Here is a 57,671-nt window from a genome sequence, read left to right as displayed (position 1 = left end):
TGATGCTCCAGATGTTAGGACCTCTTAGTGCCTGAATCTTTTCGATTTTCATAGTCTATTGGCATTTTAACAGTTAATAATAACTCCTTTCAAAACCAAAGATAATGTAAAACCCTAAACGAAACTATACCACATTTAAAGATTCGTTAAAAAAAAATTAATTTTAATTAACATTTCTAAAACATTAAAAATCAACTAAAGATGGCACGAATTTCGTCAAAGAATGTTAATTATTTTTTAATTTTGCACTATGATGAAACCTGTTGGAAAATTAATCGTTATCGGAGGAGCTGTAAACAAAGGAAGTTTTGCTGAAACCGACTATGATCAGAATATTGAAAAAAACCTTAATTTTTTTGAACGTGGGATCTTAAGAAAGATCATCAACGAATCAAAACTTAAAGAGAACTCTGTGATTGAAATCGTCACCACCGCTTCTCAAATTCCTCAGATCGTAGGCTCTGAATACAAAAAAGCATTTGAGTTTCTGGGGGCTAAAAATGTAAATGTACTTGACATTCACAACCGGGAAGAAGCTAATTCTGATGCAATGGTAGCAAGAGCCAACGCTGCTGATGTTATGATGTTTACCGGTGGAGACCAGCTGAGATTGACTTCTATTCTTGGAGGAACAAGATTTCACGATACCATTTTATTAAAATATCAGGAACAGGATTTTATTTATTCCGGAACTTCTGCAGGTGCTGCAGCAGCTTCTGAAAATATGATCTACCAGGGAAGTAGTTCTGAAGCCCTTCTAAAAGGAGAAATCAAAACTACTCAGGGATTAGGGTTAATAGATAACGTTATTATTGATACTCACTTTGTACAGCGAGGCAGAATCGGACGTCTTTTCCAGGCAGTAGTGAACAATCCGAGAACATTAGGAATCGGACTGGGAGAAGACACCGGACTTTTCATCCATAATGATGTCATGACAGCTGTAGGTTCCGGCCTTGTTATCTTAGTTGACGGAAGGTTTATCAAAGATACCAACCTTACGAATATCAACCTTGGAGAACCTATTTCTATTGATAACTTAACGGTACATGTGATGTCTATGAATGACCATTATGATCTTACAACAAAGAAACTGACCATTGAAAATTCTCAATTTAATCCAATACCGCAGGATAAATAAATTGATGTAGTCAAAAAATATACTATTAATCATCATAAAAATGGAACTTCGGTTTCATTTTTTTTGTTTAAAGTTTAAGGTTCAATGTTTAATTAGAATTTATAAATTAACTTCGTAAAAGAATATCATTTATCAATCATCATCTATAATTTATGAAAGTAATTATCCACGGAGGATTTTTCTCTGAAAGCGATCAAAGCCACGAAATAAAAACAGCAAAACAGAATTCTTTAAAAGAAATTGCAAAAAAAGCATTTGACTATCTTAAAACCCATTCGGCTTTTGATACCGTTGCCTATGCCGTATCATTACTGGAAGATGATCCGTTATACAATGCAGGCATCGGTTCTCAAATCCAGAGTGATGGCGTTATTCGTATGAGTGCTGCCATTATGAACGGAAATACTCAGAGACTAAGTGGTGTGATTAATATTCAAAATGTACAGAACCCTATTTTTGTAGCTAAAGATCTTATCAATGAAGACGACAGGGTTTTAGGAGGAAATGGTGCTAAGATTTATGCTACGGAAAATGGTTTTGAAAATTTTTCTACAGAAATTCCTCAAAGAAGAAAAGAATACGAAGCTAAACTTGCCAATGGTGGCAAAGGAACTGTAGGTTGTGTAGCGATTGATCAGGAAGGAAAACTTGCTGTGGCCACCTCTACGGGAGGGAAAGGTTTTGAAATTCCCGGAAGGATTTCAGACTCTGCCACTGTGGCCGGGAATTATGCCAATGCTGTATGTGCCGTGAGCTGTACCGGCGTTGGAGAAGATATTGTCAGCAATGCTACTGCAGCAAAAATTGTAACAAGAGTTACAGATGGGATGAATCTTCAACAGGCCTTCAGCAAGACATTTGATGAACTTAAAACTATTGATGGATTCGCAGGTGCCATTGCTATTGATAAAGAGGGAAATGTTTATCATCAGGACTCCTATCCTACTATGGTTTTCGCCAGTTTTGACGGTGAAAATTTCGAAGTCTTCTCTTAAATTTAACATTTTTTTATAGGTCAATTTATTTTTTTGGCACGTATTTTACATTATTCATAACAACAAATTTTAATATTAATACATAAAAAAATAGAAATCATGGGAAACAAAGCAAAAGGATTATTAGCTTTATTAGGTTTAGGTGCATTAGCTTATTGGAAATATAAGAATTCAAGCCCTGAAGATCAACAAGCTGTAAAAGATAAAATCAATACTGCAAAAGACAATCTTAATAAATGGGGAAATGACCTTAAAAGCAAAGCCAATGATGTTGCTTCCCAAGTTCAGAATAAAGTGGACGAAGCTAAAACAAAGGCTGAAGATTCTCTTAGCTAACCAACATAGAGCAGTTTTTTTTAACATTCATATATAGGAAAAAGTCATCGTAGTTTTAATTACGATGACTTTTTATTTTAAATAACAATCAAGATTTTATTTTTTCTCTGCTGCCAGCGCAAATACCAACGGAATTTTATTTCCAAACTGTGGAATTCTCCATTTCCCCTTCTCAAATTCTTCTACATGTCTGAAACAAGCATATGGAGACCAGTCAAATTCTCTGAAAGTACTCAATTGTAGATCTTTTTCAATCAAATTATTGAGAACTTCAGATAAAGAATGGTTCCACATGACATATTCCTGAACAATAGGTGCAGACTGATCTGCATACGTTCCTTCATATGTTTCTACTATAGGTTTTTCATTAAAATAGTTGTAGGCAACTTTTGTAAAGTCATCGTCAAACATCCAGACCACAGGGTGAAACTCTGCCATAATGAACTTTCCTCCCGGCTTTAGAAAATGATCGATAATACCGGCCCACTTTTCTAAGTCAGGAAGCCATCCTATCGTACCATAACTTGTGTAAACGATATCAAATTTCTGATCCAGAATATCAGGCAAATTATACACATCCGAACAGATAAACGCTGTGTCTGTTTTACATTGCCGTGCCAGATCTCTGGCTGTATCAATTGCTTTATCAGAAAGGTCTATTCCCGTAACCTTAGCTCCCATTCTTGAAAGAGAAATAGAGTCCTGACCAAAATGACATTGAAGATGCAGAATACTTTTCCCTTTTATATCTCCAAGAAGATCCAGTTCTATTGAATTCAGAGAAGTTCTTCCTTTTAAAAACTCATCTACAAAGTAGAAATCCGATTTCAGGTGTGGCTCTACTTTAGCATTCCAAGATTTTTTATTAATTTCTAAGTAATTTTCCATGATTTTAGTTTAAAATAATATAAGTTCAGCCGGCAAATTTTCATTATCCAGCATATCGTGATTATAGCTTCTCCATCAATTTTTTCTTTTGCTCCAGAAATTCTTCTTCACTTAAAACTCCGGATTCTTTTAATCTTCCAAGCTGTTCGAGTTGGTCTAAAACACTGGGCTCCGATTTGATTTGAAAGGATTTTTCAGGTTGAGACATGAAATCCCTTACTTTTTCACAAAACAGCTCAGCATGGTACTTTCCTACTCCATCAATTTCTACAATATCATCGGTAACCTGAATATCTATGGAAGCCAGTAAAAATGCAGTTTCATATTGTATAGAGCTTATCTTGCTGTAAGAAAAATCCTCAACTTTCAATCCATACATGAATTCTTTATCTACAAAAATCAGCCTTCTGTCTGTAGCAACTAAAATGATATGATGATTGTTCAGTTTATTTCTGCCTTCTACGAGGTATACAATTCTTTCGTCTGATGAAAGGATATCCGGCAATTCATGAATTTCTTTTCGGGCAAATATAGTAGGACTGATATCCAGGCTTTTAAGTTCATCTCTTATTTCGTCAAGTCTTGATCTTTCGCTCATAGCTTTAGTTTATGGATCTAAATTACTATTTATTAATTTGATTCAATAAAAAATTATTCCTCTGAAGGAATCACAACAGAAGTATGGAGGCAATACATCTTCCAGCCTAAAGTTTCATACAATAGTTTTCCTTCTTCTGTAGCCACTAAAAGGTTATTTGAAAAGCCCTTTGACAAAGCGATCTTCTCCAGTTCTTTCAATAAGAAACTAGCGAGTCCTTTCCTTTGATGATTTTTTTCAGTGATAATCCTGTCATAAACAGCAACATCATCTATAAGAGAAACACGGCCTATAGAAGCCTGCTCACCATTTTCTGCTACAACTCGGACAACAAAAGTAGTATTGTACTCAGAAAATTCTAAATGATAGCCTTCTGCAAGACTAATTTCCGGGAAATTCATTGGCTGAAAACAGGTCATCAGATATCCTTGTGGCTGTAATTTCCATCTTGCAGGTATTTTTCCTGTAAATTCACCGGGAGACGTTGATATTTTCAGATAAACCCACGGCTCATCAATAGAGTTTGCAAGTTCGAAAAAATCATCATTAAGTTCAGGAAATACAAAACGTTCTTTTTGTTTTTCATCTCCTACAAACACTCTAAATCCGGATTTATAGGGAACAGGAAAAGATACTTCTCTTGAAAGACACCATCCTTTAAGCCATTTTTCTACTATTTTTGCCAATACTTTATCTTTCATGATTGGGTGTTAAAAGTTTTATTGTAATTGTTTCAGCAATTTCTTTTTTTGCTCTGCAAATTCTGCATCGGTCAAAATCCCGTTTTCTCTCAGTTTTCCTAATTTCTCAAGTTGATTAAAAATGTCTTCTGATGAAACCGGAATATTTTTGTTTACAGAACCAATTTGTTTTGAAGACTGTTCCCGAGGACTATTATAAATAGCTTTTATCCTGTCGTAGAATTTCTCAGCATCCTCTTTATCCATGAAACATTCAAACTCTACCATTCTTTCATCAAGATGTAACTTGATAATAGGCGATCTGGAATCTGTTACAAAACTTACAGCCTTAATACTTTCATTCGGATAATCATTGATTTTTGCTGCCCCAAACATTCCTTTTGAAACAGATATCATTCTTTTGGGTGTTGCTACCAATACTCCTGCGGCCAATGTATTAACGAACTGAGCATCCGTGATCGCAATGATTTGTTCTTCTTCGGAGATCAGATAAGGAAGTTCTTTTATTTCTCCTTTGGTAAAGATGGAAAGGTTAGCATTCAACATTTCCAGTTCACTCTTTATTTTCTGATGTCTTCGTTTATAAACCTCTTTTGAGATTTGATGGGAGCCAAAATCTATAGCTGCGGGAAGATTCTGTTCTGCAATTGCCACCGCCGAAACTGCTTCAGGTTTGTCTGCACTCAGCATTTTATTAATATCATCAATGCTGAATTTATTAAGATTGTACAGCAATTCATCATTGATATCACTTACTTTATTTAAACATTTATTGCATAAAACATTGCCGTCTGAAAGTATATTAGCTCCCAAAAGTGTATCCATAGATGTCAATTCTGCGTTACACAATGCACAATTATTGTTCATTTCTTTTTTACTCAAAAGTATTTAAATCTTCTCACCAATCAAAAAAAACAACCACTGAAAATATTTCCAGTGGTTGTTTTTTTTGATTGATATACTTTAGAATAAATCTGCTTTATTATTCTCCTAAGAATTCCTCTAAAGAAACAGTTTTCTGTTCCCCTGCCTCAAGGTCTTTATAGGTAACCCTATTATTTTTAATTTCTTCTTCACCCAAGAAGACAAGATTCTTTATGCCTTTCTTCTCTGCATAGGTAAACTGCTTATTAATCTTTGAATTTTCAGGATACAGTTCTGCAGAAATACCTTTTGCTCTTAGTTGTATGATCAGCTTTAAAGCTTCTGTTACTCCTTCTCCACCGAAGTTTGCAAAAAGATATTCTATTTTAGCAGAAGCCTCTTCAGGAAATAGGTTCAATTCTTCCATCACCAGATAAATTCTGTCTAATCCAAATGAAATTCCTATTCCCGGAATGTTTTTCACCCCAAAAACTTCAGTCAGATTATCATATCTGCCACCTCCTCCAATGGAACCCATGGCAACTTCATCTGCCTTCACTTCGAAGATAGCTCCGGTATAATAATCTAATCCTCTCGCCAGAGTAATATTGAACACCAGGTTTTGAATATCAACACCAAGATTCAGAGATTGGGTAAGAACATATTCAAGTTCTTCCACTCCTTTCAGTCCGATTTCGTTTCCTGCAAATTTCTCTTTCAGTTGAAGGAGGTTTTCCAATGCATCATCAGACTGGCTGAACAAGAAGTCTAATTTTTCAATAGATTCCTGAGAGATTTCTCTTTCCAGTAGTTCTTTAACAACTCCGTCTTTACCAATTTTATCCAGTTTATCCAATGCTACAGTAAAGTCAATCAGCTTATCTGTGATTCCTGCATATTCTGCCAATCCGGAAAGAATCTTTCTGTTGTTTATATGAATCGTTACAGGAACTTTTAGATCTGCAAATGATTTCAAATACAACTGAACCAATTCTACCTCTTGTAATAAACTTTCACTTCCTACAACATCGGCATCGCACTGATAAAATTCTCTGAATCTTCCTTTCTGAGGTCTGTCTGCCCTCCAAACCGGCTGGATTTGAGAACGTTTAAATGGAAATGTCAGTTTCCCATGATTCATTGCCACGAATCTTGCAAAAGGTACAGTAAGATCATAACGAAGCGCTTTATCTGTAAGACTTTCCGCACTGAAAGGTTTTTCTAATGCTCTTTGAAAATCATGAAGCATCTGGTTCTTTTTCTCTTCTTTTGCTTCGTTGATACTTGAATTTAAAATTTTAAAAATCAAGCGGTCACCCTCTTCTCCGTATTTTCCTGTCAGTGTAGACAGATTTTCAAAACTTGGAGTTTCCAGTGGCTGAAACCCGAATAATTCGAAATTATTCTGTAAAATATTGATGATATATTTTCTTCTGGAAACTTCTTGTGCCGTAAAATCTCTCGTCCCTTTTGCTAAACTTGGCTTCATTTCTTATATGTCATTTTGATAAATGCAAAAGTACGGAATTGCATGGACTTTACACAGCATAAAAGCTGAAGAAACAATCTTCCCCAGCTTTTTGCTGTTGTATAATCAATTATTCTGAAAAATCATACACTTTCAAGGATTTCAAGAATCTCTTCACCATAGTTTTCAATCTTATGCTTTCCAAATCCTTTGATCTCCAGTAATTCTTCTTTTCTGGCAGGCTTATACTTGGCTACAGATAGCAGCTCTTTATTGCTGGCGATGAAATAAGTGGGAAGATTCTGCTCCCGGGCTTTTTCTGATCGCCAGAGTTTCAGTGCATCCAGTATCTTTTCTTCATCTGTATTCAGGAAATCATTCTCTGCAGAATATTTGACTGTCTTTGGTTCTTTTACCGTATTTTTTGCAGGCTTTGCATCTTCAAAATACAATATTACAGACCAATACCGTTCTTCACTTACAAAAGCTGTTTCCACTTTCATAATCTCGTTGACTTCCAGAAAATCATCCAGCATTTTCTGGTCTTTGTAGAGAAACTCTTCAGGAAGCCTGATTTTAAAAACTTTTACTTTCATCATTTGTGTTTTTAGAATTATTTACCGCCTAATAACAGGATCTCGTCTACACGAATTTCTGTGACATACCGCTTCACTCCGTCTTTATCATCATATGATCTGTAGGTAAGCTTTCCTTCGATGGCAATTTCTTTTCCTTTGGGAACATATTTTTCAAAAATTTCTGCTGTTTTCCCAAATGCAATAAGATTGTGCCATTGGGTTTCCTCTACCTTTTCTCCTTTGGCATTCGTGTAATGATCACTGGTAGCTAAGGATACACTGGCTTTTACATTTCCGTTATCGAAGTTTACCATTTCAACTTCTTTTCCTGTGTAACCAATTAAGGTTACTTTGTTTCTTAGTGACATAATTTTTAGATTTTAAAGATTAATAATTCAGATCAGAGACGTTCACTGTTTTCTCAAATCTCTGTTGCAAAGATTGTGATGTTACCCAATCACAGTCGGTTATAAACTATTTAAATCCGTTTGTAGTCGTTTGTAAACGGATAAAGAAATAAATAGAATTCTGTGTAAAACAATATTTATAAAGATTTAAAAGCGTTAATTATCACTTTTAAAGTAAAAATTAAATAATGAAAAGCCCTATCACAAAATAAAATTCTTCTTTTAAAAAACATTGAAAAATAGGTGTATTACAAGGATTTTTTTTGTCTTTAATTTAATTTTTTTTTGCAAATTTGTAAAAATGTCTGATATGCAAAAAGAAAAACTTCGTACAGTAAGAAAGATGAAAGGTTTCACTCAGCAGCAAATGGCTGAAGTGATCCCTACCGATGTCTCCAACTATAGCAGAAAAGAAAGCGGTGCTGTATCTATAACACAGACAGAATGGGACAAACTTGCCCAATATTTAGAGGTTCCTGTTGAAGAAATCTACGAAGAAGAGGAAGCAAAATTCATCTTCGAGAATCCTGTATTTAATGATAGCCCAGGTTCAAACGTCGGTAATATCACCGCCAATAATGTTGGAAATATTACTAATGAATTAAGCATAGAGATTATTAAAACGATGCAGGAATATATAGGTCTGCTAAAAGAAGAAATCGAAAGACTTAAAAAATAACAGTATAAAAGTTAATTACTAAAAAAACTATCAACAGAGTTTTTTAATCTCTCTTTTTACAGTAAACAAGATAAAAAAGCGCTCAGCAAAATTGCTGAGCGCTTCCTACTTAATCATGCAACTAAAAATAAAAATTGAAATTTATATTTTTTCACATTCAACAATGCTTTTTGCCTCTGTTCCGATATGAATAAGCATGGTAAACTGTAATCCTGCTTTTTCAATGATCATTTATAACCCGGTATAAGTTTTTTTCATGGGATTCTGTTTCTTCAGCAAGTTTGGATATCGTCTTTGGACCAGAAGCCAGCAAATCTGCAATATTGAGTTCAGCTGCTGTTTTTACGCATCCGGTTAGCCATAAACCACCTAATATTTCAAACATTTTAAAAGTAAATTCTGGTTTAACGGGTTGTTTTTCCATGGTAAGCATTTTAATAGAGTATTTGATTGACTTTATTGGGCATACAATGATATGTACATCATGAAAACAAGAACAAACCCGATAAGTTTGTTCTTGTGTGACATGTGTCAAGTTGAAAATAAGCTTTAGTAATGAGATTAATCTTTGGCTTGGGAAATCCTTGTTATACTATCAATAGTAGCATCCAATGTGGTATCAGACTTTATTTTAATAAGATACCCGCTACCTATAGATAAAGGATCGGCAACACTTACCAGGTAAAATACCAGATTTCCGGATGTTACCCCATTGGGAGCAACTGCAGTCTGATCAATGGAAAATGTTGAAGGAGGGAGTGGATTGGAAAGATTGACCGTCACAAAGGCTACAGAACCATTATTCTTATTGGAATAACTGACAATGACTCTCCACATATGAACCTGCCCGGCAATAGGGTTTTCCAAAAAATGTCCTGTAGTAGGATTGTATATATCTCCGGGCACAGGACTGATAATATTTTCCGGCCATGTGGTTGTGGGAGGAGCAGCAAAGTCTGTGACAATATTCATCGGTGTTTGGTAAACAATATTTTGATAAGTCATTAACGGGACACCTCCGGAAGATTTAAATGCAAATGTGGGTTTCACTCCTGCTCCGCTATTCAGCTTAACAACTCCTTCATTAGCTGTTGTTAATGTCTGCGAAGAAATGACGGTACTCCAAAAGGTTCCGTTATAATACCTTAGCGTCTTATTGGTGGAATCATAGATAATCATTCCTGCCGTGGGTGCTGGTACATTGGCTGGCGGGTTCGCATTTCTGGAGAGTACAACGGCTGAATTAGCTGAGGTAACATCTAGAACTCCTTGTGGAGAAGTCGTGTTAATCCCAACCTGTCCAAATACAAATGAGGAACACAGAATACTGATCAATAAATTGGATTTTTTCATGGTTTGTTTTTTTGAATCTTTATCTCAAAATTACAAAAAAAACACAATACAGTGAAATAAAAATCGTATTTATTTACTGAAAATAAGACAGTTACATAAACAATAAAACTTTATGATCAAAAAAACAATGCAAAATACCGACAAATACTAAATTTTTCAAAACAAAGAGAATTAAACAGAATTTCTTTTTATAATATTAATTTTTTAATCAATGAATCTTCTTCTATTGAAAAAACACAATATTTAAACAAAACTTTCCAGAATGAGTTTATTTCCAGATAATACATGAATAATTTATTATGTTTCAGGGCTAAATAATCATTTCATTCTAAGAATAGATTTATTCCAATAAAATGATCTCCCTCTCTCGCAGCTATCCATTTACAAACGGATAATTCCGTATCTTTGTGAAAATTCATCTATGAAAAGGAACATCAATATTTTTGAGTTTCCTCTCAATTTAGGACTTACAAAGAAAGGACATGAGACAGAACCCGGAGTTCGAAAACTTCCGGATTGGCTCAGAAAATTTGATTTTCATAGCAGAATTAATCCTAGTGCCGTTTTTAGACTGGAAGCTCCGGCGTATTCTATGGACTTTGATCAAGAATCAAAAGTCAGAAATGCAGACCAGATTATTGAGTATGCTAAACAGCAGGCCGACTGTATTCTCCGCAATTATGAAAAGAATACATTTAATATTATTCTTGGAGGTGACTGCAGTATTCTCATAGGAAATGCTGTAGCTCTGAAAAAGCTGGGAAATTTCGGACTATTTTATCTTGACGGACACACCGATTTTATCCCACCCGAACTGTCTGAAACCGGAGGCGCAGCAGGAATGGATCTCGCAATCATTACCGGCACCGGACACGAAAAGCTAACCGATATTAATGGTTTAAAACCCTATCTATCTGAAGAAAATATTTTCTGTTGTGGCAATGCAGAAACAGATGATGAAGAATATGTTGCCCAAATTATCAATTCAGGTATTCATTATTTTGATCTTTATCAACTCAGAGAAAATGGTTTCAGGAAAACCGCTGAAGATTTTCTGAAAATGGTGAATGATAAAGGGTTGGATGGATTTTTCATTCATTTTGATGTTGATATCCTGAAAGATGAGATTATGCCTGCCGTAGACAGCAGAATGGAAGACGGAATCGGTTATGATGATCTCAGGGAAATATTGAATCCTTTATTGGAAGATCCATTGTGCTTTGGAATAGAGATTACCATTTTGGATCCTGATTATGATGAAAACGGAACGTATACCCGCCCATTTGTAGAAAATTTAATTCAAATTATAAAAAATAAAGAAGAATAAATGAAGAAGACTATCAAAAGAACATTCAGAGTTTCAAAATATGTGATCTACAAAGAAACGCTTGTTGATTACAAGGAGCATTTCTGGTCGTTTCTGGGAGCATTTTTTGGAATCGGGATCATTGCATTTATCCAATCCCACACTTTGACAGAAACTGAAAATATCTTCCTGATCGGTTCTTTTGGAGCATCAAGTGTTCTTATTTATGGGGCCATCCAGAGTCCTCTGGCTCAACCCAGAAATCTTATAGGCGGACATGTTCTGTCAGCATTGGTAGGCGTCACCGTTTATCAGTTTGTACCGGATATCATCTGGCTTTCCGCTCCTTTGGCGGTAGCATTTTCCATTGTACTGATGCAGTATACAAAGACTTTGCATCCACCAGGCGGAGCTACAGCCCTGATTGCGGTAAGTTCTACAGGAAAAATTCCGGAACTGGGATATTGGTACGTTCTCTCCCCTGTTCTTTCAGGATGCATCATCCTGCTTCTTGTAGCCCTGTTTTTTAATAACATTACCCCAAACAGAAGCTACCCTAACCACAGCATGTTCAAAAAACTGTTGAAAAAAAGACACACCCATCATTTAAAATAAAAATCATGAATTGCCTGGAATGTGGCGAGAAAATCATCGGAAGATCAGATAAAAAATTCTGCAACGATGCCTGCCGGAACGCCTACAACAATAAGCAGAATAAGGATTCTAACAATTTAATGCGGAATGTTAATAACAAACTCCGTAAGAATTACCGCATCCTGATGGAAATCAATACCGATGGTAAAACAAAAGTTTTAAAATCCAAACTGGATGGCTTAGGTTTTGATTTCGATTATTTTACCAATCTGAAAGTTTATAAAAACGGCTCTGAATACAAGTTTATTTATGATTACGGATATAAACTTCTGGAAGATGACTTTATACTGATTGTAAAAAATCAGGCATAACCCACACCCCACAAGTATAATATTATGAAAGAAGTTGTTCTCATCACCGGAGCCAGTGGCATGATCGCTAAAGAGCTGGCAAAAAAAATAGGTAAGGAATATGAGATTAGGTTTCTGACCCGAAAAAAAGTGCATGACTATGAGTATGAATGGGACCTCACAAAAGGAATAATTGATGAAACCGCTTTGGAAAATGTTTCTCACATCATTCATCTTGCAGGTGCCAATATTTCAGAAAAACGCTGGACTCCCGAAAGAAAAAAAGAATTGATCTCCAGCCGAATTGATTCCGCAGAATTACTCCGAACGGCTTTAAGAAAGAATAAGATAAAGCTTAAGTCTTTTATTTCAGCTTCAGGAATCAATTTTTATGGTACAGAAACTTCAGAAAAGATTTATTCAGAAAATGATCCTCCAGGTAATGACTTTCTCAGTGAAGTGGTCGTTTTATGGGAAAGAGCAGCTGATGACTTTAAAGAACAGGATCTGGCAGAAAGGGTGGTCAAAATACGAACTGCCGTTGTTCTTTCTGAAAAAGACGGCGCTTTAAAAAAAATGGTACCTCCTATTCAATATGGTATCGGATCTCCGCTGGGAAGTGGCCAGCAATATATGCCATGGGTTCATATTGAAGACATTTGTTCTATTTATGAATTTGCTTTAAAAAATCCTGAAATGGACGGAGCGTATAATGCTGTATCTCCACAACATGCCACCAATAGAGAACTGACAAAAAAAATTGCCCAGGTACTTGAAAAACCTTTGTTCATGCCTAATGTTCCGGGATTTGTTCTTAAATTGTTATTCGGAGAGCTTGCTACTGCTATTCTGGAAGGTTCCAGAGCTTCTTCAAAGAAACTTCAGGACACTGGTTTCCATTTCAAATTTCCGGATCTGGAGAACGCTTTAAAGGATTTATTAAAGAAGCAGCCGTATAAAAGATAGAACCTTTTAATTAAAAAATATTTACAATACCCATTGATTATAACACAGAAAATATTCTAATGAAAAACCCCAATATTACCCTATTAAACACAGAAATTCTTTCAGATAACTGGTATATTTTAAACAAAGTCACTTATTCAGTATCGAAAAAAGACGGAACCACAGAAACTCAAAGCAGAGAAGCCTACGACCGAGGAAACGGAGCCGTTATCCTTCTTTATAATACAGCCTTAAACACGGTTATTCTCACCAGACAATTCAGATTACCCACATACATCAATGGAAATTCTACAGGCATGCTTATTGAAGCCTGCGCCGGACTGCTGGATAATGATAATCCGGAAGATTGTATAAAACGGGAAACTGAAGAAGAAACCGGATATAAGATTTCCCGCGTTGAAAAGATATTTGAAGCGTATATGTCTCCTGGATCTGTAACGGAAATTCTTTATTTCTTCATTGCAGAATATTCTCATGAAATGAAAATCAATGACGGAGGCGGATTGGAAGAAGAAGGTGAAAATATAGAAGTTCTGGAATTATCGTTTGAAGAAAGTCTGAAAATGATTGATGCAGGAGAAATTAAAGATGCAAAAACAATCATGCTTTTACAGCACTTACGAATCAAAGGAATCATGTAGACATCAATGATGATTGATAAATGATGAGTAAAATATTATTCATAACTTCTAATTTATAATTAAATAAAAATGCTTCAAGATCATATTACAGTTCAGAACCGTTATAAAGACTTTATCAGGAAAATCAGCGAAACGGAAGTAGTGTTTGCATTAAAAGATGATAAAGGATATGCAACCTCCTACTCTAACGAGGCAGAATACGAAGATGGTGAAGAAGTACAGATTATCTGTTTCTGGTCTGATGCTGCAAGAGCAAAATCATGCATAGAAAACGAATGGAATCAGTATGAACCTTCTCCTGTTCCTCTTAATGAATTTGTAGAAAACTGGTGCCTGGGTATGAATAGTGACGGATTATTAGTGGGAACTAATTTTGACAGCAATCTGTTGGGTTATGAAGCTGAACCTTTGGAAATTATCCTTGACATTATTGAAGAACTTAAAGCTTCAGAAAAATCATTGGAACTGAGAAAGTTTAAAGACATGGAAGATCTGGAAAAACAGATCAGAGAAGTATGGGAAGAGTAATCGTTGATATAAAATGAAGGTTTTGGGAAAAAAGATCATTAAAATAACCGCTTTATTTTTAGTTCTTCTTTTCAGTATTTTAATGCTGAAAACTATTTCCCAGTACACTTCTCTTGAAAAAAATATCGGGTTTCTTGCCTTTAAGCAAAAGGTTGTAAATAATCCGTACTGGATGGCTTTTTTCTATATTCATATCTTTTCCATAACGCTTTGTCTTCTGGCCGGTCTTACGCAGTTTTCAAGTCGGTTTTTGGATGAAAACAGAGATCTTCATAAGATTATTGGGAAAATATATGTTTACAATATTCTGATCATTAATGTTCCGGCATGTTTTGTACTTGGACTTTTTTCCAATGGAGGAATAATCGGAATTACAGGATTTCTGATACAGGATGTGCTCTGGGCATATTTCACCATTGCTGCCGTACTTTTTATCAAAAAGGGGAATATCAGTAAGCATAGAACGTATATGGTTTTAAGCTATGCCGTAACCACCACAGCTATTACTTTCAGAATCGTTAAGAATCTGTTTTATAATGAAACCCGCCATGATTACGAGCTTTTTTATGGATTGAATGTCTGGGCAGCCCTTTTTATCAACCTTTTGATGGCTTACTTAATTCTCAGAAAAGATTTACTGCTACCTGGAAAAATCAACATTGGAAAAGAAAATATACAAGCTAAGAAAAGAAATCAGAAAAAATGAGGCGATAAATATTAAGGTATTAAAAAGTACCGCATATTTATTATTCCTGGTCCATTTACCAAAAAAGCGCATAATCAGATAAGAAATACCTCCAAAAAGAGCGATAATAAAAAGAAGGAAAAAATAATATATCATGGTTTCGTGTTAATTCATGTAAATCTATCATTTTAAATCTAAAAAAACAATCCATAACGGGATCACAGCTTTATAAACAGCCTTAATTCTGATGAAAATTGTTGTTAATCATTAATTTATGAAAATAAAGAACCTTGACCACCTTGTCTTAACAGTGGCAGATATTGATAAAACTATAGAATTTTATACGCATGTTATGGGATTTGAAGTGGTTGTTTTTGGGAATGACAGAAAAGCACTCATCTTTGGAAATCAAAAAATTAATCTGCATCAGAAAGGTCATGAATTTGAGCCTAAAGCAGAGCTGCCAACCTGTGGTTCTGCTGATCTTTGCTTTATTGCAGAGACCGATATTCATGAGGTGATGGAAGAGCTAAAGCAGAAAAATGTAAACATCATTGAAGGGATTGTAGACAGAACCGGAGCTGCAGGCAAAATCAAATCGGTTTATTTCCGTGATCCGGATCAGAATCTTATTGAAGTAAGCAATTATTATTAATAAAAACACCTCTATATCAGCTTTTTACTATTCAATTTTCAGGATTTAACGGATTAAGATTTTTAAAATATAAAGGCAGCAGTATAAAATCCATATAAAATTTGCAAAAACCATTGAGAAAATCTATTTAATCCTTTATATTTTGAATTTAAAGCCTTAATTTTGCATAGAAATTCAGAAAATTCGGATTCTTTCAACAATTTATGTGCATGAAAAAAATGATGATTGGGCTTGCTTTGGCCTTATCCATTACAATCTGGGGGCAAAAAACTCCTGCAAAAGCAAATAACCTGACTCCTTACAGCTATCAGACTTTTAATTGTGACAATAAGGGGTATTTTGATTCGGCTAAATATAAAAAAGAAGAAATAGACGGAATTAATAAACTTTTGTATCAGTTCAATGGCGTTGTATTTGACACCCAGCCTGTTTTTAAAATTGCCCAGCTTGAAGAAATCCGTAAAAACAGAGAAACTTATCTACAGGAGCTTGAAAAGCAGTATGAAGAAAAGAAAAAGGAATTATACAGCCTTAAAGTAATTGATCTTCCCAAATGGAAAAAATTAATGGAAGAAACCATTGATTCTTTTGAGAATGAATACCAGCTTAATAAAGAAGAAATCCTTGCTTATTCTGATCCTTCTACGCTAAGAAACAGTAAATATTACACTACCTGCAGAGAACAGATTGATGCAATATCCTCTCCCGACAGAGAAAAAATGTTTGCTGCATGGAGAAACTATACGGAGCTTAAAAGCAGAAATAATGCAGATCCAAAAGGAGTAATGGCAAGATTTGATGCCAAAATGAATGATCCCCAAAAAGAAGATTATGCATTAATTGATATGATTGGTCTTGGTTTTCACAACTGTGCCAACAGCAGTTTCAGACAGAAACGTAATGATGAAGATACCTCTTACAAAGATTTTGATAAGATCTTTACAAAACTGAAGAGAACTTGTGATGAACCCTAGGATGATTAAAAAATTGAAAGATTTAATTATTGAAAAATACAATAGCAGCACTCGAATTGAGTGCTGTTTTTTTTATTTTAGATTGAATAAAACTTATATTAGATGCTTAATTAGCTTATAAAACCAAATTGGTCATTAAAGTCAAAAAAAGATATAAAAAACTCCATTTTATATTTTTATTCAGAATTAACATTAACAAACTTAAATACAATGTCTCCAGAAGAATTTGTAAAAAACTTTTATGTAGAGAAACAAAATATTCTCCATTCCTGTTTTAATAGTCAATCCGAATATAAAAGTATAACTTCAATAAAAATTGAAGAATTAAATTTGGATGAAATTCAAACTGAAAAATTGAAGAAAATAGTTTCAGGTCTTCTGACAGACACATTTTATACAATTCTCCTTGGCTTAGATGGCTATGCAAGTATTGGTACTATACAAGAATCTTTCAAAATTTATGATGAAGAGAACAATTTAATATCGGATGATGGAGATTTAGAAGGCTATGCTTATGAATATTTTCACCGAGAATAGATACATCTTATTTGAAGATTCAAATCCTCTATTTCTTTTACTATCAATTCCATGCAAGGAAGAATCAAAACTAAAACAAATTAAAAATGAATAAGTTATGATTTTGTGGATTTAATTTCTTAATTTTGCACCCCGAAAATAAGGATTAGAGATATGAAAAAAATTGGTGAGCACAGAACACTTCTTGGAGTAGATAAAAATGTTACTTTAAAAGAATTAAAGACGATTTACAGAAATGTGATGAAAGATACGCATCCTGATAAATTTATTAATGATGAAGCCGGAAAACTGGAAGCTGAAGAAAAAAGTAAATCTGTAATTGAAGCCTATCACTTTTTGGTAAGTATTAATTCTGAAACACAGGAAAAGTACAAAGAAGAATATACTGAAACCATTACAAAATCTAATATTCAGGATTTTTATCTTGAAAAATCAATTTTAACGGTTCAGCACCTGAACGGAAATATGTATGAGTATATGGGAGTTCCTAAAAACACTTACATTAAAATGATCAACGCTGATTCACCAAGCCGTTTTGCAAGAAGACACATCTACGGAAACTTCGTGTACAGAAAGTCCGGAGAAGCGATGGCAGATTAATTTTTTACATTACAATATATAAGAGCTTTCAGTTTTTGCTGGAAGCTTTTTTGTTGCCAAAAAACGGAATGTTATGTTTTGGCTAAAGCCAATATTGGCTGTTATAAATTTAAGCGGGCTAAAGCAAGCCCCTATTGAATGAGTCAAAAGTTAACAGTTTACGTTTGTCATTCTGAACGAAATGAAATGTAGTGAAGAATCTCATGGGTTTATTACAACTGAGATTCTTCCTTCGTCAGAATGACACAAGCCGATAATTCAACTTAAAAACAACTTATTTTCTCTTAACAAATATCATTCGGCATTTATCAATAGAAATGGGCTTTAGTCCATTTACAATAACAAATAGTATCCAACGGCTTTAACCAAAATCCATATAACCAATTTTAAATCATCAAATATCAACAAAAAAGCGCCTCAGAAAATCTGAGGCGCTTTCGGTTAATTAAAGGTTTAATTTTATTTATCTACATGTTTCGAAGTAAATCCATCTTCACTTAGCTCTCTATGTACATATTCAGCTTTCATTTCAGCTTCATAATCCACTTTTTCATGTTTACCCATTCTTCTTAAGATAGAGTCAAATATTGAATAAACTACCGGTACAATAATTAGGGTCAGGAATAATGACGATGTCAAACCACCGATAATTACCCAGGCTAATCCATTGTTCATTTCTGCTCCGGCACCTTTTGCAATTGCAATCGGGATCATACCGAAGATCATCGCGATAGTAGTCATCAAGATCGGACGAAGACGTGCGTGGTTTGCCTGAATTAAAGCATCATGCGTACTTGCACCAGCCGCTTTCCTCATATTCGCAAAGTCGACAATCATAATTGCGTTCTTCGCTACCAAACCAATCAACATGATCATCCCCAGCATCGTAAATATGTTCAATGAATTTCCTGTGATGGCAAGAATAACCATTACCCCGATCAATGCCAGAGGAATAGAAAATAATACCACGAAAGGATATACAAATGAGTCATATAATGAAACCATTACCAGATAAACCAATACAATAGCAGCCATTAATGCAATTCCTAAAGTACCGAAACCTTCAGTCTGGTTTTCCATATCACCACTCCAGATGTAGCTTACTCCGGCCGGTTTGGTCTTTTCGTTATCCATAAATTTAGCAGCCCATTCATTGGCAACATCCCCTACAGGACGACCTACTACTTTAGATTTTACCTTTACAGAAGGTGCTTTATCTCTACGCTCCAACAAACTTGGTCCTGAACCCATTTTTACTTCTGCAAACTGGCTCAGTCTTACCTGTTCTCCTTTAGGATTGGTAAACATAAGATTTCTTACATCTTCAATAGACTTTCTGTTTGCATCACCAAAACGGATATTAATATCATATTCATATTCTCCGGCTCTGAATTTCCCATCTGTATTTCCGTTAAATGCAGTTTGCATTGTTTGTCCTACACTAGAAAGATTTAAGCCTAAAGAAGCCATTTTATCTCTGTCAATATTCACCTGTACTTCAGGACTTCCAGAGTCAGTTGATAATTCTGCATCTACAGCACCAGGAACTTTTTTAAGCAACTCAAGAATTCTGTTTGCTTCTTTATTGGCTGTTTCGTTATCCTGAGCTGTCACTACCATTTCAATTGGTGCATTGTCTGCTCCCATTAATCCAATTGGTGCTGTTTTAAATTCAACTCCAGTGAATTTTTCTTCTAAAGCCCTCTTGATTCTTGCGGACTTGATATCTGTGCTCTCATTACGTTCAGATTTATCTACCAAAATCACCTGAATCTCTGACTGATACAATGTAGCCTGTGCTCCACCAAAACCTGATGACTGCTGACCAACTGTTGTGATCATATCTACAACATCTTTGTCTTCTCTCAGATATTTTTCAACAGCAAGAGTAATCTGGTTGGTTTTTTCTACAGATGCATCTTTTGGTAACTCCATCTGAACTAGGAACTGTCCTCTATCCATTTTAGGGAAGAATTCACCTCCAATAAATCCAAATGCAACCAACATAAATGAAGAGATCAAAATGATAAATGTTACAATAACCGTCATTACTCTTCTTAATGTCGTTTTCAAGCACCATTCTAAAATTCCTGTGATCCAGTGTGTGAATTTTTCCAGTTGCTTTTCGAACCAAAGAATAAATTTCTCAAAAGGATTTTTACCTGAAAGGTGTACCAATTTACCATATCTTGAAGATAGCCAAGGAATAATAGTAAATGAGGCCAATAATGAAAGCATTGTCGCAATAACTACGGTAACGCAGAACTGTGCCAGGATATCAGCAACCAATCCCGAGCTCATTGCAATCGGTAAGAATACCACCACAATTACCAATGTAATCGCCGTTACGGTAAATCCAATTTCCGATGCACCATCATATGCCGCACGAATTCTGCTTTTCCCCATCTCCATGTGACGATAAACGTTCTCCAAAACTACAATTGCATCATCCACAAGAATACCAACAACTAATGAAAGTCCAAGTAAACTCATCAGGTTTAAGGTATATCCCATAAGATACATTCCAATCACCGTTGCAATCAATGACATCGGAATAGAAACCATAACGATAAATGCGTTTCTGATGTTATGAAGGAAGAGTAACATTACTACTGCTACCAGGATAATCGCTAAGAATAAATCGAAAATTACATGGTCTGCAGCTTCAAGCGTAAAGTCTGTTGTATCATCTACAATATTTATTTTAATCCCCTGAGTTTTGTAATTATTCTGAACATCAGCGATTGTTTTCTTAACTAAATCTGAAACGGAAACCGCATTGGCATCAGATTGTTTTTTAACCTGAAGTAAAATCGTTGAATTCTGGTTATATCTTGCCACTTTCTCCACATCTTTCTGTGTATCAAAAACGGTTGCAATATCAGATAAACGCACCTGAGCTCCATCTTTATTGGAAACTACAAGATTATTCATTTCAGCAACATTTTTATACTTTCCAGAAAGTCTGATCGTAGATCTGGAAGTTCTCGTTTTCAAAGCTCCCGTTGGGAAATCCAAGTTTGAAGAAAGAATTGCCTGCTGTACATCTGCAATGGCAAGACCGTATCCCTGCATTTTCTTTTCATCTAAACTTACCTGAATTTCTCTTTCCTGCCCACCTACAAGGTCTACCTGGGCAACACCATTTACACGGGAAAAAATAGGTTCAATTTTTTTATCTAAAAGATCATAAAGATCTTTATTATTCAGTTTATCACTGGCAATACTCAAAGTCATGATCGGAAGATCATCCAATGAGAACTTTTGCAAAGAAGGAGGATCTGCATCATCGGGAAGATCTGCTAAAATAGCATTTACTTTTCTCTGTGCATCATTCAAAGCATAGTTCACATCGGCACCGGTATTCAGCTGCACCATAATAACCGATAAACTTTCGTAAGATGAAGATTCTACTTTTTTCACGTTTTCCAAAGAACCAACAGCATCTTCAATTTTTCGGGTTACCGAAGTTTCCACCTCAGCAGGCGAAGCTCCCGGATATACCGTAGAAATGGTTACCATATTGGTTTCAAACTTTGGAATCAACTCATACCCCATCATGGAGTAACTTAATAAGCCACCCAGCGTAAGTATCGTAAATAATACGATAACCAGCGATGGCCTTTTAATGGATATTTCTGCTAACTTCATCTTCTGCTTACTTTACGATATTGATTTTCGAACCGTTATCAAGATTAATCTGCCCGCTGGTAATTACCTGTTCGCCACCATTCAGTCCGCTTAAGATCTGAACTTTGTCACCGTATACTTTACCAGTCTGAACTTTAATTAATTTAGCAGTACCATTATTTACAATAAATAACTGTCCTGAACTTACTCCATTTACAAAAGCTTCTGCAGGAACAGTCAGCATATTTTGGGTTTCAGCACCGTGATTTGTTTTAAATGTAGCAGTGGCATACATCCCTGCTTTTAAGTTTCCTTTATTCTGAACTTCAATTTCAACCGGGAAATTTAAAGTAGCATCACTTTTAGGAGCAATGAATGTAATTCTACCGCTGAAAGAGTCTTCCGGTAAAACATTAACATTAATTGAAACTTCCTGACCGAGCGCGATTCTGCCAACCTGGCTTTCGTCTACCAATACAGAAAGTTTAAGACTGTTGATATTAACAATTTCAAACATGGAAGTCCCTACAGAAACCACTGTTCCCGGCTCAACCATTTTCTTATTGATGGTACCACTGATACCTGCACGAATGCTGGTGTCATTCACTCTTACTCCCTGAGCTTTCACAGCGGCCTGTGCATTTTTCAGCTGAAGTCTTGAGTTATCAACCTGCTGTTTTGTAACACCTCCTGTTTTAAAAGCATTTTCGTAACGCTGATTATCGATAATCGCATTTTGCAAATTATTCTGAGCCTGTGTAACATCCACTTCGATGGCATCTCTCTTGATCGTTGCCAGCACCTGTCCTGCACTCACTCTTGAACCTTCTTTTACCAAAACGCTTACAATACGTCCTGAGATTTCAGAAGACTGGTTCATTTCCTGCTTAGGAATGAAAGTCCCGTTGGCAGAGTAATCTGTATCAATATTTTCTCTTGTAACAGTTACAATATTAACGTTGATTTTATCTACCTGCTTGGCAACTTCTTTTACTTCCTGTGTCTGCTTTTCTTTGTTCCCGGCAATCTTGTAAGCGGCTAAACCTATCAGTACTGCTGCTACGATGATATATATTAAAGTTTTTTTCATTTTAGTTTATTATAAGTTTTGTAGTGTGTTTAGTTCACCCTTAGCTTTTATCAGCTTGATCTCGGCCTGTTTGTAATCCAGTAATGCATTAGAATAGTTCTGTTTCGCCTGTGTCAATGCATTTTCAGAATCCAGCACCTCAGTAAGGGTTGCTAACCCGTATTGATAATTTGACTGGGTATTTTTCTGAACCCTTTCTGCCAATCCTACATTATCTTTCATGCTTTCGATATTAATCAATGCATTTTCCATGTTGGTGACTGCATTTTTATAATCTAAACTTAAGCTCAACTGAGTGTTTTCAATGTCAACATCAAGATCCTGAATATCAATTTCTGCCTGATTGATCTTTGCTTTTGTAGCTCCTCCTGTGAAAATAGGAATATTTACATTCAAACCAATTGCTGAATAATCACTCCAAAGAACCCCTTTACTAAGACCGTTTGTTAACGGGAATTTTGCTCCGTTTGCTCCCCATCCGTAGTTCGCAGTAAGATTTACTGATGGATAAAGATAAGCTTCGGTTGCTTTTTTATTGAAAACCAAAAGTTCCCTGTTTTTATTCAAAACTTTGATCTCTGTACGGTCATTAAGATTGACATTGCTCGCAATCAGCTCAGGTTTTGGTTGAATTTCTTTTTCTTCAAGCTCGATGTCTGTAGAAATCGGGATTCCCATATAAAACTTCAGAGCATTTTTTGAAAGTTCAACAGAGTTGATTAGAGTCTGCTTATTGGAACCAATATTCGTAAGCTGAACATTTGTCCTGTCTAAATCGATGGACTTTGCCAAACCATTATCAACAAGGCTTTTAATAACATTTCTTACTTTTTCAGTATTGGCATAGCTGGCTGTTACCGTTTTAAGATTTTCCTCCTGTACAAACACCTGATAATAAGCGGTTGCTACATTTTCAATAATCTGTTCATTGGTTAACTGAGCATTCAGTACATAAAACTCTCTTGTAGATTTTGCCGCTTTAAGTCCTGTAAATACTCTTTGGTCAAAAATCGCCTGCTGAAGTTGTACAGAAGCTGTTGAACCCCAAGGCTGGCCAAACTGAGCCCTGATTTTTTCTCCTCCAAATTCCAGCAAAGATTCCTGAATAATCGGATTATAGGTTAAACCCGCCGTAGCAGTGACCTGTGGCAAAGCACCGGCTCTGGCTTCATCAATCTTATATTCGGCTTTTTTGACCTGTAAAGCAGCTTTTTTAGCTTCTGCCTTATTTTGAAGTGCCTGTTTTATAGCTTCCTGCAGGGAAACCTGCTGCTGGGCAGACATCAATGTTGAGCCGAAAATCATAAATGCTGAAGCTATCCCAATTTTTAGCTTTGTAGCAGTTATACGTTTTCTATTCATAATTTTATACTTCGTTTATTTTTTATTTAATTTTCAGTCATTATTTACTTCTAATTGACGAATCATTTTCAGAAATACTTTAGTTTTTTTTAGTTTTTGAACAACATATTGATAATAATCTCTTTTCGTTCAGAAATAATCTTATCATATTCTTCATCATTAATTAATAAATTCTCCATAAACAATGGTCTTATGGCGCTTGGAAATACTAATAGAGCAACCATATTAAGAATAAACTGAACAGGTGCCATTTTCTCAATATTTCCCAATTCCATTTCTTTTTCGATATCCTTGTACATATCATTCAGGATATCTTCTTCAATTTCTCTTTGATGGCAGGTTCCTTTATTAATCTGTGATACGATATACGTTTCCAGATACGGATACTGAAGACTGGTAGAAAGGCTGCTTTCTATGAATTGGCTGATCTTTTCTTTAAAAGGCAGATCAGAATTCTGAATGATCTTCGATTTTTCCTGTTCTACTCTTTGCGCTTCATCAAAGATGATCTGGATCAGCTTATCCCTTGAACGGAAATAGTAATTAATAAGGGTTCTGTTCACTCCAGCTTCATCTGCAATCTCCTGCGTAGTAGCATCAAATTTTCCTTTCACAAAGAACAAATTCTTCGCTGTCTCCTTGATCAATTCCTGTGTTTGGTCTTTTTTTGCTTGATTTGACATTTTTGTTAAACAAATTTGTGCAAATTTATAGTAAAATTTATTTTTGACAAAATTGTTAAACAAAAAAATTAAACAAAAATGTCATGACATCCATCATGTTTCTTGATTGAAGTTTGCAATTATTTATCATTTAACAAGAGGCCTATTTTTATATCTTTGCCGCAAAAATTAATAACCGATGAAGAAAATCCTTTCGCTGTTCATGGTTTTGAACGCGGTACTTCTATTTTCACAAAATCTGCTTTGGCATTTTCAGACGACAAGTCCTATCATAGAATCTCAGCATAATATTGCTTTTAGCGGTACAGACTCACAAGGAAATATTTATGTTGGAGGGAAATATGGTCATTATGCATTTCCCAGCATCAATAGTATCACATTCGATAATATTACCAAAACTACCAGTGTGGATGAGGATTCAAGGGCTGTTATTGCAAAGTTCGACAAAAACAAAAATGTAATATGGGTAAAAGAAATCAGGTCAAAATATTCTTCATCAATTACTTCCTTAGTAGTAGATAAACAAGACAATCTGGTATTTACAGGATATACAGATGGGCATGATTTAAAATTAAACCCTAACTCAGAAACTATTTTTAATACAGGAATTAACTCTGGTAGTGCATTTATGGCAAAACTGGATGTTAATGGAAATTTTGTCTTTGGAAATATTTATAATTATGTGTATAACATGACCTGTACTATTGATTCTAATAACAATATAATCTCGACAGGAAATTATGCTAATTATCCACCTTTATTTATTACTGATCTGAATCCGGATCCTAATGTTGTATTTAATTTACCTGCTCCAAACGGTTTATTTGTTATGAAGAATACTCCTGCCGGAGCTTTTTCATGGGCCCGTCCAATTCATGCTCATAATACCCCGACAATTCATACCGTAAAGACAGACCAAAACAATAGTATCGTTATTCTTGGCCACTTTGAAGCAGGTTTGAAAATCGATAATAATAATTTCCCTTCCAATAATAGTAGTTACAATCAGGCCTTTTTAGCAAAATTCAATACGAATGGAAACTTCACCTGGTATCAGCCATTGACCTATTCAAGTATATATCTTGGAACAGCGAACTCAAAGATTGAAATTGACAATGCCGGTAATATTTATACCGCCAGCACTTATAATCAGCCGCAAAATATTGTCTTTCCAAACACAACAATCAATGCTCCTGTGGAGGGGCGTACAATGATCTATAAAATAAACTCGAATGGTCATTTGGTATGGAATTCTCTCATCAAAGGAGATGGCAGCTATGACTTTCTCTCTATTAAAATGAATGCTGACAATACGCTAAATTTTTTTGTGCGTTATACGGATAATATGATTAAGGTTGTCAATGGAAATAACAATACTGAGGAGATTGTAAAAAGAATGGATATAGGCCTTAATTATAGCTATTTGACCAACGATGCTCAAACCTATTATTTAAAATTCAGAAATGACGGCAAATTAATATTCAACAAAAGTGATTTCTCTTCTTATACTTTTGACCAAAACATAGATTATGAAGGGAATATTATTCTTACCGGAAATTACGATGGATATCAGGACTTCAATCCTGATCAGGATATTAAAGAAATAAAATATACCAATAGCGATGTAAACTCTTTTGTTCAAAAATTTGGAAAATGCTATAATGGAACTCCCGATGGAGACAAGATACAGACGTTTTGTTCATTAATAAATCCAACAATACATGATTTACATCCTAATACATCCTACACTACCTGGTATGATTCTTTAACTTCTACTACTCCTTTAAGCAGCACTACTCCGCTACAGCATAATACTATTTATTATGCTTCTGTTCAGGACGAGTCCTGCCCTTATAATAATAAAAGATTGGCGGTAAAAGTGATCATCAAAAATTCTCCACCCACATTAACTGTAAATGACTTTTATTTTTGCAGTAATGTGAATCAAATGACTTTATCCCAACTGAACATTAATAATAACCAAAATATCAGGTTTTATAATGCTGCCGGCAACCTGATGAACAGTAGTGCGTATATTATTGAAGGTGCTCAGTATTATGTTACTCAATACAGTGCGGAATGTGAGAGTGATAAAGCTCCTTTTAAAGTATTTTCAATACAAGGTGTTACCCCTACAGGAAACACCCAACAAACCTTCTGTGCTACCAGCAACCCAAAGATTTCTGATATTCAGGTTACAGGACAGAATATAAAATGGTATGATGCAGCAGGAAATATTTTACCTGCAACAACTGCTCTTGCCAATGGGCAAACCTATTATGCTACTCAAACCATTAATGGATGTGAGAGTAATAAAATAGCTATTCAGGTGACCGTAAATACTACACCTAAACCTACAGCCAATGCCAATCAGGATTTCTGTGCGTCTGCCAATCCTACATTAGAAAAAATTGTTGTAACAGGTACATCGCTTACGTTTTATAATGCTGCAGGAAATGTTATCCCAATGACAACTCCGCTTGTAAACGGACAAACATATTTTGTAACCCAGACATTAAACAACTGTGAATCTGAAAAACTGGCAATTACTGTAACGCTGTCCACAGATAATGTACCAGCAAAGGATATTACACAGGTACAATGTAATACAACTACGGCAAACTCAATGGTTGTGAATCTTCACTCTTATGAAGCCAGCATTATTAATAATCCAGGAAATTATATCTTCACGTATACTGATACTGCAGGAAATCCTATTTCCAATCCCTCGGGTTATGTTTTAAATGTGGGAACAACGCTTATCCATGTAAGAGTTGCAACTCCAGATGGGTGTTTTAAAGTGGTAAGATTAAACCTTACACTGAATCCTAAACCTATTGTTCAGCTTCCTGATACACTTGATTTCTGTGAAGGAAAATCCGTTGTACTGGATGCAGGATCTGGATTTAAGTCTTACGAATGGAATACCGGAGCAACCACCCAAACCATTACAGTAGCCACTCCGGGAACTTATACAGTGAAAGTAACCAACATTTTCGGATGCGAAAGTACAAGTTCTACTCAGGTGAGTTATTCTGTTTTAGCGCATATTGTTTCCGTGAATATTACCAACAATACAGCTACAGTTATTCTTTCTCAGAGCGGGAATTATGAGTTTTCTTTAGACAATTTCACATGGCAGGATTCCAATATATTCACCCACTTACAAATGGGAGAATATATCGTATATGTGAGAACAAAATCCGGATGTACGATCGGAAAGAAAAACTTCTCTATATTCAACATTCCTAATGCTATTAGCCCTAACGGTGATGGAATCAATGATACCTGGAGAATTGCAGGATTGGAAAACTATCCGGGTACTGAAGTCAGCTTATATGACAGAAGAGGTGCTATGGTGTATAAAGAAATTATTAAAAACCGACCTTTCCAATGGGATGGAAGATATGAATCACATGCTGTCTCTACAGGAAATTACTGGTATACCATAAAAGTTTCTGACGGAAGAATCTATAACGGATGGCTTCTGATCAAGAACAGAGAGTAACAAAAAACGAGCAGAAATTTCTGCTCGTTTTTTTATGTTATAATAATTTGATTTTATCCTCTGAGATATCGATGATTTTATCTTTATAAAGTCCTCCGATTGCCTTTTTAAAGTTCTTCTTACTCATCTGAAGCTCATTCTTGATTTCTTCAGGAGAAGACTTATCTGATACATACAGAAGTCCGTAATTTTCCTCCAGCTTGTCCAGAATCTTCTGCTTAAACTCATCAATATTTTCAAAACCTTCCGGTTGTAAAGAAATATCTATCTTCCCGTCTTCACGTATTGTTTTGATGTATCCACTTTCTTCTGACAGCGGATATAGCTTTTTGAAAACATCGGAAACATAGATCAATCCAATATATTGTTTGTTGATAATCACGTTCCAACCCAGCTCACTTTCGTTCATCATAATCAGATCTACTTTGTCTCCTTTTTTGAACGGAAGCTCTTCATACTGTGGATTTCTCTTAAACTTTGTAGTCCCTGTAATCAGTTCCATATCTTCATCTACATACAGATAAACCAGATATCTTTTTCCTTCGATGATTTTGGTTTTCTGCTGCTTGTAAGGGATAAATAAATCTTTAATAATTCCCCAATCCATAAAAGCTCCACTTGGAAGACTTTGTACACAGCTCATCACCGCAAATTCACCTACTTCAGCCAATGGAATTTCAGTAGTAGCTTTCAATTTATCATCATCCTGATAGACAAAAACTTCAACCTCCTCACCTATTTCTTTTTCATCCTGAATAAAGATTTTAGGCAGAAAAGCCTTTTCACCGGATTCATCTACGAGGATCCATCCTGAATTAATTTTTTCTGAAATTGTTAAAGTTTGAGTTTTTCCGAGTTGCATTGATGATAAAATTAGCTGACAAAGGTACGGAAATTTGAAGATGCCATCCTAGTCAATACCGTTATAATTCTTTTGAAGACTTATTTTAGCCTTTCATAAAGACTGTAAAACGCTTACATTTGAATAAAAAAACAATCATGAAAAAGTATTTCATCCTACCTTTTTTCCTTTCGGTTATCTTTTCAAATGCTCAACTGCTGGAGAAAACAGCGGTGAATATTTCATATCGATATACCGGAAGAAATGTTGTGCAGGCCGGATTAGAATACAGATTTGGAGAAAGCTACGAAGGTTCTATTATTGCGGGCCCCTCTTTGCTTTATACCCGTGTTAATGAAACAGATAAATTGATTCCCGAAATGAATATCAATTTTCTCCGTGCCGGATTGTTGATTGGGGTTTCCGCCAACCCCTATTCAGTGGAACCAAGAATAGGGGTTTCACTATTTAATGCTGTATTTCTCAATACCGGATATGCTTTTCCTATTCACAGAGATAAATATTTTAAAGGAATAACCTTTGGAATACAGCTTAATATCGCTCCGAAACATTCTAAGTTTTATGATAACCTGAAAATAATGTAATCAAAAACATAGGTTTTGGCTGAAGCCAATGGAAATCCTATAAAAAATAAAAACGAGCTAAAGCTCGTTCTTATTGAATATTATAAATTAGAAATATAATCCATCAGTTCCCGTTTGCTGCTTTCAAAATCAAAGGCATCATACACCATGAAATATCTTTCTTTATCGGCACAATTTCGGTACATAGACTTCGCCAATGCCAATTTTTTATTATCAAAACTAAGGGCTTTTACCAGATCTCTTATTTGTGCAGAAGTAAACATAGAAGTACGCATCTGCTGATTGATCATGGCTACTTTCCCGTCATCAAACTTTTCATTTCTCATCATCATATCAAAAAACTGGCGGAAAGAATTGTTATCCATAACATTTCCTTGGTTATACCAGTCATCCGATTGATTTCCGTAAGGATTATTCCAGATGTCATTCCAATCATTAAATCCATATTGATTCTGAACAGGGTAAGAATCCAATAAATAGAGACCTTCATTGGTGAAAAAATCAAGTACCACTCTATTGTTATTACGAAGCATCAACGTTGTTCTGTACACCAAGAAACCACTTTCATAAATTGAAATGGGCATTCTCCCTGATGACAAATCAAAGAATCTGTATTTTCCGGAACCATTGGCCATCATCTGATCTCCAACCTCAACGGTAAAAAAGCCCTGCTCAGGAATTCTGAGAAAAACTTCTGCATATCCGTAGTTTCTGTTCCACTGATAATTTGGATTATTATTTCTGTTTCTCTGAGGAATAGTATTATTTCCAGGTCTCATCCCATCAGGGCTTTTGTTTCTTTCATTTAAGATTTTGGGAGATCTCATTTCTGTAGCTGAAGCTTCATTTTTTAATAATTCTCCTGCCTTCCCCGCTTGCTGAGCAAATGAACTCATTCCTGCCAAAAGCATCCCACTGATAAAAATCTTTTTCATACATGAAATTTTCAAAAACCATCTCCATTTTTATGCCAAACCCATATAAAAAAGGCTGTATCAAAAAGAAACAGCCTTTAATTTTTAAATATTTAAATGATTAAATCTTTTAATCAAATATTACATATGAATTGGCCTTTTTGCCGTAGCATCCAACGCAGCTTCTTTAATCGCTTCTGCATAAGTTGGGTGAGCATGAGAACTTCTTGCGATATCTTCAGCGCTTGCACGGAATTCCATAGCAATTACTCCTTCTGCAATAAGGTCAGCAGCTCTTGCTCCTATGATGTGCATTCCTAAAACCTCGTCTGTTTTTTCGTCTGCAATAATCTTAACAAGACCATCGATATCACCGCTTGCACGGCTTCTACCTAATGCTCTCATTGGGAAAGATCCAACTTTGTAAGCTACTCCTTCCTCTTTCAGCTGCTCTTCAGTTTTACCAACTCCTGCAACTTCCGGCCATGTATAAACAACACCAGGAATAAGGTTATAGTTGATGTGAGGTTTTTGTCCAGCTAATGTTTCAGCTACAAAAACACCTTCTTCTTCAGCTTTGTGAGCAAGCATTGCCCCTTTGATAACGTCACCAATAGCATAGATATTCGCAACATTCGTTTGTAGGTGGTCGTTTACTTTTACTCTTCCTCTTTCGTCAAGTTCTACTCCTGCTTTCTCAAGGCCAAGACCATCTGTGTAAGGTTTTCTTCCCACAGAAACTAAACAGTAATCTCCTTCTACTACTACTTCTTCTCCTTTTTTATCTTTAGCCGTGATCTTTACTGTATCTCCGTTTCTTTCAACCGCAGAAACCGCAGTAGAAAGCATAAACTTCATTCCTTGTTTTTTAAGAACTTTAGTCAATTCTTTGCTTAAAGCTCCATCCATTCCAGGGATGATTTTATCCATAAATTCAACAACCGTTACCTGAGCTCCCAATCTTAGGTATACAGAACCTAGTTCAAGACCGATAACTCCACCTCCGATTACTACCAGATGCTTAGGAATTTCTTTAAGGTTTAAAGCTTCCGTAGAAGTAATCACTCTTTCTTTGTCTAAAGAGATGAAAGGCAGTGCAGATGGCTTAGAACCCGTTGCAATGATTGTATATTTAGATTCGATGGTTTCAGAAGAACCGTCGTTTTTCGTCACTTTAATCTGAGTAGCAGATTCGAAGCTTCCTACTCCTTCAAAAACAGTAATCTGGTTTTTGTTCATCAGGTAGCTGATTCCGTCAGTGTTTTGTTTGATCACTTCGTTCTTACGCTCGATCATTCTTGCGATATCTGCCTGAGGCTCGTTGATGATAATTCCGTGACCTGCAAAATTGTGTTTTGCATTTTCGAAATGTTCAGAGCTGTCAAGAAGCGCTTTTGACGGAATACATCCAACGTTAAGACAAGTTCCGCCTAAAGTTGAATATTTTTCAATAATTGCTGTTTTGAAACCTAATTGTGCTGCACGAATAGCAGCCACATAACCACCGGGACCAGAACCTATTACGGTAACATCGAATTGACTCATGTTATTGTATGAATTTGTTTATTATTATCTATCTTAATTCTCACAAATTTACATATAAATTACCAAGCACCAAAGTGAGTTTTATCAATTTTAAAAATGATAATTATATGCTTTAGTTTTATGAAAAATGTTATTTTATGAACTTTATATTTTCTTCATTCCCTTCCTTCAGGTAAATTGCGGTGAAGACCAGGGGTTTTTCAGCTGATGCATTATCAAAATGAAGAATTTTCACGTTTTTAGGTTCGTAAAAAGCATCTCCTGCATGAAGCACCACTTTTTGTTGTCCTTCAATCTGAAAAAAGGCTTCGCCAGAATTTATAATTCCTAAAACGGGACAGGGATGCAAATGTTCGGGAGCTCCTTGTCCTGCAGCCATTGTTATTTCCTGAATTTCTGTAGATTTAACATTCTGATCAAGAGCCGTTTTTAATAATTCTTTTCTGGAGATGGTCTTCTGCTGAGCTGCTAAAACAACAGAGTTCAGCATCAAAATAACAATTATAAATGGCTTCATTGATTAGATATTTAATGTATTGAATCAGTATATAATATTAGATATTCAGTTTTCCTTGTCCAAATGTACCTGTGCTTTCAAAAAAAGAACCACCATATACATACCAGTCAAGGCTTTCCAGATATTCCACTGCATTTTCCGGAGTAATCTGTGAACGCTCTTTTTTCGAAACAATTCCTTTGTACCATCTTGCTGATTTGGAAAAACTTTCATATTCAACAAAATAATGAATCCATATTCTTTGGCACAGCTTGCACTGTTGAATCGTTACTTCTCCATATCTTCCGTCTGTATGATCTATACCTAATTCCGAACTTCTGAATTCAGTATAATTGAAGTCAGGTTTTTCACAGGCACATCCTAATTTTTGGATTTTATTCATTGATATTGATTTAATAAAGCCCCAAATCTAAGAAAATAAACCTCCATAAGGCAAATAATATGATGAGACTACTTCATTAAATCCAGCAAAACTTTCTCATATTTATCCAAAATAATATTCTTAGAAAAACGTGATTTAATCGAGTTTTTTATAGCATCTCTGTTGTAATTGTTCTGCAATACGGTTACAATCTGCTGGGCAAAACCATCATAATTTTCAATATTGGCAATTTCACCATTTATATTGTGCTGGATAATTTCATTAATTCCCCCGGGACAGTTATTGGCTAAAGAATAAGTTCCGCAGGCTCCTGCTTCCAGAAGAACATTCGGAAAACCTTCATATCTTGAAGAAAGAATGAATAGATCAGCATATTTCAAGTACTGATAAGGATTCTCCTGTCTGCCATGGAAGATCACTTTTTTCAGTCCTAAAAGTTCTTTTGTCTGAACCAGAATGTCTTTATCTTTTCCATCTCCCAAAATATGAAGCATAATATTCTGATTTTTCAGTCTCGAAAAAACTTTCAGTAAGTTGTCAAATCCTTTTCTGGAAGATAAATTACCAATGGCAACCACATTTTTATAATTGTATTTGAAGCATTCTGGTTTTAAAGATATTGCCATTTTATCTTCAATGAAATCAAAGTCTACAGGATTATTGATCTTGACAATTTTTTTCTTTTTAATATTAAAATTATCCACCAGATCTTTCATCATATCATCACTCTGAGCAATGATTCTCTGATAATTATTGTAAAAATTATAGAAGAATTTAATCTCTTTGCGGGTTACATGCTGGGTAACCACATTGGTTTCCCTGGCAATGAATTTCGTTCTTGGAAAGAGTTTTATAAATAGAGATAAATAGGCATTTACCTCTCCGAAACCTGAGAAAACAATATCCGGTTTTCTTCTGTAGATTTCTCCTAAAATAGGCCTTAATGAGTGTCTTATTCTTTCGGTATTGATATCGATGATTTCGACATCTTTTTTCAGAAAATTCAAATATCCGCCTTGTTTACGTAACAGCAAAATCTTGGGTTCAAACCGATCTCTGGAAAGATGATTCGCTATAGTAGTAACAATCCTTTCTGCTCCCCCGGTTTCTAAGTCCGGCAGAATAAATATGACAGATATCTTTTTCATCAGTGTAAAGTTAGTAAAAAGTTTGATTAAAAGTCAAATATAGGAAGGGTGAAGATTGTTGTTTTGATGGTAATTAACAGAAATTAACTAAGCTTTAAAATCTGATTTGATTTTACTATTTACTGTAGACGTAACACGCTATAAAAATAAAGTAAGCCTTTCTGAGGAAAAGCTTACTTTATTTAATTAATATTCTAAAAAATATTGATTTTTTTAATTCGCTACGTCACTGATAAATTTAATCCTCAGCATCCTTACTTCTTCATCAGACAATTCATCCCCGAATTCATCCAGTAGTACCTTCATACTGTCACTTTCAGATTCGTTCATAAATTCCATAAAACCGTCTACAATATCTTCATCAAAATTATCTTCAATATAATAGTCGATATTCAGCTTTGTTCCCTGATATACAATCCTTTCCATTTCTTTCAGAAGTTCATCCATAGAAAGGTTCTTGGCTCTTGCTATATCTTCAAGATCAATCTTTTTATCCGTACTCTGGATAATGAAAACTTTGTGGCTGGATTTATTGGCTACCTGTTTCAATACCATATCCTGGGTACGTTCTATATTATTCTCTTCAACGTACGTTTTAATATAGTCTGCGAATTCTTTACCATACTTTTTGGCTTTTCCTTCACCTACTCCATAGATTTTGGTAATTTCATCAACTGTGATGGGATACTGAACCGTCATATCCTCCAAACTCGGATCCATAAATACGGTATAAGGTGGAATTCCGTGTTTTTTGGCCACTTTCTTTCTCAGTTCTTTCAACAGGTTGAAAAGGTTCTGATCCAGGCCTCCACCCGCCTGCTGCTGTACCTGGTCGCTTTCTGCTTTTGCCTGATTAAGATCAAATTCCCTGTCTTCAGCAATCAAAAAGATATTTTTAGATTTACCATTCAGGACATTTTTCCCTTTTTCTGTAATTTTTAAAACCCCATAGGTTTCAATATCCTTCTGTAAAAAATTCTGAACAGTAGCCTGTCTTAGAATCGTTTTCCAGTAGTTATCTTTTTCTTCTTTTCCAAAACCAAAATGAGAACTTTGTTCCAGTTTATAAGATTTCGTCACGGCATTTTCTTTTCCTACGATGACAGAAATCAAATCTTTAGACTTGAATTTTTCTCCAGTGTTACTGATCAGTTCCAGCGATTTTTCCAAGTCTGCAGTGGCATCCTTTAATTTTGGCGGATCGGATGAATTATCACACATCATTGCTCCGTCTCCGTTTACCGGATCAAAACTTTCTCCAAAATAATAGAGTATGTACTGTCTTCTACTCATTGAAGTTTCAGCATAGCCTACCACTTCATTTAAGAGCTGCAGCCCGATTTCTCTTTCAGAGACAGGTTTCTGTGCCAGGAATTTCTCCAGTTTTTCAATATCTTTTGGATCATAGAATGCCAGACAGTGACCTTCACCTCCGTCTCTTCCTGCTCTGCCGGTTTCCTGATAATAGCTTTCCAGTGATTTCGGAAAGTCGTAATGGATGACAAAACGGACATCCGGTTTATCAATTCCCATCCCGAAAGCGATTGTTGCTACGATCACATCCACTTCTTCCATCAGGAATTTATCCTGATTCGCTACTCTAACCTTCTGATCAAGACCTGCGTGGTAAGGAAGTGCATTGATTCCGTTGACCTGCAGAAGCTGGGCAAATTCTTCAACTTTTCTTCGGCTCAGGCAATATACAATTCCTGATTTCCCTTTACGCTGATTGATAAATTTAACGATTTCCTTATCTACATTAATTTTAGGACATACTTCATAGTATAGATTAGGACGGTTGAAACTTTCTTTGAACACCAATGCATTCGTCATTCCTAAAGTTTTCTGGATATCATCCTGAACCTTAGGAGTAGCAGTAGCCGTCAAAGCAATCACCGGTACATTGGCGATTTTGTCTATAATCTGTTTCAGATTCCTGTATTCCGGTCTGAAATCATGTCCCCACTCTGAAATACAGTGAGCCTCGTCGATAGCAAAGAAAGAAATTTTCACTTCTTTCAAAAAATCCAGGTAATCATCTTTAATCAATGATTCAGGAGCTACATACAGAAGTTTGGTTTTGCCGCTTTTGATATCGTCAAAAACCTGCTTGGTCTGCGTTTTGTTTAATGATGAATTCAGTACGTGGGCTACCCCATCTTCCGAAGAAAGGCCGTTCACGGCATCTACCTGATTTTTCATCAACGCTATTAAGGGCGAAACTACTATTGCTGTTCCTTCCGAAATAAGAGCCGGAAGCTGATAACATAATGATTTTCCGCCACCTGTAGGCATTAAAACAAATATATCCTTCCCATTCAATAGGTTATCTATAATTTGTTCCTGCTGGCCCTTAAATGTAGAAAACCCAAAATACTTTTTCAATTCGCCTGATAAATTGGCTTTTTTTGCGCTCATCTAATTTTCTATTGCTAAATTTGCATCTCACCCAAAGTTATAAAAATTCTGCTTAAAATAAAAGCGAACGAATTTATAAAAAATAAAATTTATATTAAATATTCTTTTTAAAATATAACGTTTTTTAGGAACTTTTTTGTATACCTTATCATCATAAAATGGATAGAACCAACATTATATCAATTGCAAAAAGCACTTTAGAAATAGAAATTTCTGAACTCGAAAAATTAAAAAACAGAATTGATGACCAATTTGCCCATGCCGTAGAGATCATTCACTCAGCAAAAGGGAAGCTCATTGTGGTAGGAATAGGGAAATCTGCCCATGTTGGTAATAAAATTGTGGCTACATTAAATTCTACCGGTACTCCTTCTCAGTTTTTACATGCTTCGGAAGCTATTCATGGCGACCTTGGAGTTATTCAGAAGCAGGATGTTGTTTTATGCATCTCGAATTCCGGAAATTCTCCAGAAATTGCCAATCTGGTTCCTTATTTAAAGGATTATTCTTCTGCTCTGATCGGAATGACAGGAAATAAGAAGAGTAAACTCGCTGAGTTTTCTGAGGTTATTTTAGATACTCATGTGGACGTTGAAGCTTGTCCTAATAAATTGGCACCTACCAGTTCTACCACCATTCAGATGGCATTGGGAGATGCTTTGGCTGTGGCATTAATGGAATTGAATGATTTCAAGGCTAATGATTTTGCGAAATTCCATCCGGGAGGAAGCTTAGGAAAAAACCTGACTTCTAAAGTAGAGCAGTTCCTTTCTTCACAAAAGCCTCAGGTCTCTGAAGATGCATCCATAAGAGATGTAATTATCTCAATCAGTGGTTCAAGCCACGGAATCACAGTGGTAACGAATGAAGACCAGATTATTGGTGTTATCACAGATGGAGATCTGAGAAGAATGCTGATGAAAGGAGAAGATATCAGTAAGGTATCCGCTAAAGATATTATGTCTGCCCATCCAAGAACCATTGAAAAAGATGCTTTGGCCAAAGAAGCTATGAAAATTCTGAAAGGAAATAATATCGGCCAGCTTGTTGTAACGGAAAACGGAAAATATTTCGGGATTATAGACCTGCATAAACTGCTGGACGAGGGAATTAATTAGAAGGTAAAAATTCAGAAGTTGGAGGTTAATAAATAAAAGATAATAGGCAGATTAAAAGTAAAATTTAACTAATAACCTGCAGACTCTTACTTCTGTCATTTTTTTCATAAATTTGCGCTTTAAAAATTGTATTCTGTGAGTGATGGTAAAGACATGTCCTTCCTTGGACATATAGGAGAATTAAGAGGGCATCTGATCCGTTCGATTATTGCTATCATAATTGCTGCTTTTGTGGTTGGTTTTAATATCAACTGGATTATGGACCATATCTTTTTTGGGCCCACCAGGAATGATTTCCCAACCTTCAGAGTTGTTAATCATTTTTCCAGAATGATTTTGGGAGAAGACAGTATTCATCTCCCAAAGGACTTCCCTGTTCGTGTACAGAGATTGTATCAGCAGTTCAATGTGATGATGGCTGTTTCTGTTTTTGGAGGAATGGTAGCTGCATTTCCTTATATTGTATGGGAATTATGGCGTTTTATCGGTCCTGCTTTGCATCCAAGAGAGAGAAAGAATTCTATCTATATTATTAATGCGGTATGGATACTTTTCATGACCGGAGTATTATGCGGGTACTTCTTAATCCTTCCGTTTGCGGTTAATTTCGGGGTTATCTTTAAGATTTCAGACATTATTGTTCCGCTTTATGACTTAAGTGATTATACCACTTTATTTTTACAGGTAGTTTTGGGTATGGGTGTTATTTTCTTATTCCCTATTCTTATCTATTTCCTTACGAGCATCGGAATTCTTACGCCTATGTTTATGAAAACGTACCGTCGTCACGCTATTGTTTTGATTATGGTTGTCGCTGCAATTATTACTCCTGCAGACGTTTTAAGTATGCTGATGGCTGCATTCCCGCTGCTTATTTTATACGAGTTCAGTATTATGATGTGTACATTCACTTATAAAAAAGTACAGAAGAGCAACGGAAATCTTCCGGCAGTACAGAAATAAACAGTATTTTTTACTAATAAAAGCTTAAGCGCTACTATTCAATTGAATCGTAGCGCTTTTTTTATTTGAAAAAATTAACATTAATTATATTTATTCTTAATATAATTAAAAATAACGATGAAATTCAACTAAAATTATAAAGTTGTGAGCAATTAACAATGTATCACTAACAAAAGATTTAAAAAAATAAACTATCTTTAAAACTTTAATAACAATCAATAAAAAAATATGAAAAAGAAAATTATTTTCGTCTGTGCATTGGCATTAAGTCTGAGCGGTTTACAGGCACAACGCTGGGAACCGGTCTCGGAGAAGATCACGCCAGTAAGAAAAGAAGTAAAAGTAGAATACGCCTACAAATTTGATCTTTCTGCATTGAGAAATCAACTCAAGAATGCTCCTGAAGCAGGAAAAGGAGGAAACCCGGTAATTGTTTCTCTTCCTACAGCAGACGGAAGAGTTGAAAGATTCTCCGTGTACAGCTCTCCGGTAGTAGAAAAAGCGATGGCGGAAAGGTATGAATTAGGTGCCTATTCAGGTATAGGACTGGATAATCCTCATAAACAAATCAGATTCAGTACTGCTCCGAACGACTTCCAATCTATGGTATTCAATGCCGATACCGGAAAATACGAATTTATAGAACCCATCAACAAAGAAAAGGATGTATATGGAGTCTTTTTCAAATCTAACAAATCTCACGAAGATCCTTTCGAATGCCGAACTTCTGAACCTGAGAAGGTAAAAAAGGAGATGAATAAGCTGCTTAAAACAAAAAATGTTTTGAAAGGGCTAGGCAACTCTAATAAAAGTAATGAGCAAAAATACAGAACCTATAGAATTGCCATCTCCGTAAACGGTGAATATACCCAACTTGCCGGAGGTGTTCCTCAGGCTGCAGCCCGTATTAATGCCACAATGAACCGTGTAAATGGTGTTTTTGAAAAGGATTTTGGAATCCATATGATTGTACAGGATCTTCCACAGCTTATATTTGCAGATCCCACGACGGATCCTTATTCGAATGTAGTAGTAAATCCAAACGGTACATATAGCGCTCCCGGTGCATGGAACCTCCAGCTTCAGCAAACCCTTACCAACACTGCCGGTGTAGGTAACGCTGCCTATGATATTGGACATTTCTTTGGCCACAGAGGCGGCGGCGGAAGTGCAGGAGATGTAGGAAATGTCTGCAGAAATCCTGCAAGTAACAATGATGCTACTTCTAAAGGAGCAGGAATTACTTCACCTTCTACTCCGGACCAGCCTTTTGGAGACAATTATGACATCGATTTCGTAGCTCATGAAATTGGCCACCAGTTCGGTGCAGCACATACCATGTCTATTGCTTTGCATGGCGCTCATATGGAGCCGGGATCCGGATCTACGATTATGGGATATGCCGGAATTACCAACTATAATGTTCAGATGCACTCTGATGCCTATTTTCATACCAAAAATATTGAAGAAGTAGGAGCTTATGTCAATTCTCAAGACTGTGGAACGATTACAGCGGTAGCCAATACCCCTCCTTCAATACAGCCAATGGCTAATAAAATGATCCCTAAAGGAACAGCTTTTGTGTTAACAGCTTCAGCAGCAGATACACAAAATGACCCGATGACTTATACCTGGGAGCAATATGACCTGACTACTTCTGCTTTTGGCCCGGTAAGTGCAACCAGAAATAATGGGGCAAATTTCAGATCTATAATGCCTACAAATTCTCCTACACGTTATTTCCCTAAATTGTCAAATGTTCTTAATGGAACCCTTACCAGTGCTGTAGACTGGGAAACGGTATCCAATATTCCAAGAACAATGAATTTCAAGGTAACGGTAAGAGACAATAATCCGGATGCTGCACAACAGCAGACACAGAGCGGCCTGATGAAAGTAGATATAGGAAATGAAGGCCCTTTCAAAGTAACTTCAACTACAGTTTACAATAATACACCAGGAGCTGTTACCTGGGATGTGGTAAACACGAATAATGCTCCATATAATGTACAAAACGTTAAAATAGATTATACTACAGACAATGGAAGCACATGGACGGTTATTACTCCATCTACAGCAAATGACGGATCCGAACCATTTTCATTCTCTTCTCTGGCAACAGGGGCCAGTGTAAAAATAAGAGTAAGTGCCATTGATAATGTATTCTACGCCGTTGGAAATGCTACTGTTTCTGCATCTGCAAGTGCCTGTACAACATCTGCTCCGGCAGGTATTACGGTAACAGGTATTACAAGAACTTCAGCATCCGTAAACTGGACAGCGTTAGTAGGAGCAACGTATTCTGTGATGTATAGAAAAGTAGGAACAGCTACATGGACTACTGTTCCTGTTTCAACAAATTCTTATAATATTTCAGGACTTACTGAAGCTACTCAATATGAAGTACAGATAGCGAATGTTTGCGGTGCATCCGTTGGAACATATTCAGCATCCACAAACTTTACAACATCTTCATTTGCTAAATGTTCAGTAACAGGAACAAATGCTGCTGATGAGTATATTTCCAATGTTACAGTAACTGGTGCCGGAATGAGCCCTGTTTCAAACAGCAGTAGTAATACTCCTTACACAGACTATACTACAGATCCTTCCAAACTAATTACGCTTATGTCCGGATCTACAGGAAATAATGTAAGTATAACCAAAGGATGGACAGGTGCTCAGTATAATGATGGAGTAACAGCCTGGATAGACTTCAACAGAGACGGAGTATTCTCCTCTTCTGAAGTCATCTACACCAGCGCAGCTAGTACCATATCACCTGTTTCCGGAACATTCTCCGTACCGGCAGATGCTTATACCGGAGGAAACGTAATTATGAGAGTTGTATTAGGATATGAAAGCCAGCCCAACAGTGGCTGCAGCAACCAGCAGTATGGCGAAGTTGAGGATTATCCGGTATTGATTCAGCAACAGCTTTCTACCAGTGAGACCTTGAAAGACAAGAGCGCCATCCAGATCTACCCTAACCCGGCAAGTGATGTATTGAATGTAACTCAGATTTCATCAAAAGCTCAGTTTATCATTACCAATATGGCAGGTCAGAAAGTAATGAATGGCCAGATTAATGATAATAAAATCTCTGTTTCAAAATTAAATACAGGAGCTTATATTATTTCAATTGAAGATAAAGGAACGACTACAAATCTGAAATTTATCAAAAAATAAAACCTCACCCATTTTTTTACAGCCCGGCAATGACCGGGCTTTTTTTATGCCTTTTTAAAATCTTGTATTTAATTTGATTTCCGGCATCGGGCTATTAATTTAATTTTATACTTTTGAAAAGATTTAATAATAAAAGTTTAAATGAAAAAATTGTCATATACACTCTTATTTGCATCAGGACTGGTTTTCGGACAGTTCTTTGAGAAGGGTAAGGTTTTCACCAAACAGGATACATTAAAGGGTTCCAATACCGAATTCAGAAATTTTTGGGATGTCAAAAAATATGATCTTTCCGTAGAGCCTGATTTTGAACAGAAAAGCATTAAAGGAAATAATAAAATCAGTTTTGAGATCATCAAAGATGTTACTAATCCTGTTTTCCAGATTGACCTTCAGCAACCGATGAAAGCTGATAAAATTGAAGGAAGCTTTCCTATTGCCAATTATAAGCAGGATGGAGACTTTATTTTCATTACCACCAATAAAAAATTCAAAAAAGGCGAAAAATACACCATTACTGTCACCTATTCAGGGAATCCTACCATCGCTAAAAAAGCACCCTGGGATGGCGGATGGGTTTTCACTAAAGATGAAAAAGGAAATCCATGGATGACTGCTGCTGACGAGGGAATAGGAGCTTCTATATGGCTTCCTACCAAAGATATCTGGAGCGATGAACCTGATAACGGAATCATTATGAAAATTGTAACGCCTAATGATCTGGTAGGTGTGGGTAACGGCAGACTAACTGATAAAAAAACAACAGGCAGTAAAACTACTTATACCTGGGAGGTTAAGAATCCCATCAATGCCTACTCCATTATCCCGAGTATAGGAAAATATGTGAATTTTAAAGATGTATTTGAGGGTGAAAAAGGAAAACTGGACCTGGATTATTGGGTAATTGACTATAATCTAGACAAGGCAAAAAAACAATTTCAACAGGTAAAACCTATGCTCTCAGCATTTGAATACTGGTTTGGGCCGTACCCGTTTTATGAAGATTCATACAAACTTGTAGAGTCTCCTCATCTTGGGATGGAACATCAGAGTAATGTAGCCTATGGAAACAAATATCAGAACGGCTATCTTGGCAGAGATCTTTCAGGAACAGGAGTGGGCTTAAACTGGGATTTCATTATTATTCATGAAAGCGGCCACGAATGGTTCGCCAATAATATTACCGCAAAAGATCAGGCGGATATGTGGATCCATGAAAGTTTCACCAACTATTCTGAGACTCTTTTCACGGAAAAATATATGGACAAAAAATCTGCTGAAATCTATGTTCAGGGGATCAGGAAAGGGATAGACAACGACGTTCCTATTATTGGCCAGTATGGCGTAAGAAATGAAGGCAGCGGAGATATGTATCCGAAAGGAGCCAACATGATTCATACGATAAGACAGGTAATCAATAATGATGACAAATTCAGACAGATTTTAAGAGGTTTGAATAAAGACTTTTATCATCAGACCGTTACTACTCAGCAGATTGAAAATTATATCTCCTCAAAATCGGGAATTGATTTCTCAACTGTTTTTGATCAGTATCTGAGAACGATAAAAATCCCAACTCTTGAGTATGCTCAAAATGGAGATACTTTAAAGTTCCGTTATACTGATGTGGTAAAAAATCTGAAATTACCCATCATCATCAATGGTGATCAGACCATAAATCCAACAGAAGAATGGCAGACCGTAAAGCTTAAGAAAAGTACTCCGGTGGAGCTAAACCCTAACTATTATATTAATTATTCTAATACTAAATAAATAAAAAAGGCAAATTTGCACACCCGCAGATTTGCCTTTTCGCTTTTTCACAGTAAAAATTTAAGAAAAGTTTAATACTTTCTCCGTAACAAAACGACAAAAAAAGCAACTATTTAACTATTAATGTAAACCTAATGAGAAAAACAGTACTTAGCCTTGGTATTTTTGCTGCTTTTTTAGCAAATGCTCAGTCTATAAAAACAACTATTGACCTTGTCAATGTAAAAGATGATAAAGTAACCGTTACCATGGAATTCCCGAAAATGAAATCCGGGGATATTAAATTTCACTTCCCAAAAACAGTTCCGGGTACTTATTCTGTAGACGACTATGGAAGATTCATCGAAGGAATCAAATTTTACGATAATAAAGGAAAAGAGCTTACTTATACCAAAGTAAATGACAATACGTATTCACTGAAAAACGCTCAGGCACTTTCCAAAATCTCTTATCTTGTGAATGACAGCTTTGATGATGAATTGGATACTTCAAAGCATAAAGCCGTATTTTCACCTTCAGGAACAGATATTGAGGCTGGAAAAGTATATATGATCAATACCCACGGATTTATCGGATATATTGAAAATATGCAGGATGTTCCTTATCAGCTTGTCGTTCAGAAACCTACTGATTTCTACGGAACAACAGCTTTGGTAGATCAGGACAAATCTGAATCTACAGATACTTATACTCTTGCCAATTATGCTAAGGTGACAGATTCTCCGCTGATGTATACAAAGCCTGATTATATTACCTTCAATGCCGGAGGAATGGATCTTGTATTAGGCGTATATTCTCCAACAGGAAAATATAAAGCAGCAGATTTTAAAGATAATCTCGAAAAGATGGTTGTTGCCCAGAAGAAATTCCTTGGGGACATGAATACCAATAAGAAATATGCCATCATGCTTTATCTTTCCGGTGGTGACGGTCCTAAAGTGAAGGGATTCGGAGCATTGGAACACCACGAATCTACAAGTGTAGTGCTTCCGGAGGCAATGCCGAAAGATGCTATTGACAACACCATTACAGATGTGGTTTCCCACGAATTTTTCCATACCGTAAATCCTCTGAAGACGCATTCTGAAGAAATTCACTATTTCGATTATGCAGATCCGAAAATGTCTCAGCACTTATGGATGTACGAAGGCGGAACGGAATATTTTGCCAATCTTTTCCAGATTCAGGAAGGTCTGATCAATAAAGATCAGTTCCTTGAAAGAATGGGAGAGAAAATTGCCAACTCCAAGAGCTATGATGATACCATGCCATTTACGATAATGAGTAAAAATGTATTGGTAGAGCCTTACAAAGATCAATATCGAAACGTTTACGAAAAAGGAGCTCTTCTGGCAATGTGTCTGGATATCGAGCTTAGAAAACTTTCCAACGGAGAAATGGGATATCGTGATATGATCAGAAAACTGTCTCAGAGATTTGGCGAAAACAAACCGTTCAAAGATGATAAACTAATTGACGAACTGGTAACGGTAACCGGATATCCACAGGTAAAAGAATTCTACAACAAATATATTGCAGGAAACCAGCCGACCCCTTATGCACAATACCTGAGCATGGTAGGCGTAGATATTAAAAAACAGGAAAGCCAGCCTCTGTTCTGGTTTATCAAAGATCCGAATCAGACAGGTTTTGATGAAAAGACCAATGCTTTTGCTTTTGATGATCATTCTGCATTGTCTCCATTTGCAAAAAGTATCGGATTTAAAATCACCGACCAGGTACTTGCTCTGGATGGAAGAACGGTAGATATCAAAAAAGTACAGGATTTTATTGGCTATACAAGAACCATCAAAGACGGACAGGAAGTTACGGTAACTATTCTAAGAGATAATGCCGGTAAGAAAGAGAAAATGACATTGAAAGGAAAAGCTATTCTGGATAAAATGACTATGGAAACGCTTACATTCAAGGCGAATCCAACTCCGGAAGAACTAAAATTACAAACACAGTGGCTCACTGGTAAAAAATAAAGAGAAAAGCGGGGAAATTTCCCCGCTTTTTATTTTCATAGTTGGCAAGTTCAAACTTGTCATTCTTTTTTAATCGTTATTCTAAAAGTACTCCCTTTGCCTACCTCAGTCTGGGAAATTTTAATATCTCCGTTGTGGTATTCATGAATGACTCTTCTTGCTAAAGACAACCCTAGTCCCCAACCCCTTTTTTTGGTAGAATAACCGGGATTAAAGGCATTTCTTGCCTGTTGCTTTGTCATGCCACTTCCATTGTCTTTTACCTCAACCAGAATATTTTTGTTTCTTTCAAAAACTGACATGGTAATAGCACCCTCGCCTTTCATGGCATCCACAGCATTCTTCACCAGATTCTCAATCACCCAGCTCATCAGGATTTTATTATGAGGTACCAAAACCGTGTAAGTAGGAAGATTCAACGTAAAGTTAATTTTTCTGGAAATCCTGGTCTTTAAATAGTCATAATTCTCCTGAATCGTTTCATTGAAATTTCTGTCGTTCAGTTCGGGAATAGAACCTATTTTTGAGAATCGTTCTGAAATTGTTCTGAGTCTTTCAATATCTCTTTCTATCTCATGTACGCCTTCTGATTCAGGATTATCCAGCTTCATAATTTCTATCCACCCAATCATGGAAGATAAAGGTGTCCCGATCTGATGAGCCGTTTCTTTAGCCAGACCTGCCCAAAGGTAACCTTCATCTGTCTTTTTAATTGTCCTGAAAAACCAGAAAGAAAAACCGAAATACAACAGAATAAACAGTCCTAAAATATAAGGAGAATACCGGAGATTATTAAGCAGACGCGAGTTGTCGTAGTATACAAACTGATTGTTTCCATCCGGTACTTTGATCTCAATAGGAGCATAATTCTTCTCCATATTCCGGATCAGATCCTGAAGTTCTTCAGGATTCTTTATGGTAGTTTCAGGGATATTCCTGTAGTATCCAAGATCAAGAATAGGGTTTTTGTATTTATCTGTTACAATAAACGGAATGGTATTGTTGATATTAAGGATATCCGGAAGCAGATCCAGAACATCCGTATCAGGCGTTTTTACTTCCTGTTGTATTCTTATGGCTTTGGAAAGAAGGCTGATCCTTTTAATCTCCTCTTTTCTGAGAAAATTAATAAGCGATGTTGAAGCCACTACAATGGCAATCACCAAAGTAGTCATCACCACAAAAATGATCCAGTTATTCAGCCTTGTAAGTATGGATTTTCTCAAAGTTATTTTATTTTAAAACATTCAGAATTTTCTGCAGCTCTGCATTCCCACTTCCCTGATAGTTGTTGATAATAATCGAAAATACATATTTTTTTCCATCTTTTGCCGTGTGATATCCAGCAAAAGATTTGGTATCTCTCATGGTTCCGCTCTTCATCTTCATTCCATTATCCTGAACCGGAAATCCATCGTAATAGGCTTCAAACCAATTTTGTTTTTTCGCATATAAAAGAGCCTGTACCTCTGCTTTGGCCGCCACATAATTCTGTGGTGAAAGCCCGCTTCCGTCAGCAAAATTGATCATATTAGGATTGATTCCTTTTGATTTCCAGAATTCTTTCAGATAAGAAATTCCGCTTTTGAAACTTGGATTTCCTTTTTTCTCTTTTCCTAAAGTTTTAATCAATGTTTCTCCATACAGATTGATGCTTTTTCTTAAAAACCAGTAAACGATTTTATCAAGAGTCGGCGATTGATAAGTCAGGAGAATATTACTTTTCGGAGCTGTCAAAACTGTTTTTCCCTCTATTTCAAGCTGTGAATTCGTTACTGCTTTTCCTGAAAGTTCAATTCCTGATTCTTTCAGCCACTGTTGTACTTCTGCTGCCAGCTGTAAAGGTGGATTAGGTGTAGAACCTGAAACGGTTACTGTTTTTCCTGACGGAAGCATTCCGTTAATCAGTGCTACATCAGAATGAGGTGCTGTAAAGATGAGACTTTGATCTGAGTTTCCTCCTGTTTTCAAATCATTCAGCCATTTCACACCTTCCAGCGGATAAGAAAAGCTCTTAAAATCAGTTCCGTTAATATTGATATCAAACTGGTTTTCTTTCCAGTTTATTCCCCACACTCCTGCTCCATAGTAATTGCCAAGATCATCCCACGGCCATCCGCCCGGAATCGTCTGATGATCAAAATAAGAATCATCAATGACAAGATCACCTGATATTTTCGTTATTCCTGAAGTTTTAATGGCATCTATCAGTTTCTTTTTAAAATTTTCAGGTTTATAGGCATCGTATCTCCAGCTTCCTAATGTAGGATCACCGTTGGAACTGATGAAAAGATTGCCGTTCAATGTTCCTCCGGATATGTTTCCGGAATAGCTTGAAGTGGTTGTAAAAGTATAATTTTTCCCTAAAGTTTCCAATGCTGCACCTGCAGTAAAAATCTTTTGTGTAGAAGCAGTAGAAAGTCCCTTGCTGCCCTGGTATTCGTAGATAAAATTACCATTTTCATCTGAAACATAAAACGATAAACTGGAAGAAACGGCTCCCGAAGAATCCATCAAATCCTTTGTTACTTTATCTAATTTCTGAGCAATATTCTGTGCGGCCACTACCTGTACGGAAAGTGTGAGAACAGCAAGTGTTTTTTTCATTGCATTGTTGTTTGGGTCTAAACAAATAGGGCTCAAAACAGCTCACTCACAGTAATGATGTTCGATGTACTGAGCCTTTTTCGTATCTCTAAATTCTAATCAAATATAGTTAAAATAAAAACTTTTCATACTCCCTGAGATCATCGGAGGTGAAAAGAATTTGATGGTCAGGAGATTTTTCAAACGACTGGTCATATTTAAAATATTTCTCATAATCATCTTCATCTATGAAAATATCCATCTGACATTCTTTTATATAGTTTGATTTTTCGCCGTAATCTTGAATAAAATATCCGGAAGGATTCCAGGATTCATGATGACAACGCAGGCAATTTCTTTGGTGTACAGCTTTATATCCACATATTTCACAATTATTTAAGCTTTGGAACAGCAAGGAAATTTCATTTTGTCTGCCTTTCGGAAAAAGTGAGCGTGGAATCATTTTTAAAAGCAGATAATAATTGGGTTCCTGCCATGAGAAATATTTTCTCTCTTCAAAATCATCATATTCTTTTGTGTAAAGCCATAATTTCTGAAGATCATATTCTACTTCGGCTTTCACAATATTTTTAATATTCAGAACAGTCTTATTATTTCTTCTGACATTCTGTTGGTCATCAATTTCAATAACCGGCTGCTGTTCCAGAAAATGATTCAGGCATAAGGTGGTCTGCCATGAATCGATGGTTCTGATTTTGCCTTCCCCGCCACAGATCTCACAGGTTTTAACAGATAATTCTGAATATTTATCTTTGATTTTTTTAAGTTTATTATTGAGTGTTTCGTCTTCAGAATACGTATAACATCTCAATTCGCCGAACTTTTCCTTACCAAAGACACGGTGTTCCCTATTCCAGCCTGCCATGGCAAATTCATACAGCAAGCCACGGATCAGATCATTCCATCCGGTACTGTTCACTGAAAAATTAGTGAGGTTACGTTCTATGAAAAGAGTAATTTCTTCTGTATCCATTAAAGTTTACTGCCTGCCTCAATTTCGTAAGGTTCTTTATCTTTTTCAAAAATCCTTGTCAGCTCACTTCCTTCTACGGTTATTAAGTCATCCTTTCTTCTGATCCAGTTTCCTTCTCTAAGACCCACCACTTTGATATCGTTTTGGGTAAGAAACTCTTTGATACGGGTTTCTCTGGTTTCTCCGTTATGTTTTAAATCCGGGTTAGGATCCAGATAATGCGGATTGAGATTGAAAGGAACCAATCCCATACAGTCAAAACTTGGCGGATACACAATCGGCATATCATTGGTAGTTTTCATGTTCTGTCCCCCAATATTACTTCCTGCACTACATCCAAGGTAAGCTTTTCCACCTGATACATTTTCTTTCAGGACAGACATCAAACCTTCCTCGTGTAATGTTTTCACCAATAAGAAAGTATTTCCTCCTCCGGTAAAATATCCTTTTGCCTGGTTCAGGGCTTCTGTTTTATTTTCAAACTCATGAAGTCCTTTCACTTTTACATTGATTGTTTCAAAGAAAGAACGTGCTTTTGCGGTATAGTCGTCATGAGAAATTCCGCCTGGTCTTGCGAAAGGAATAAACACAATTTCGTCAATTCCTTTATATAATTGGATTAATTCTTCTCTTAAATATTCCAGATAGTCTCCCCCAAAAAGGGTGGATGTAGAAGCTAATATAATGTTCATCTGATGTAAATTATAGATATTAATAAAAAAATGAATGACAAAGATAGCCTTCAAACATGAACGAATCAAAAATTAAATTAAAAAAAACCTCAATCCCGTTAATATTTTCTAAAAAACCTTAAAGCCTCTAAAATTTTAGATTTTGTGGAATTATTATTGAATTTTAGATTTCGAATTTAAAATATAAGATTATGAAAATGAGTAAAATTAATAGTAGAAACCTTTTTTTAGGGTTAATACTGGCAGGAAGTGTAAGTCTTGTAAACGCACAAACGACTCAGCCTGAAACTTCAGCAGCAACGAGTCAAACTACGAATCCAACAATTGAAGGTCTTAAAAAGCAGATCGCAGCCAATCCCAAGGATACAGAATCATTAGCGAAACTGGCTGGTGCTTATCAGGAAGCTTCAGACTGGCCAAACGCCATTGATACCTGGAAAAAAATATCTGTTTTATTACCGGACTGGGCTCCGTCTTATTACAGCCAGGCTTATGCCTATCAGTCTGCAAAAGATGATGCCAATGCAAAAATTGCTTATGAAAAGTATATTGCAACAGTAAAACCTGAAGAAGTAGAGCAAAATAAGAAAAATCTAGCATACGCCTATTTCTATCTTGCCTTTACAGAACAGCAAACTGATCCTAATAAAGCAAAGGAACACATTGCAAAGTCTATACAGTATGACCCAACCAACGAGGATGCTGTAAAGCTTAGCAAAACATTAAATTCTTAGTAAAGAAAATGCCGGAAAGTTTTTCCGGCATTTTTATTATTTACTCTTTAAATGATAAATTCTTTTCTCTTCAAAATTTCTTTATTCATTCCTTAAAATAAAAGTTCATCATACCACATCTTGATTCCTGACTCTTGATTCTTGATTCTCTTACATCTACTCAATCATCTTTCCGTAAAAATCTGTTTCACCGTGCAAGTGCCGGATGATCTTCTCAATATTCCGCTGGATGCTGGCTTCCGTTTTTAAATTGTTGATATAGCGGATCAGCTCATTTCTTCTTGAAGGAATCAGATTATCAAAATTTTCTGTGGCCAGAGCACTTTCTTTGATTGCTTTTTCTAATTGCGGATGAATGGAAATACTTCTATCTGAATCATCATATTCCAGAGCAACTTCAATAACTTCGCCAATTCTTTTCGGGGAATTCTTCAGCATTGTCAGATTGATATACAGCCTCCACTCACCCAGATATTTCATCAGGTTTTGCTTAAATTCCTTCCCATTTACCGTTCCTTTTACAGCAATAGGACTTTTATTTCTTTTCGACGCAGTAAAAATCTCTTCCAAAATCTCTTCCGGAATAAAAACAAAAGGATTAATGCCTATGATTTCTAATGGAGTTGTGAAACTGTTGTTTTTCATGGATACAAATTTAAATTAGGCTAGAAACTAGAAACTAGAAACTAGAAACTAGAAACTAGAAACTAGAAACTAGAAACTAGAAACAAAAATAACAGTTTGATGAATAGGTATGGAGTTTCTTTTTTATTATTTCAAAAACAATTACTTTCATACACTCCCGCATCCAAACCCTCAAACCCTCTCACTCTCCTACCCACAAACCCGAACCTCGTAACTCAAAATTCATATCTCAGAACCCAATTAATTCCCTATATTTGTATCAATAAATCTATTTATCAAAATGAAATTTTTTATTGACACAGCTAATTTAGAGCAAATCAAAGAAGCCAGAGATCTTGGAATTTTAGATGGAGTAACCACTAACCCATCATTAATGGCTAAAGAAGGTATTCAGGGAGCGGAAGCGATCAGAAACCACTATAAAACGATCTGCGAACTTGTAGACGGAGATATTTCTGCGGAAGTTCTTTCTACAACGTATGAAGAAATGATTAAGGAAGGAGACGAATTGGCTGCTATTCACCCTAATATCGTTGTAAAAATTCCGATGATCAAAGACGGAATCAAAGCTTTAAAATATTTTTCTGACAAAGGAATCAGAACAAACTGTACTTTGATCTTCTCTCCGGGGCAGGCTCTTTTGGCAGCAAAAGCAGGAGCAACTTATGTATCTCCATTCCTGGGAAGATTAGATGATATTTCTACAGACGGTTTGAACCTTATTCAGGAAATCAGATTAATTTTTGATAACTACATGTTCGAAACTGAAATTTTAGCGGCTTCTATCCGTCACTCAATGCACATTATTGATTGTGCTAAAATCGGAGCTGATGTTATTACCTCTCCACTTCCTCCGATCTTGAGCTTATTGAAGCACCCATTAACAGACAGCGGATTGGCTCAGTTTATTGCAGATTCTCAGAAATTAGCATAATCACTGATCCTTATTCAGATATAATAAAACCCGGAAATATTGTTCCGGGTTTTTATTTTTTAATGTATAAACTTATTTCAATAATCTTTGATTCCGGGCACTGGTTAATGCAGCCAACATAAGGCTGAATAGAATGAACATTTTTTTCATGGTTAGTTTGGTATCGTTTTTAATTTTCTGCAGAAATATTTTTTACAATCCTGCAAGGATTTCCTACTGCGACTACATGATCCGGAATATCTTTTGTGACAACACTTCCTGCTCCAATCACCGAGTTACTTCCAATAGAAACTCCCGGGAGAACAACAACATTACCTCCCAGCCATACATTATCCCCCACGTTGATGGGATGAGCATACTCCAGTCCTTCATTCCTTTGTTTTGCATCAAGTGGATGACCTGCTGTATAAAAACTGCAGTTGGGACCGATGAATACGTTATCACCGAACTCTACTTTGGCGCAATCTAAAATAACAAGATTATGATTGGCATAGAAATTCTCTCCAACGGTTATATTGTATCCGTAATCACACCAGAAGTTGGGTTCTATGCAGATATTTTCTTTGATACTGCCGATTATTCTTTTGAGTAGTTGGTATCTGTTTTCTGCATCAGAATTTTTCAATCCGTTATATTCCTGACACAGATCTTTACATCTTATCCGCTCCTGAATTAATTCCTGGTCATAGTTGGCATTGTATAAAAGCCCGGCTGCACATTTTTCCTTTTCTGTCATGAGATATAATGTTGATTATTATTACTTATTGTTCCTTGAAGATAATAAATATATCATAACATAATGAATTGATATTTGTCACTTTTCCCTTGATTTCTTTTCCCAAAATAAAAAACAGGATGACAAAAAATGCCACCCTGCAGATATTAGAAAATATATAATTTTTAATTCACCAGATCCGGTTCTATCGGATTGTTATCCTTTTTAAGAGCTTCTTTGGTATTTTTTTCTATTTCTCTGAATACCTGATTAGGGTCTGAAATTTCTTTTCCATCTCCTGTTCTGACCTTAAAGCTTACCTTCGTACCATCTCCGCTTTTCATCATCATTTCTCTCATATTCTTGGCAGGATCATTTACATAAGCTTTCCATACTTTTCTGAACTGATCTTTTGTTACTTCAAGTTCTTTTCCACCTATTCCCAAAACTCTTACATTATCCGGAAGCTGCATTTCGGTTTCATCAGCCGGAGCACCAATTGTTTTGTTTCCTATCATCGTCATGATATGAGAACCTGTAGCGTCTTCAAGCTTTACGATTAATCCCGGAAGTCCATAGAATACGTAAGGGCCATCCTGAAAAGGAAGATCTGTTGTAAACCATGCAGTCCATTCTCTACCTCCAAAACTGGCAACAGCTTTTTGAGTCTGGTAAGTTCCAATTTTTTGTTTTTCAGGTAATATTTTCCATTCCGGTTTTTGATCTTCTTTTATTTTATACTTATCTGTGGAAACGTTTTTGAAAAGATAGGTTTTAAAATCCGGGTATTGTTTGGTTACCTTATAAGAAACCAGACCGGGTCTTTCTCTTCTGTTCACACTGATATTTCCGCCTCCGGCTTTTAATTGTTTTTCAAGCTCTGCTTTTCCGATAGAATCTGCAACAAATTTATCGCGGCTGTAATAGCTTGATCCATTTTTATCAATATCCAGAAGCATCATTTCCGTCTTTACTTCCTGCTTGTTATTGGAATCCGGAATAAACTTGTATTCATAGAAGAACCTGTTGACCTGAGCACTGGCAAGTACGCCCAAAAGCATAAAAAATAGGATTTTACTTTTCATAGTGTATGATTAAAAGGCTTTGCCTATCCTGAAATTGACAAAGCCTGATGGAACTTTTATTTCTTTGTTTCGATTCTAACTTCTCCCTCCTTAAAGTCTCCTTTTTTCTGGGTATTGACATTCACTCTCGATATATTACTTGTATCTAATGAATTTACATCATCCTTGGAGACTTCTCTCCCGTCAATATAATATTTGTATTTTACGTCGTCATTGCTGTTTATTTTAAACTTTTTGACTCCGTTCATCGCAATATTTCCATTGCCGTCTTTTTTAATGAAGTCTGCATTCATTACAAGAACATCCGGTGAACCATTCGTGACTTTGATAAAAGCACCATCTCTGAAACTGAATGATCTTTTCTCGGCTTCCGCGCGGGCTTTTTCAACGTCTTTTCTGATTCGGTCTGCATCAATCCTGATTCTTTCAGTCTGTACTCTTATTCTATCTCCTTCAGCTCTTGCTCTGTCACTTTCTACACGTGCTTTATCTCCTTCTACTCTGGCCTTAGTTGCTTCTTTCATTGCATTTCTGGCTTCTGCCATTGCTTTGCGTACTTCTTCTTTTTCTTTAGAGCTCAGATCCTTATAGTAAACGGTATTGTTATTTTTAAAATAAACTACTTTGGGTTCTTTGGGCTCTGTAGGCGGCATAGGAGGAACTACTATTTTTCCTATTTTTGCAGCCTCTCTTCCCGCTTTTTTTGCCGCTCTTTTTATTTTTCGAAGCTCTTTTTTATCAAGAGGATCCATATTTTCAAGCGCCTTCATTTGATTCTTCCACTCAACAGAGTTGAAATATTTATCAACTTCAACATTGGCTGTAATCTCTCCTATCTCTGATGCCAGAGTACTTATTTCTTCAATTTTATCACTGAAAGCATCACTTTCAGGCTCCAGACCTTCCAGCTCTTTCTCTTTTTCTTTCAGCTTTTTTTCCAGCCCGGATAATTTTGTATGATCTTCCGGTGATATAGGTTTCAATTCTGCAATTTTTTCCTGACCAGATTTTTCAGGTCTTAGAGTATCTTTCTTGATTTCTGAAACTACTTTTTTCATAGAAAGATTGGTTTCCTCAATTTCTCTGTTCTTTGCATTTACCAGATAAGCAAAAGCTATTGTAAATACAACTGGCAATGCAAGAATTCTTCGCGCATATCCGAACTTGGTTTTAGGTTTTTGTAACATCTTAAGTCTTTTTTTAAGGTTTGAACTTAGAAACGGACTGGCAACAGGCAACTGTGTTCCGGAAAAGTGGCTTGTTAAAAGCATCTGCGCAAATGCTTTGGTGTCCGATTGTTTTACGGCTTTTTTATCAGCCAGGTATTCGTGGATTAGATTAATTTCTTTTTTGATGATATGAAAAAACGGATTGAACCAGAAAACAGAGGTAATAATCTCGATAAAGATCTTATCAAAGGAATGCTTCTGTTCAATATGTACCATCTCGTGCTTTAAAATCTGCTTTCCGATATCAGAATTCAAGTTGATTGTATTCTTCCAGAACAGGTTTTTAAAGTAGGAAAATGGAGCTTCGGTAAGGTCTGTACGGTAAAAGTTGATCCCGTCAAAACTTTCTTTCTGAAATTGGTTTTTAAACTGCTGGATTTTGAAAATCCCATACAACAGCTTTCCTAAAAAATAGAGAGAAACCAGTCCCAGAGTTGAAAAAATAATGTTAAAATAAAGGTTACCATTGTCTATGTTTTTTTCTGTGTTAAAATTCTGAATCTTATTAAGAAGCATGTAAACATCATTATTAACCTCTATCGTAAAATCGTCTACTCTGATGAGTGGCAGTAAGAGTGACATCACAATTGCTGCCAACAGATAAAACCTGTTATAATGATGGAATGTCTTGTCCTTTAAAGACAACTGATAGTACAAAAACGTTACACCTGAACATAAAATAATTTTCCCAAAGTATAAAAGTATTGCTTCCATAGGTATTAATCTTTCTTTTTCAGTTCATCTAATAACATTTCCAAATCTTCTACTGTCATTTCATTTTTTTCTACCAGAAATGAAACGGCACTTTTGTAAGAACCTTTAAAATAATTCTTTACAAGACTTTTCATCGTTTTCCCGGAATACTGTTCTTTTGAAACAAGCGGAAAATACTCATGCTGTCTTCCATGTACACGATAATCTACAAATTCTTTGTCCTTCAATACTTTTAAAATGGTAGAAACGGTATTTGTATGCGGTTTCGGTTCCGGAAAAAGATCAAGAACATCCTTTAGGAAGCCTTTTTCTATTTTCCATAAATACTGCATTACCTGTTCTTCTGCTTTTGTTAGAGTCTGAATTTTCATATCCTGTTCATTTATTAATTAGAATGATATAAAACCTGTCAATTCCATATCACTAATAAATTAGTTATACAAATGTAGAAATAAAATTGACTCAAACAACTATTTTTTTAGTGATAAACTTATTAAAAACGTAATGTATTGAAAATCAAATAAATAAGATTAGTTAAAATTTATTAAATTTTAAATGAATAGGACTATCCACTGTCTACTCTGCAGAAAATCATTTAATAAAATTGCAATTTCATACTGAAAAAACTCAATTAATATCGAAAAGTTAATTGACTTAAAGAATACGTAAGTGAAGCTATCCGATTTTAGAGCAGTCATCCTTGTCAAGGTTTAGAACATTGACAAGGATAAAAAGCCTAGTAAACCCAAATGACTTTATGATCTAAAATAAGATTACAAAGCCTCAAAAAAATTCATAATCACAATTGTCAGATTCAAAGTAAAATTTGTCCGATTGATCAAATTTTCAGAAAAAATATCCCAAAAAGTCCTGAAATTTGAACAAAAAACAAAGAGATATGAACCGTTTTTGGGAAAAAGTAAAAACAAAAAATATTCTGGTTATTGTACTGGTTATTTTTATTGGAATTCAGTTTTACAGACCTGAAATTAAGCAAAAGCCAATAACAGGTGAGATTCATGTTCCCAGTGATGTAAGAGCGATACTGCAGCGTTCATGTTTCGACTGCCATTCCAATCAGACAGAGTTGAAATGGTTTGACCAGGTTGCTCCGGCATACTGGCTCGTAGCAGATCATATCAAAAAAGGAAAAGAAGGTCTGAACTTTTCTGAATGGGATCAACTGGCACCTCCGGCACAAAATGCAAAACTTTGGGAAGCTTTTAATCAGATTAACCTGAAAGCGATGCCTCTTAAAAGCTACAAATTGCTTCATCCGGAAGCCAAGCTTTCTGAAAATGATATCCGTATCCTGAAAAACTATGTGACTTCTCTTGCTCCAAAGCAAAAACCTGATACCGCAAAGGTTTCCGCTTACAACAAACAGCTGCAGCAAATTAATACAATCCATACTGCCGCACCCAAACCATCAGTACCCACTGCATTGAATGGGATCAGCTATATTCCTGATTATAAAAACTGGAAACCCATAAGTTCTACAGAAAGGCTGGATAACGGAACAATGCGTATCATATTCGGAAATGATATCGCTGTAAAGGCAACCAAAGAACATAAGACCAATCCATGGCCAGACGGAACCATATTCGCGAAAGTAGCATGGGAACAGATCATAGACAGTGATGGCAATGTTACTACCGGAGCTTTTAAACAGGTGGAATATATGATTAAGGATTCTAAAAAATTCGCATCAACAAAAGGATGGGGATGGGCAAGATTTTTATCTCCCAAACTTGAACCTTATGGAAAAACAGCCGATTTTGCCAACGAGTGTATCAGCTGCCACCGTCCCATGAAAGACAAT

Annotated in this window: 55 protein-coding genes (2 of these 55 cut by a window edge); 25 read left to right on the top strand and 30 right to left on the bottom strand. The window is 35.9% G+C overall.

The genetic code is table 11. The features are described 5' to 3' along the window. Positions 1-52, bottom strand: the beginning of a protein-coding gene (gene cphA / locus JOE44_RS02675) for a cyanophycin synthetase (protein WP_209784227.1). It extends 2,579 nt beyond the left edge of the window; only the first 52 of its 2,631 coding nucleotides appear in the window; the start codon lies at positions 50-52; its stop codon lies beyond the left edge, outside the window. 201 nt (positions 53-253) lie between these two features. Between cphA and JOE44_RS02670 the strand changes: the two genes are divergently transcribed. The 3 genes from JOE44_RS02670 to JOE44_RS02660 all read left to right on the top strand — a co-directional run bounded on the left by JOE44_RS02670 (position 254) and on the right by JOE44_RS02660 (position 2,472). Next, positions 254-1,141 (top strand): cyanophycinase, encoded by an 888-nt coding sequence (locus JOE44_RS02670; RefSeq protein WP_209789057.1) that lies wholly within the window; start codon positions 254-256, stop codon positions 1,139-1,141. Positions 1,142-1,293: 152 nt separating this feature from the next. Next, complete coding sequence (locus tag JOE44_RS02665) at positions 1,294-2,136, top strand: isoaspartyl peptidase/L-asparaginase (RefSeq protein ID WP_209784226.1); 843 nt, start codon at positions 1,294-1,296, stop codon at positions 2,134-2,136. Positions 2,137-2,235: 99 nt separating this feature from the next. Further along, positions 2,236-2,472 carry a YtxH domain-containing protein gene (locus tag JOE44_RS02660; protein WP_105682092.1) on the top strand — a complete coding sequence of 79 codons (237 nt, stop codon included), beginning with the start codon at positions 2,236-2,238 and terminating at the stop codon, positions 2,470-2,472. Between the two features lie 96 nt (positions 2,473-2,568). On the opposite strand, the gene JOE44_RS02655 is transcribed toward JOE44_RS02660, so the two are convergent. The 7 genes from JOE44_RS02655 to ssb form a co-directional block, all read right to left on the bottom strand. Continuing rightward, positions 2,569-3,360 (bottom strand): class I SAM-dependent methyltransferase, encoded by a 792-nt coding sequence (locus JOE44_RS02655; RefSeq protein ID WP_209784225.1) that lies wholly within the window; start codon positions 3,358-3,360, stop codon positions 2,569-2,571. Positions 3,361-3,421: 61 nt separating this feature from the next. Continuing rightward, the gene (locus JOE44_RS02650) at positions 3,422-3,958 is read right to left on the bottom strand and encodes a PH domain-containing protein (RefSeq protein WP_209789055.1); all 537 of its coding nucleotides are present in this window, start codon (positions 3,956-3,958) and stop codon (positions 3,422-3,424) included. A gap of 53 nt (positions 3,959-4,011) precedes the next feature. Beyond that, a complete protein-coding gene (locus JOE44_RS02645) occupies positions 4,012-4,659 on the bottom strand; it encodes a GNAT family N-acetyltransferase (RefSeq protein WP_209784224.1) in 648 nt (215 codons plus the stop codon). Between the two features lie 18 nt (positions 4,660-4,677). Continuing rightward, positions 4,678-5,484, bottom strand: coding sequence for a PH domain-containing protein (locus JOE44_RS02640; RefSeq protein ID WP_209784223.1), 807 nt, complete (start codon positions 5,482-5,484; stop codon positions 4,678-4,680). Between the two features lie 157 nt (positions 5,485-5,641). After that, the gene (hisS, locus tag JOE44_RS02635; protein WP_209784222.1) at positions 5,642-7,012 is read right to left on the bottom strand and encodes a histidine--tRNA ligase; all 1,371 of its coding nucleotides are present in this window, start codon (positions 7,010-7,012) and stop codon (positions 5,642-5,644) included. 122 nt (positions 7,013-7,134) lie between these two features. Beyond that, positions 7,135-7,590 (bottom strand): HRDC domain-containing protein, encoded by a 456-nt coding sequence (locus tag JOE44_RS02630; RefSeq protein WP_245169686.1) that lies wholly within the window; start codon positions 7,588-7,590, stop codon positions 7,135-7,137. 14 nt (positions 7,591-7,604) lie between these two features. Beyond that, positions 7,605-7,937, bottom strand: a complete 333-nt coding sequence (gene ssb, locus JOE44_RS02625) for a single-stranded DNA-binding protein (RefSeq protein WP_105682085.1) — start codon at positions 7,935-7,937, stop codon at positions 7,605-7,607. A 349-nt stretch (positions 7,938-8,286) separates the two neighbouring features. Between ssb and JOE44_RS02620 the strand changes: the two genes are divergently transcribed. Then, positions 8,287-8,655 (top strand): helix-turn-helix transcriptional regulator, encoded by a 369-nt coding sequence (locus tag JOE44_RS02620; RefSeq protein ID WP_209784221.1) that lies wholly within the window; start codon positions 8,287-8,289, stop codon positions 8,653-8,655. Between the two features lie 220 nt (positions 8,656-8,875). On the opposite strand, the gene JOE44_RS02615 is transcribed toward JOE44_RS02620, so the two are convergent. Then, entirely contained in the window at positions 8,876-9,079 is a 204-nt protein-coding gene (locus JOE44_RS02615; protein ID WP_209784220.1) for a hypothetical protein, read from the bottom strand. Positions 9,080-9,216: 137 nt separating this feature from the next. Beyond that, on the bottom strand, positions 9,217-10,008 hold the full coding sequence (locus JOE44_RS02610; RefSeq protein WP_209784219.1) for a hypothetical protein: 792 nt from the start codon (positions 10,006-10,008) through the stop codon (positions 9,217-9,219). 421 nt (positions 10,009-10,429) lie between these two features. Between JOE44_RS02610 and JOE44_RS02605 the strand changes: the two genes are divergently transcribed. The 11 genes from JOE44_RS02605 (at position 10,430) to JOE44_RS02555 (ending at position 17,844) form a co-directional block, all read left to right on the top strand. After that, positions 10,430-11,335: an arginase family protein gene (locus JOE44_RS02605; protein ID WP_209784218.1), complete on the top strand. Its 906-nt coding sequence runs from the start codon at positions 10,430-10,432 to the stop codon at positions 11,333-11,335. Beyond that, complete coding sequence (locus JOE44_RS02600) at positions 11,336-11,929, top strand: HPP family protein (RefSeq protein ID WP_105682081.1); 594 nt, start codon at positions 11,336-11,338, stop codon at positions 11,927-11,929. A 5-nt stretch (positions 11,930-11,934) separates the two neighbouring features. Beyond that, a complete protein-coding gene (locus tag JOE44_RS02595) occupies positions 11,935-12,279 on the top strand; it encodes a DUF2116 family Zn-ribbon domain-containing protein (protein ID WP_209784217.1) in 345 nt (114 codons plus the stop codon). A 24-nt stretch (positions 12,280-12,303) separates the two neighbouring features. Then, positions 12,304-13,224: a TIGR01777 family oxidoreductase gene (locus JOE44_RS02590; RefSeq protein ID WP_209784216.1), complete on the top strand. Its 921-nt coding sequence runs from the start codon at positions 12,304-12,306 to the stop codon at positions 13,222-13,224. Positions 13,225-13,283: 59 nt separating this feature from the next. Continuing rightward, a complete protein-coding gene (gene nudK / locus JOE44_RS02585; RefSeq protein WP_209784215.1) occupies positions 13,284-13,865 on the top strand; it encodes a GDP-mannose pyrophosphatase NudK in 582 nt (193 codons plus the stop codon). A gap of 69 nt (positions 13,866-13,934) precedes the next feature. Continuing rightward, positions 13,935-14,393 (top strand): DUF2750 domain-containing protein, encoded by a 459-nt coding sequence (locus JOE44_RS02580; protein WP_209784214.1) that lies wholly within the window; start codon positions 13,935-13,937, stop codon positions 14,391-14,393. Between the two features lie 22 nt (positions 14,394-14,415). After that, entirely contained in the window at positions 14,416-15,099 is a 684-nt protein-coding gene (locus tag JOE44_RS02575; protein WP_209784213.1) for a DUF2306 domain-containing protein, read from the top strand. 253 nt (positions 15,100-15,352) lie between these two features. Continuing rightward, positions 15,353-15,733, top strand: coding sequence for a VOC family protein (locus tag JOE44_RS02570; protein WP_209784212.1), 381 nt, complete (start codon positions 15,353-15,355; stop codon positions 15,731-15,733). Positions 15,734-15,942: 209 nt separating this feature from the next. Further along, entirely contained in the window at positions 15,943-16,707 is a 765-nt protein-coding gene (locus JOE44_RS02565; RefSeq protein WP_209784211.1) for a hypothetical protein, read from the top strand. 210 nt (positions 16,708-16,917) lie between these two features. Beyond that, on the top strand, positions 16,918-17,244 hold the full coding sequence (locus JOE44_RS02560; protein WP_209784210.1) for a hypothetical protein: 327 nt from the start codon (positions 16,918-16,920) through the stop codon (positions 17,242-17,244). 153 nt (positions 17,245-17,397) lie between these two features. Next, positions 17,398-17,844 (top strand): KTSC domain-containing protein, encoded by a 447-nt coding sequence (locus JOE44_RS02555; RefSeq protein WP_076597776.1) that lies wholly within the window; start codon positions 17,398-17,400, stop codon positions 17,842-17,844. Positions 17,845-18,303: 459 nt separating this feature from the next. On the opposite strand, the gene JOE44_RS02550 is transcribed toward JOE44_RS02555, so the two are convergent. From JOE44_RS02550 to JOE44_RS02535, 4 genes are all read right to left on the bottom strand, one after another. Beyond that, a complete protein-coding gene (locus JOE44_RS02550) occupies positions 18,304-21,495 on the bottom strand; it encodes an efflux RND transporter permease subunit (RefSeq protein ID WP_209784209.1) in 3,192 nt (1,063 codons plus the stop codon). 7 nt (positions 21,496-21,502) lie between these two features. Then, positions 21,503-22,564: an efflux RND transporter periplasmic adaptor subunit gene (locus tag JOE44_RS02545; protein WP_209784208.1), complete on the bottom strand. Its 1,062-nt coding sequence runs from the start codon at positions 22,562-22,564 to the stop codon at positions 21,503-21,505. Between the two features lie 9 nt (positions 22,565-22,573). Next, positions 22,574-23,926, bottom strand: a complete 1,353-nt coding sequence (locus JOE44_RS02540; RefSeq protein WP_105682070.1) for a TolC family protein — start codon at positions 23,924-23,926, stop codon at positions 22,574-22,576. 89 nt (positions 23,927-24,015) lie between these two features. Further along, entirely contained in the window at positions 24,016-24,609 is a 594-nt protein-coding gene (locus tag JOE44_RS02535) for a TetR/AcrR family transcriptional regulator (protein WP_034695556.1), read from the bottom strand. Positions 24,610-24,787: 178 nt separating this feature from the next. On the opposite strand from JOE44_RS02535, the gene JOE44_RS02530 reads away from it, so the two are divergent. Further along, a complete protein-coding gene (locus tag JOE44_RS02530; protein ID WP_209784207.1) occupies positions 24,788-28,117 on the top strand; it encodes a gliding motility-associated C-terminal domain-containing protein in 3,330 nt (1,109 codons plus the stop codon). Positions 28,118-28,154: 37 nt separating this feature from the next. Here the strand turns inward: JOE44_RS02530 and JOE44_RS02525 are convergent, their stop codons facing one another. After that, complete coding sequence (locus JOE44_RS02525) at positions 28,155-28,979, bottom strand: S1-like domain-containing RNA-binding protein (protein WP_209784206.1); 825 nt, start codon at positions 28,977-28,979, stop codon at positions 28,155-28,157. Between the two features lie 137 nt (positions 28,980-29,116). Between JOE44_RS02525 and JOE44_RS02520 the strand changes: the two genes are divergently transcribed. Next, positions 29,117-29,563: a hypothetical protein gene (locus JOE44_RS02520; RefSeq protein ID WP_209784205.1), complete on the top strand. Its 447-nt coding sequence runs from the start codon at positions 29,117-29,119 to the stop codon at positions 29,561-29,563. Between the two features lie 80 nt (positions 29,564-29,643). Here the strand turns inward: JOE44_RS02520 and JOE44_RS02515 are convergent, their stop codons facing one another. The 6 genes from JOE44_RS02515 to recQ all read right to left on the bottom strand — a co-directional run bounded on the left by JOE44_RS02515 (position 29,644) and on the right by recQ (position 36,487). Next, positions 29,644-30,498 carry a DUF4476 domain-containing protein gene (locus JOE44_RS02515; RefSeq protein WP_209784204.1) on the bottom strand — a complete coding sequence of 285 codons (855 nt, stop codon included), beginning with the start codon at positions 30,496-30,498 and terminating at the stop codon, positions 29,644-29,646. A gap of 120 nt (positions 30,499-30,618) precedes the next feature. Next, positions 30,619-32,022 (bottom strand): dihydrolipoyl dehydrogenase, encoded by a 1,404-nt coding sequence (gene lpdA, locus JOE44_RS02510; RefSeq protein ID WP_105701327.1) that lies wholly within the window; start codon positions 32,020-32,022, stop codon positions 30,619-30,621. A gap of 130 nt (positions 32,023-32,152) precedes the next feature. Continuing rightward, positions 32,153-32,539 carry a cupin domain-containing protein gene (locus JOE44_RS02505; RefSeq protein WP_209784203.1) on the bottom strand — a complete coding sequence of 129 codons (387 nt, stop codon included), beginning with the start codon at positions 32,537-32,539 and terminating at the stop codon, positions 32,153-32,155. Between the two features lie 37 nt (positions 32,540-32,576). After that, positions 32,577-32,921 (bottom strand): hypothetical protein, encoded by a 345-nt coding sequence (locus JOE44_RS02500; protein WP_209784202.1) that lies wholly within the window; start codon positions 32,919-32,921, stop codon positions 32,577-32,579. Positions 32,922-32,989: 68 nt separating this feature from the next. Continuing rightward, positions 32,990-34,069, bottom strand: a complete 1,080-nt coding sequence (locus JOE44_RS02495) for a glycosyltransferase (RefSeq protein WP_209784201.1) — start codon at positions 34,067-34,069, stop codon at positions 32,990-32,992. A 213-nt stretch (positions 34,070-34,282) separates the two neighbouring features. Beyond that, the gene (recQ, locus tag JOE44_RS02490; protein ID WP_209784200.1) at positions 34,283-36,487 is read right to left on the bottom strand and encodes a DNA helicase RecQ; all 2,205 of its coding nucleotides are present in this window, start codon (positions 36,485-36,487) and stop codon (positions 34,283-34,285) included. Between the two features lie 158 nt (positions 36,488-36,645). On the opposite strand from recQ, the gene JOE44_RS02485 reads away from it, so the two are divergent. The 5 genes from JOE44_RS02485 to JOE44_RS02465 all read left to right on the top strand — a co-directional run bounded on the left by JOE44_RS02485 (position 36,646) and on the right by JOE44_RS02465 (position 45,521). Beyond that, entirely contained in the window at positions 36,646-37,605 is a 960-nt protein-coding gene (locus JOE44_RS02485) for a KpsF/GutQ family sugar-phosphate isomerase (protein ID WP_209784199.1), read from the top strand. 135 nt (positions 37,606-37,740) lie between these two features. Continuing rightward, on the top strand, positions 37,741-38,568 hold the full coding sequence (gene tatC / locus JOE44_RS02480; RefSeq protein WP_185126812.1) for a twin-arginine translocase subunit TatC: 828 nt from the start codon (positions 37,741-37,743) through the stop codon (positions 38,566-38,568). A gap of 228 nt (positions 38,569-38,796) precedes the next feature. Next, on the top strand, positions 38,797-41,757 hold the full coding sequence (locus JOE44_RS02475) for a reprolysin-like metallopeptidase (RefSeq protein WP_209784198.1): 2,961 nt from the start codon (positions 38,797-38,799) through the stop codon (positions 41,755-41,757). A 141-nt stretch (positions 41,758-41,898) separates the two neighbouring features. Then, on the top strand, positions 41,899-43,530 hold the full coding sequence (locus tag JOE44_RS02470) for a M1 family metallopeptidase (RefSeq protein WP_209784197.1): 1,632 nt from the start codon (positions 41,899-41,901) through the stop codon (positions 43,528-43,530). 134 nt (positions 43,531-43,664) lie between these two features. After that, positions 43,665-45,521 (top strand): peptidase M61, encoded by a 1,857-nt coding sequence (locus JOE44_RS02465; protein WP_209784196.1) that lies wholly within the window; start codon positions 43,665-43,667, stop codon positions 45,519-45,521. 59 nt (positions 45,522-45,580) lie between these two features. Here JOE44_RS02465 and JOE44_RS02460 read toward each other — a convergent pair whose 3' ends face one another. The 4 genes from JOE44_RS02460 to pepE form a co-directional block, all read right to left on the bottom strand. Next, on the bottom strand, positions 45,581-46,747 hold the full coding sequence (locus JOE44_RS02460) for a HAMP domain-containing sensor histidine kinase (protein WP_245169685.1): 1,167 nt from the start codon (positions 46,745-46,747) through the stop codon (positions 45,581-45,583). A 7-nt stretch (positions 46,748-46,754) separates the two neighbouring features. Beyond that, positions 46,755-48,128 carry a D-alanyl-D-alanine carboxypeptidase/D-alanyl-D-alanine-endopeptidase gene (gene dacB / locus JOE44_RS02455; RefSeq protein WP_209784195.1) on the bottom strand — a complete coding sequence of 458 codons (1,374 nt, stop codon included), beginning with the start codon at positions 48,126-48,128 and terminating at the stop codon, positions 46,755-46,757. A 109-nt stretch (positions 48,129-48,237) separates the two neighbouring features. Continuing rightward, positions 48,238-49,101 (bottom strand): hypothetical protein, encoded by an 864-nt coding sequence (locus JOE44_RS02450; protein WP_209784194.1) that lies wholly within the window; start codon positions 49,099-49,101, stop codon positions 48,238-48,240. Further along, entirely contained in the window at positions 49,101-49,793 is a 693-nt protein-coding gene (gene pepE / locus JOE44_RS02445; RefSeq protein WP_209784193.1) for a dipeptidase PepE, read from the bottom strand. Before pepE ends, JOE44_RS02450 begins: the two co-directional genes overlap by 1 nt. A 191-nt stretch (positions 49,794-49,984) precedes the next feature. Here pepE and JOE44_RS02440 point away from each other — a divergent pair, with 191 nt between their 5' ends. Further along, positions 49,985-50,527 carry a hypothetical protein gene (locus JOE44_RS02440; RefSeq protein ID WP_209784192.1) on the top strand — a complete coding sequence of 181 codons (543 nt, stop codon included), beginning with the start codon at positions 49,985-49,987 and terminating at the stop codon, positions 50,525-50,527. A gap of 156 nt (positions 50,528-50,683) precedes the next feature. On the opposite strand, the gene JOE44_RS02435 is transcribed toward JOE44_RS02440, so the two are convergent. After that, on the bottom strand, positions 50,684-51,172 hold the full coding sequence (locus JOE44_RS02435; RefSeq protein WP_209784191.1) for a YdeI/OmpD-associated family protein: 489 nt from the start codon (positions 51,170-51,172) through the stop codon (positions 50,684-50,686). A 280-nt stretch (positions 51,173-51,452) separates the two neighbouring features. On the opposite strand from JOE44_RS02435, the gene fsa reads away from it, so the two are divergent. Continuing rightward, entirely contained in the window at positions 51,453-52,106 is a 654-nt protein-coding gene (gene fsa, locus JOE44_RS02430; protein ID WP_076597548.1) for a fructose-6-phosphate aldolase, read from the top strand. Between the two features lie 169 nt (positions 52,107-52,275). On the opposite strand, the gene JOE44_RS02425 is transcribed toward fsa, so the two are convergent. The 4 genes from JOE44_RS02425 to JOE44_RS02410 form a co-directional block, all read right to left on the bottom strand. Beyond that, positions 52,276-52,842 (bottom strand): sugar O-acetyltransferase, encoded by a 567-nt coding sequence (locus JOE44_RS02425; protein WP_209784190.1) that lies wholly within the window; start codon positions 52,840-52,842, stop codon positions 52,276-52,278. A 164-nt stretch (positions 52,843-53,006) separates the two neighbouring features. Further along, complete coding sequence (locus tag JOE44_RS02420; protein ID WP_209784189.1) at positions 53,007-53,906, bottom strand: GLPGLI family protein; 900 nt, start codon at positions 53,904-53,906, stop codon at positions 53,007-53,009. Between the two features lie 56 nt (positions 53,907-53,962). Next, positions 53,963-55,849, bottom strand: a complete 1,887-nt coding sequence (locus tag JOE44_RS02415; protein WP_209784188.1) for a M56 family metallopeptidase — start codon at positions 55,847-55,849, stop codon at positions 53,963-53,965. Positions 55,850-55,854: 5 nt separating this feature from the next. Further along, positions 55,855-56,220, bottom strand: coding sequence for a BlaI/MecI/CopY family transcriptional regulator (locus JOE44_RS02410; protein ID WP_041461463.1), 366 nt, complete (start codon positions 56,218-56,220; stop codon positions 55,855-55,857). Positions 56,221-56,747: 527 nt separating this feature from the next. Here JOE44_RS02410 and JOE44_RS02405 point away from each other — a divergent pair. Continuing rightward, positions 56,748-57,671, top strand: the 5' portion of a protein-coding gene (locus JOE44_RS02405) for a heme-binding domain-containing protein (protein WP_209784187.1). The gene runs 33 nt beyond the window's last position; the window shows 924 of its 957 coding nt (coding positions 1-924); its start codon is at positions 56,748-56,750; its stop codon lies beyond the right edge, outside the window.

This window comes from Chryseobacterium sp. PvR013, from assembly GCF_017833095.1.
Classification (GTDB): Bacteria; Bacteroidota; Bacteroidia; order Flavobacteriales; family Weeksellaceae; genus Chryseobacterium; species Chryseobacterium culicis_A.
Note: the sequence above shows the minus strand (reverse complement) of the source record. Positions and strands in the feature narration are given on the sequence as shown.

Bases quoted from the DNA above. Each gene is read 5' to 3' on its own strand.
- JOE44_RS02670 (WP_209789057.1), top strand. From the start codon at position 254: ATGAAACCTGTTGGAAAATTAATCGTTATCGGAGGAGCTGTAAACAAA.
- JOE44_RS02665 (WP_209784226.1), top strand. From the start codon at position 1,294: ATGAAAGTAATTATCCACGGAGGATTTTTCTCTGAAAGCGATCAAAGC.
- JOE44_RS02660 (WP_105682092.1), top strand. From the start codon at position 2,236: ATGGGAAACAAAGCAAAAGGATTATTAGCTTTATTAGGTTTAGGTGCA.
- JOE44_RS02655 (WP_209784225.1), bottom strand. From the start codon at position 3,360: ATGGAAAATTACTTAGAAATTAATAAAAAATCTTGGAATGCTAAAGTA.
- JOE44_RS02650 (WP_209789055.1), bottom strand. From the start codon at position 3,958: ATGAGCGAAAGATCAAGACTTGACGAAATAAGAGATGAACTTAAAAGC.
- JOE44_RS02645 (WP_209784224.1), bottom strand. From the start codon at position 4,659: ATGAAAGATAAAGTATTGGCAAAAATAGTAGAAAAATGGCTTAAAGGA.
- JOE44_RS02640 (WP_209784223.1), bottom strand. From the start codon at position 5,484: ATGGATACACTTTTGGGAGCTAATATACTTTCAGACGGCAATGTTTTA.
- hisS (WP_209784222.1), bottom strand. From the start codon at position 7,012: ATGAAGCCAAGTTTAGCAAAAGGGACGAGAGATTTTACGGCACAAGAA.
- JOE44_RS02630 (WP_245169686.1), bottom strand. From the start codon at position 7,590: ATGATGAAAGTAAAAGTTTTTAAAATCAGGCTTCCTGAAGAGTTTCTC.
- ssb (WP_105682085.1), bottom strand. From the start codon at position 7,937: ATGTCACTAAGAAACAAAGTAACCTTAATTGGTTACACAGGAAAAGAA.
- JOE44_RS02620 (WP_209784221.1), top strand. From the start codon at position 8,287: ATGCAAAAAGAAAAACTTCGTACAGTAAGAAAGATGAAAGGTTTCACT.
- JOE44_RS02615 (WP_209784220.1), bottom strand. From the start codon at position 9,079: ATGGAAAAACAACCCGTTAAACCAGAATTTACTTTTAAAATGTTTGAA.
- JOE44_RS02610 (WP_209784219.1), bottom strand. From the start codon at position 10,008: ATGAAAAAATCCAATTTATTGATCAGTATTCTGTGTTCCTCATTTGTA.
- JOE44_RS02605 (WP_209784218.1), top strand. From the start codon at position 10,430: ATGAAAAGGAACATCAATATTTTTGAGTTTCCTCTCAATTTAGGACTT.
- JOE44_RS02600 (WP_105682081.1), top strand. From the start codon at position 11,336: ATGAAGAAGACTATCAAAAGAACATTCAGAGTTTCAAAATATGTGATC.
- JOE44_RS02595 (WP_209784217.1), top strand. From the start codon at position 11,935: ATGAATTGCCTGGAATGTGGCGAGAAAATCATCGGAAGATCAGATAAA.
- JOE44_RS02590 (WP_209784216.1), top strand. From the start codon at position 12,304: ATGAAAGAAGTTGTTCTCATCACCGGAGCCAGTGGCATGATCGCTAAA.
- nudK (WP_209784215.1), top strand. From the start codon at position 13,284: ATGAAAAACCCCAATATTACCCTATTAAACACAGAAATTCTTTCAGAT.
- JOE44_RS02580 (WP_209784214.1), top strand. From the start codon at position 13,935: ATGCTTCAAGATCATATTACAGTTCAGAACCGTTATAAAGACTTTATC.
- JOE44_RS02570 (WP_209784212.1), top strand. From the start codon at position 15,353: ATGAAAATAAAGAACCTTGACCACCTTGTCTTAACAGTGGCAGATATT.
- JOE44_RS02565 (WP_209784211.1), top strand. From the start codon at position 15,943: ATGAAAAAAATGATGATTGGGCTTGCTTTGGCCTTATCCATTACAATC.
- JOE44_RS02560 (WP_209784210.1), top strand. From the start codon at position 16,918: ATGTCTCCAGAAGAATTTGTAAAAAACTTTTATGTAGAGAAACAAAAT.
- JOE44_RS02555 (WP_076597776.1), top strand. From the start codon at position 17,398: ATGAAAAAAATTGGTGAGCACAGAACACTTCTTGGAGTAGATAAAAAT.
- JOE44_RS02550 (WP_209784209.1), bottom strand. From the start codon at position 21,495: ATGAAGTTAGCAGAAATATCCATTAAAAGGCCATCGCTGGTTATCGTA.
- JOE44_RS02545 (WP_209784208.1), bottom strand. From the start codon at position 22,564: ATGAAAAAAACTTTAATATATATCATCGTAGCAGCAGTACTGATAGGT.
- JOE44_RS02540 (WP_105682070.1), bottom strand. From the start codon at position 23,926: ATGAATAGAAAACGTATAACTGCTACAAAGCTAAAAATTGGGATAGCT.
- JOE44_RS02535 (WP_034695556.1), bottom strand. From the start codon at position 24,609: ATGTCAAATCAAGCAAAAAAAGACCAAACACAGGAATTGATCAAGGAG.
- JOE44_RS02530 (WP_209784207.1), top strand. From the start codon at position 24,788: ATGAAGAAAATCCTTTCGCTGTTCATGGTTTTGAACGCGGTACTTCTA.
- JOE44_RS02525 (WP_209784206.1), bottom strand. From the start codon at position 28,979: ATGCAACTCGGAAAAACTCAAACTTTAACAATTTCAGAAAAAATTAAT.
- JOE44_RS02520 (WP_209784205.1), top strand. From the start codon at position 29,117: ATGAAAAAGTATTTCATCCTACCTTTTTTCCTTTCGGTTATCTTTTCA.
- JOE44_RS02515 (WP_209784204.1), bottom strand. From the start codon at position 30,498: ATGAAAAAGATTTTTATCAGTGGGATGCTTTTGGCAGGAATGAGTTCA.
- lpdA (WP_105701327.1), bottom strand. From the start codon at position 32,022: ATGAGTCAATTCGATGTTACCGTAATAGGTTCTGGTCCCGGTGGTTAT.
- JOE44_RS02505 (WP_209784203.1), bottom strand. From the start codon at position 32,539: ATGAAGCCATTTATAATTGTTATTTTGATGCTGAACTCTGTTGTTTTA.
- JOE44_RS02500 (WP_209784202.1), bottom strand. From the start codon at position 32,921: ATGAATAAAATCCAAAAATTAGGATGTGCCTGTGAAAAACCTGACTTC.
- JOE44_RS02495 (WP_209784201.1), bottom strand. From the start codon at position 34,069: ATGAAAAAGATATCTGTCATATTTATTCTGCCGGACTTAGAAACCGGG.
- recQ (WP_209784200.1), bottom strand. From the start codon at position 36,487: ATGAGCGCAAAAAAAGCCAATTTATCAGGCGAATTGAAAAAGTATTTT.
- JOE44_RS02485 (WP_209784199.1), top strand. From the start codon at position 36,646: ATGGATAGAACCAACATTATATCAATTGCAAAAAGCACTTTAGAAATA.
- JOE44_RS02475 (WP_209784198.1), top strand. From the start codon at position 38,797: ATGAAAAAGAAAATTATTTTCGTCTGTGCATTGGCATTAAGTCTGAGC.
- JOE44_RS02470 (WP_209784197.1), top strand. From the start codon at position 41,899: ATGAAAAAATTGTCATATACACTCTTATTTGCATCAGGACTGGTTTTC.
- JOE44_RS02465 (WP_209784196.1), top strand. From the start codon at position 43,665: ATGAGAAAAACAGTACTTAGCCTTGGTATTTTTGCTGCTTTTTTAGCA.
- dacB (WP_209784195.1), bottom strand. From the start codon at position 48,128: ATGAAAAAAACACTTGCTGTTCTCACACTTTCCGTACAGGTAGTGGCC.
- JOE44_RS02450 (WP_209784194.1), bottom strand. From the start codon at position 49,101: ATGGATACAGAAGAAATTACTCTTTTCATAGAACGTAACCTCACTAAT.
- pepE (WP_209784193.1), bottom strand. From the start codon at position 49,793: ATGAACATTATATTAGCTTCTACATCCACCCTTTTTGGGGGAGACTAT.
- JOE44_RS02440 (WP_209784192.1), top strand. From the start codon at position 49,985: ATGAAAATGAGTAAAATTAATAGTAGAAACCTTTTTTTAGGGTTAATA.
- JOE44_RS02435 (WP_209784191.1), bottom strand. From the start codon at position 51,172: ATGAAAAACAACAGTTTCACAACTCCATTAGAAATCATAGGCATTAAT.
- fsa (WP_076597548.1), top strand. From the start codon at position 51,453: ATGAAATTTTTTATTGACACAGCTAATTTAGAGCAAATCAAAGAAGCC.
- JOE44_RS02425 (WP_209784190.1), bottom strand. From the start codon at position 52,842: ATGACAGAAAAGGAAAAATGTGCAGCCGGGCTTTTATACAATGCCAAC.
- JOE44_RS02420 (WP_209784189.1), bottom strand. From the start codon at position 53,906: ATGAAAAGTAAAATCCTATTTTTTATGCTTTTGGGCGTACTTGCCAGT.
- JOE44_RS02415 (WP_209784188.1), bottom strand. From the start codon at position 55,849: ATGGAAGCAATACTTTTATACTTTGGGAAAATTATTTTATGTTCAGGT.
- JOE44_RS02410 (WP_041461463.1), bottom strand. From the start codon at position 56,220: ATGAAAATTCAGACTCTAACAAAAGCAGAAGAACAGGTAATGCAGTAT.